This window comes from Streptomyces sp. NPDC055749 (assembly GCF_053617235.1).
The window spans coordinates 82,901-140,571 of sequence record NZ_JBSHFH010000015.1; the positions used below are offsets into that span (position 1 = coordinate 82,901).

The following is a 57,671-nucleotide window of genomic DNA, read 5'->3' on the forward strand; positions in this document are numbered from 1 at the left end:
TTCTGTTTGTTTGGGGGGCCGGGCGGGTGGGGGGGTTTCCGGGCGGGGGGGCGTTCGGTTTTTCATGGGGGGCGGGGGGGTACCGCGGGGCCGGCCCGGCCCTCAGCTGCCGGAGCAGAAGGGGTACGGGTCGAGGCCGAACGACTGGGTGGCGTCGACCCCCTTCTTGATCTGGACGACGGCGGAGTCGGACCGCCATCCGTCCTTGGTGACCAGGACTGTCACCGGACTCTGGTGCTTGTCCAGCCAGAGCTGGTAGACGCCGTCCTTGCCCGTCGTCACCGTCCGGGACACCGCGCCCGACGACAGGACGACCGTCGCGCCCTCCAGCGGATCCGCCGCCCCCGCGCACGCGGCCGAGGTCACGACGCCGGAGATCTTGCCCCACTTGCCGGGCGCCGTGACCGTCATCCTCACGGTGACCGGACCCACGACGTCGGCGTTGTTCGTGCCGATCTTCAACGTCGCGTTGTACGTGCCCGGCTGGGTCACCGCGGCTCCGTCCAGGGTGACGGTGACGGTGCGCCCCTGGCCCGGCTCCAGGGTGAACCGGTCCTCGTCCACCGACAGCCACGCGACGTCCGCGCCGCAGGCGTCGTAACCGGGCAGCAGTTCACCGGTGGTGCTTCCGATGAATCCGGCGCCGGGTGCACCGCCGATCCGGTACAGGCCGCAGGTGCTGCCACCTCGGTAGGTGGCGTGGTTGGAGTTGGGCAGCGCCTCCCAGGTCCGGCCCTCGACGTCGTAGGCGTAGCCGATGTTGGTCACGCCCGCACCCGTGTTGCCGCCGGAGATCGCCAACTGGCCGGCGGTCGCGGTGTATCCGGAGCCCCACAGGGCGGTGGGCATGTCGGGCAGCGCGGTCCAGGTGTCGGTGGCCGGGTCGTACTCGTGGGCGGTGGCGGTGGCGCCCTCGGCGTTGCTGACGCCGCCCGCGCAGTACAGCTTGTCGTTGATCTCGCCGCAGGACGACCAGGAGACGGGCAGCGGGTAGGGCGCCTTGACCTCCCAGGTGTCGGTCTTCGGGTCGTAGGACTGCACGGTCGTCTTGCCGCATGTGGCATCGTCACAGCCGCCGACGAGATACATCTTTCCGTCGACGACCGCCGTGCCGGAGGCGGCGAGCGGCACCGGGGTCGGTGCACCGAGGCTCCAGTTGCCGGTACCCGGGTCGTAGATCTCCAGGTCGGTGGCCAGGCCGCTGTAGAGCCAGCCACCGGCGACGTACAGCTTGCCGTCGACAAAGGCGCCGTTGGGCTTCTGCCGCTGCTGCTTCAGCGGTGCGGCCGTCGTCCAGGCCGAGGTGGCCGGGTCGTAGACGTGGACCGACTGGAGCAGCTTGTTGTTGGACGTGCCCGCGACGGAGTAGATCTTGCCGTTGTGGTTGGCGACCAGGTTGTCCATGACCGGGACGGGGAACGGCGTGACGTCGGTCCAGGGTCCGGCCATGGTGCCGGCGTCGGCGGGAGCCGACCCCTGCGGCGTCCCGGCCCCGGACGTCGTCGCGCCGAGCCGGCCGCCGTCGTCCTTGTGCGGGACGAGCAGCTTCTCCGCCCCTTTCTGTGTGGCCGTGTCAGCAGCCGTAACGGGCACGTCCTGCATCACGAAGTCGCCGCCGGTCTCGGCCAGTCGGACCTGTTTGGCCGCCGAGCCGTTGTTGGTGACCGTGAACGTCGCCGTGCTCCTGGCGCCGAGCTCCTGAGTGGACGTCACCTCGCCCGGCGAGACGGTGATCTCCGCCTCCGCGGCCTGTGCCGAGATGCCGGTGGCCAGCAGCGCCGTCAGCACCGCGGCGGCCACGGTGCGCCGTTGTCTCTTTCCGATGGTCATCAGGGCCTCCCTCGTGGTGGTGTGCGGTGTCATCGGTCGGTGCACCCGCCCGCCGGGGTGAGCGTCAGCTCGACGGAGGTCGTGCCGTCCCGCTGCGGTTTCACCCGCGTCATGTCGGGCGTCAGCCCGTCCTTGCCCGCGATCACACGGAGGGACTCCACGCCCCTGCCGGGCAGCCAGACGCTCGCCTTCCCGTTGCCGTCGGACTTGCGTGCCAGTGCGCTCGGGCCCTGCCCGAGCTCGAGGTACGCGCCCCCGAGCGGGATCGCTTCCCCTTCGCACTTCGCGGACAGGACCGTCACATCGGCCTTCGTCCAGCCTCGGGGCGGCGTGACATCGAGTGCGACGTCCACGACCGTCGTGGCGTACGGGGCGTCGCTGAGGATCTGCAGGCCGGCGAGGTAGCCGCCGGGCTGGTTCAGTTTCGCGGTGTCCGCGGTGACGGTGAGGGTGGCCGACTTGCCCGGTTCGATCGTGGTGGCCGCACCGTCGGAGGACAGCCAGTCCACGTCGCCCGCGCCGCAGGAGTCGGTTCCGGACAGGACCTGCGAGCGGGTCATGCCCGGCCAGCCGCCCGACGCGCCGCCGATGACGTGGAAGCCGCAGGCGCTGCCTGCGCGGTAGAGCGTGTACTTGGTGTTGGGCATCGGCGACCAGGCGTCGCTCGCCGGGTCGTAGGCGTAACCCTCGTTCGTGGCTACTCCGGTGACGAGACCGCCGCGGATACCGCCGGTGACCATGAACTTGCCGCCACCGGAGCCGTAGGCGGAGGCCCAGGCGGGCACGGGGAGCGGGGCGATCTTCGACCAGTGGTCGTGGACCGGGTCGTAGGAGTAGGCATCCTTGACCAGGCCCTTGCGGGAGTTCATGCCGCCCGCGCAGTAGAGCTTGCCGGCGATCGGACCGCAGGTGACCCAGCCGGCGGACACGGGGTAGTCGGCGGCCACCGTCCAGCTGTCGGACGCCGGGTCGTAGACCTGGACGTCGGTGCGTCCGCAGTCGCCTTCCAGGGTGCCGTTCGCGGGGCCGCAGCCGCCGACCATGTAGAGCTTGCCGTCCAGGGCGGCGGTGCCGGAAGCGGCGTACCCCTGCGGCGGGGTGGCGGCACCGGTCCAGGTGCCGGTCTTCGGGTCGTAGACCTCGGTGAGGCCGACGAGCTTGCCGTTGTTGTCCCAGCCGCCGGCGATGTAGAGCTTGTCGCCGATGAACGCGGCGGATGCGCGCTGCCTGGCGGCCCGCAGGTCGGGGAGGGGGTCCCAGCGCTGGTCGAGGTTGTCGTACACGAAGCCCTTCGGCGTGGTGCGGGCGCCGTCGAAGCCGCCGACCGAGTACACCTTGCCGTCGTGGACACCGATGGACGGGTCCATGAGGCTCGTCGGGTACGGGGCGATCGTCGACCAGTCGTCACCGGAGGCGGAGGCCGCGGCGGAGACGGCTGCCGGGTCGGGCCGGCCGGCGGGCGCCGGTGCGTCGGTGCGGGGTTCGATCCAGCTCGGGGTGACCTCGGTCTCGACCTCCAGGGACGGCACCTTGCCCGGGCCGGTCGCCGTCCGGGCTGCGGCGGGGTTGCCGCCGCTCTCGGCGGTGCGGGTGGTGACCGGCGCGGTTCCCGTGTTGGTCAGGGTGACCTCGCGAGTGGTCTTCCCGTCCATGCCCTGCTTGATCTCGACCGTGCCGGGCGTGGCGGTCAGGCGTCCCGCGGCGAGCGCGAAGTCGACCTGGGTGACCTGGCCCTCGGTGGCCTCGATGTCCTTGGTCCGGGCGGTGAAGCCGTCGTGGGTGGCGGTGAGCCTCTGCTCGGCCGCGGTGGGCAGGAAGGACCAGTACAGGCCGTCGGCCACGGCGTCGTCGTCCGGCGTCGGGCCGGAACGGCCGGTCGTGGAGGTGCCGTCGGGGCTGCGGACCTTGGTCGAGCCGAGCGGCTCGTCCGTGTTGCGGTCGGTGACCTGGCCGATGACGAGGCTTCCGGGGACCGGCTCGCAGGCGGGCTCGCCGATCAGGACGTCGTCGATCGCCCACCACATGTCGTACTCACCGGTGTAGCGGAAGCGGACCTGCACGGCGGACTTGCCCGCGGCCTGCGGCAGGGCCAGCCGCATGGACTCCTTCACGGTCGGGCTCTTGTGGTGCCACACCTGTTCCCAGGTCTTCCCACCGTCCGTGGACAGCTCGATGGTGGCGGTGGAGCCGGTCCACGTCGGCGCGAAGTACTCGGTCTCCATCGCGAGCTTCGGCTCGGTGGTGGCGGACAGGTCGATCACGGGGGTGATCAGATACGTGTCCTGGACCTTGCCCGCGGTGTAGTACTTGCTGTTGACACTGGCGAAGTTGCCCTCGCCGCGCGGGGTGCGGTTGCCGAGCGGGTCCGGGTCGTCGAACTCCCAGCTTCCACCGTCGGCCTTGTCGACGACGGTCCAGCCCGCGGGCCGCTCCGTGCCGTCGAAGGTCTCGTAGAGGCCCTTGACGGCGTAGCCGGGGGCCTTGCAGCGCTCGGTGTTCACCTTGGCCGAGAAGTCCTCGGTACGGGAGGAGCTCAGGTCGACGGCCTGGTGCAGGGGCTCGTATCCGGGTACGACGGGCTCGACGGTGAAGTGGTAGTCGCCGCTCGCGGGGAGGGTGAGTTCGTAGGCGCCGGTCTTCGGGTCGGTGTACCAGGGGCCTACGGGCAGCTCGTCGGCGGTGATCTTGGCGTAGAGGGGCCAGCCCTGGCCGGAGCCGTCCTTGACGGTGCCCTTGAGGGTGGCCTTGGGGGCCGGTTCCAGAGCGAAGTCCGCGGTGGCGGTGGCGTTCTCGCCGACCGTGACGTCGGCGGTCTCGGCGACGTAGCCGAACGAGGACACCGAGACCTTGTAGTCGCCCGCCGACAGCCGCACCGTGAAGGTGCCGTCGGGGCGGGTGGACAGGTCGCGGTCGAACTCGCCGTCGACCGCCACGCGGACGCCGCCGACCGGGTCGCCGGTCTTCGCGTCGGTGACCTTGCCGGACAGCGTGCCGACGCCGTCGACCGGGGCCTCGGAGACGGCGGACAGTACGTCGAGCTTGCCCTCGCCCCAGACGTTGTTGTCCTCGGCGGTGCCGCCGCAGACGGTGTCGTCCACGTCGGTCGCGGTGCCGTCGAGCAGGGCGCGGGTGCGGTTGATGTCCCCGACCAGTTCGGGGGCTGCCGACCACATCAGGGCGATGGCGCCCGCGACGTGCGGGGAGGCCATCGAGGTGCCGTTCATCGACGTGTAGGCATTGCCGGGGGCGGCGGAGCGCACGGCGACACCGGGGGCGGCGATGTTGGGCTTGACCTCGCCCTCCTCGCCCGAACCGCGCGCGGAGAACGGGGCGATGGCGCCCTTGGAGTCGAACGCGCCCGCCGCGTATGTCGACTTGTAGTCACCGGGGCTGCCGGCCGTCCTGCATCCCGGGCCTGCGTTGCCGTTGGAGAACATCGGGAACATGCCCGCCGCGGACCAGGCGTTCACGATGTCGCCGAACCAGGGCTCGGTGGCGGAACCGTTGTCGTTGCCCCAGGAGTTGTTCACGATGTGGGGCCGCATCTCAGGACGCGGGTCGGTGCCGTTGAGGTCGGTGGGGGCGAGCATCCACTGGGCCGCGGCCATGAGGGACGCCTCGGTGCAGCGGATCGTCTCGCAGCCCTTGGCCGCGATCCACTGGGCTCCGGGGGCAACGCCGATGCGGTTGGCCTCTCCGGCGTCACCGGTCATGGTGCCGATGGTGTGGGTGCCGTGACCGTTGTTGTCGCACGGCACGCTGGGGTCGTCGCACACCTGGGCCGGATCGAACCAGTTGTGGTTGTGGTCGTAGCTGCCGTCACCCTTGTTGCCCCGGTAGGAGCCCGCGAGAGCCGGGTGGTTGTACTGGGCGCCGCTGTCGATGCTGCCGACGACGATGCCGCCACCGGTGGCCTCGAACTCCTCCCAGACTCGGTCCGCGCCGATGGCCTTGATGCCCCACTCGACCGTGCCGGCCGCCGACCGCACGGCGGGGAGCTTCTTGGTCTCGACGGGTTCGGGCAGTTCGTACGAGCGGTCGACCCCGATCGAGGCGACCTCCGCCTCGGCGGCCAGACTCTCCGCGACCTCCAGCGTTCCGCCCCGGACGAAGACGGCGTTGGAGACGTAGAACGCGCTGTAGTCCGCGCCGGATGCCTCCAGTTGTTCGATCACGCCGGCCTGGCTGCGGGCCGCCGTCTCCTTGAGCTCCTTCACGACGAGTTCGCCGCGCCGGGCCCAGCCCTTCTCGCCGCGGGCCGCGTCCAGGTCGGGGCGGTCCTTGAAGCGGACCCAGAACGAGGTGGTCGGGTCCTCCTCCATGGCGGAGCGGAGCTCCATCGCCACCTTCTCCCCCGCCACCGCCTGTTCGGGTACGACGGCGGTGACGACGGCGGCGATCAGCAGGGCGAGTATCACGCCCGCTGTCAGGCCCGTTCTGCTTCGACGGATCAGGGGGCCAGTTCTCATCAGGGTCCTCCGCTCGGGTCCGGCGGTGTGTGCCGGGATCCCGGAGGACGATTCCAAGTACGCAGATGTCTCTACAAGAGAACTCCGGTTGCGGGTATGCGACTTGTCGGTAGTCCGCCATTCTTGAAGCGGATCACCGAGGCGGAGGAGTGCCATGCTCTTGGACGTGCTGGGACTGGCGGACGACGAGGCGCGGATCTACCGGGCGCTGATTGCCCGGCCCTCGTGCGCCCCCAGGGAGCTCGCCCCCGGACTCGGCCTGGAGGAGGCGCAGGCGCTGTGTCTGCTGAACCGTCTCGAGCAGCTGGGGCTCGCCGCGCGCAGCGCCGAGGACACCCGGCGTTTCGTGGCCTCCCCGCCCGCCGTGGCACTCGGGGCGTTCCTGGCGCAGCGGCAGAACGAGATACGGCTCGCCGAGCTGGAGCTGAACGCCCTGGAGGAGACGTACCGGGCCGCCGCGAGCGGCCGTACGATCGCGGACGTCGTCGACGTGGTGCAGGGCGCCGACGCGATGCGGCAGCGCTTCGAGCAGTTGCAGACCGGTGCACGCCGCGAGGTGCTGACCTTCGTGAAGGCGCCGATGCTGGTGGTCCCTCCCGAGGAGAACACGGCGGAGGACTCCGCCGTGGCGCGCGGCGTCACCTACCGCGCCGTCATCGAGCGCGCCTATCTCGCGGACAGCCCGGACCTGTTGAGCGAGATCAGGACACTGCACGCGATGGGCTCGGAGGTCCGTGTCATCGACGAGCTGCCGCTCAAACTGTTCGTCTTCGACCGGGAACTGGCCCTGGTCCCGGTCGCCGCGGCCTCGGCCTCGGCGGACCCCGGGGCGCTGATGGTGCACCGCAGCGGGCTCCTCGACGCGCTCATCGCCCTGTTCGACACGACGTGGTCGCGGTCGCACCCCGTGGTGGCCGAGGCCGGTGGTCTGCGCGAGATCGAGACGGCCGAGGTCGACGAGGACGACGTCCAGATCCTGACCCTGCTGGTGGCCGGACTGAACGACAAGGCCATCGCGACCCATCTCGGCGCCTCGCTGCGTACGGTGCAGCGACGGGTGCGGGGCCTGCTGGACCTGGCGGGTGCCGAGACACGGCTCCAGCTGGGCTGGCGCGCCGCGAAGATGGGGTGGATCTGAGGCGGGCCGGATCTGCCCGGCCCGTGCCGTCAGACCCAGCCGTGGTGGCGTGCGTGCCAGCCGAGCTGGATACGGGTCGTGACCCCGGCCTTGGTCATGAGCCCGTGGATGCGCCGCTGCACGGTGCGCGGTGACACACCACCCTGCGCGGCCACGGCGTGATCGGTCAGGCCGGCGAGCAGGAGGCGCAGGATCCGGGTGTCGAGGGCGTCGATCGCGTGGTGCGGTGCGCCGTAGGGGCGGGCACGTTCCCACACCGCCTCGAAGAGGGCCTGGGCGACGTTGACCAGGCCGCCGCGCAGGACGAGGCTGGGGTCGACCCCGTCGCCGTGGCCGTGCAGCGGCAGCATCGCCGCCTCGCCGTCGCAGACGAGGAGCTTGAAGGGTATGCACTCGACGGTACGGATCCGCATTCCCCTGGCCAGGGATTCGTCGACATTGTCCGCGGCACGGGGTTCGGCGAGGAACCCCTGGTCGATGACTCCGCGCGCCACGAGGCCGCGTGCCATCACGGTCGACTCCTCGGTGTTCGCCGGGCCGACGACCTGGACCGCGCCGGTGACGAAGGTGTCGATGGAGCGCCGGGCGGCGAGCTGGAGCTGTACGTACCGCTGTCTGACGGCCTCGTGGCCTTCGACGACCTCGACCAGGTCGCGCTGGGCCCGCCCCATACTTCCGGTGCGGTAGGTCTCGACGAGCTCGGCGACGGCGAGTTCGGCGCGCTGCAGACCCTCGCGGCGGGCGGCGAGCTGCGCTCCCAGGCCGACCGACGGCGGCGCCGCGACGAAGTGTCCGGGCCGGGTCGGCAGCCGGCTCACCAGGTCGCGGGCCGTGAGGGTGCCCAGGGCCGTCGCGACGTCGGGTACGGGCAGGGCGAGGGCCTCCGCCACCTCGTCGGAGGTGGCGGAGGCCCGTTCGATCAGGGCGCGGTAGACGCGTTCCTCGTCGGCCGCGAGCCCGAGTTCCTCCAGCGCCATGGCCGACCTCCGCGTAGATGTGCTCTGCCGGGATTGTCCCAGGCGGCGGGGGTCTGCTCGGGGCCGGGTCGGCTCACCGTACGACCGTGACCTCCGGCGAGGTCCAGGTCTCGGTGCCGGGCGCCCCCTGCGGATCGCCGAGCGCCTTGTCGAAGACGAAGCGCAGCCGGTAGCTCCCGGCGGGTGCCGGGGTGCCGTCGGCGCGGTTGGTGTCCCAGTCGTAGAAGGCCATGCCGGTGCCCGCGCCGGAGTTCCTGGCCACCCAGGACGCGTCGTACGGGGTGGCGATGACCCTGTCGTCGGCGTCGAGGACCTGGAGCCGCATGCGCTCGTGCATCGGGAAGCCGTGCGAGAGCATGACCCATGCCTTGTCGTTGCCGGTTGCCGTGTCCGTGAGGTCGACGGTGAGGGGCTCGTTCCTGCCGAAGCTGTAGTAGCCGGGGCGCAGGGCGGGGTTGTCGAGCGTGGGGTTGACCTCGGTGAAGGACGCGTTGGCCACCGGGACGGCGTCGTAGTCGCCCGCCATGCCCAGGTACGGGACGCGGATCTCGGGCGCGTCCGCCCCCTTGCGGGTGAACTCCGCCCAGCCGCTGAACAGCGTGCCCGCGGGCACTCCGGCGGGCTGGCGGATCTGCACCGTGACCGACCGGCTGTCGTGCGCCGGGACGGTGATCTCCTGCTCGCCGAAGGTGAGGCGGCCGGCCTCGGCGGCGGGCTTCCAGTAGGCGGTGTACGGCGGGGCGGCCGAGATCGCCGCGGTGTGCCCGGCACGATAGGTCACCGGCCGGCCTGTCGGGTTGCTGAGGGTGACGCGGCGGACTTCCTGCCGCCCCTCCAGGTCCCCGAGCGCCAGCTTCGCGGGAGCAGCGGAAGGTGTCGTACCGGAGGCGGCGGTGAGCGCCGCGACGGCGTCGACGCGTCCGGCGCCCTGCTGGGCGAGCGGCTGCCTGCCGCGCTGGTGGTCACCGGTCATGGCGAGCGGGGTCGCGGTGTTCTGCAGCGCGGTGCGGACCGCGTCGGGGGTCAGGCCGGGGCGGGCCTGGCGCAGCAGGGCCACGACGCCCGCGACGTGCGGGGAGGCCATCGACGTACCGGAGTTGACGCCGTACCAGCCCTGCGAGGGCGGCAGGGTGGAGAGGATGAAACCGCCGGGCGCGGCCACGTCGGGCTTGAACTCCAGTTCGTTGCCCGGACCCCAGGAGGAGATCTGGTCCATCAGCCCCGCCGCGTCGGCGGTCAGCGGGGAGCCCGCGTAGGCCCCCCAGGTCAGGGATGTGCCGCCCGGGGCGGCGAGGATGCGCTCCGCGTCCATCCCGCGGATGCCTGCCACCGGGATACCGATGGAGCCGCAGCAGAGCGACAGCGGCAGCTGACCGGGCGTCCCCGAAGGGTCGTAGTGCAGCGCGCCGACGGCGCCCGCGGCCTCTGCCGTACGGGCCACGTCCAGGCCGCGGCACTTGTACGCGTCGGCCCCCTTGTACGGGGAGAACAGGGCGACCTGTCCGGTGAGGCTGCCGGCCGGCAGCGGGTCGCACGCGGACGGGATCCGGGTGATGCGGTGGGTGCCGGACGAGGGTGCGGCGGGGGCCCGGCCGGAGTCGACGTAGGGGACGGGCGCGGCGGAGCCGTCGTCGAGGGTGAGGGCCAGGTACGGGTAGCGGCTGTTGTACGTGCTGCCGACCGCGATGGCTTCCTTCGCGATCGCGGGGGCGCCGGCGTTGAACGGACCGGCGGCGCCGTTGCCGACCGCCACGACGGTGGGCACCCCGGATTCGACGAGACGGTCGACGGCGAGCGAGAGCACGCTGCTGCTGCGGTTCTTGGTGGCACCGAGGCTCATGTTGACGATGTCCACACCGTCGGCGGCTGCCCGGTCGAGTGCGGCGATGACCACGTCGTCGGTGGCCTCGTTCTTCTCGCCGAAGACGCGGTAGGCGCGCAGATCCGCGTCCGGGGCGACACCTTGCATGCGGCCGTCGCTGCCGGCGACGATTCCGGCGACATGGGTGCCGTGCCCGGCGGCCGGACCGAATCTGTCGTCGTACGGATCGGCGTCCTCGTCGGCGAAGTCGTAGCCGCCGAGCACCTTGGCGTTGGGAAAGCCTCCGCCGCCGAGCGCCGGATGGTCGTAGGCGATGCCGCTGTCGATGATTCCGACGGTGACGCCCTTGCCGGTGTACCCCTCGTCATGAGCCTGCGGGACGCCGGTGAGTTCGGTGGCCGTGACGATCTCGCGGCCCGAGGGCTGCCCGGCTCCGCGCGCCTCGCGTCCCGCCTGGGCGAGCGCCTTGTCGAGCACCTTCTCCGGGACGGGCGTGGGCCGTTCGGGCGCGGCGAAGGTCACGGGCGCGGTGACCTGGGAGACGCCCGGCAGGGTGTTCAGCAGTGCGGCCTGGGAGGCGGGCACCTTCACGGTGAGCCCGTTGACGACGTTGCGGAAGTGGCGCTCGACGGTCAGGTCGATGCCGGCGCCCTTCGCCGCGTCGACGAGCGTCCGCTGCGATGCGTCGACCGCGCGCCGGGCGCCCGCACGGTCCTTGGGGGTGGCCTGTTGCGCGGCCGGTGCGCTGTCGAGGGTGACGATGCGGGTGACGAACCGGTCGGGGGCGTCGTCCGCGGCGAGCGCGGGGTCGCCGGAGAGCAGGACCGGAAGCATGAGGAGTGCCGCTGATGCGGTGAGGGTGTGTCTGTACACGCGGTCGATCCAATGCGACCGGACGTACGACTTCAACGGACCGGAGTGACGGTTTCTCGCCATGGCGAACTCTCGTCAGCCCCGGCGGCCGGTCACACGCTCTACGGGGCGCCGGCCGAGACGGGCAGCACGTCAGGTGACAGCACTCCGGCACGGGCCGTCGCGCTGGTCGCCCTGCGTTGGTGGTGACGGCGGCACAGCACCTCGTACCCCACCTCGCCCGCCGTCTGGTCGACGTCGCCCACCACTACCTGGGCGCCTTCGACGACCATCTCGCCGTCCACCGTGCGGGCGTTGTGCGTGGCGCGCGCGCCGCACCAACAGAGCGCTTCCACCTGGAGGGTCTCGACCCGGTCGGCGAGTTCGATCAGCCGCTGCGAGCCGGGGAACAGCTTCGTACGGAAATCGGTGGTGATGCCGAAGGCGAAGACATCGAGTTCGAGTTCGTCGACGACGCGGGCGAGCTGGTCGATCTGTTCGGGGGCGAGGAACTGCGCCTCGTCCACGATCACGTAGTCGGCCCTGCCTCCGCGGCTTATGCGGTCGACGAGGTGTCCGTACACGTCCATGCCCTCATCGGCCTCGACGGCCTCGGTGACCAGTCCGAGACGCGAGGAGAGCTTGCCCTGCCCGGCCCGGTCGTCGCGGGTGAAGATGACGCCCTGCAGTCCGCGCGCCGACCGGTTGTGGCCGATCTGCAGCGCCAGGGTGCTCTTTCCGCAGTCCATCGTTCCGGAGAAGAACACAAGCTCGGGCATGAGGGGTTGAGCACCTTTCGGGCGGGGCGTGGTGGTGGGGGGTGACGCAGGATCAGGAGCGTACTTCGAGAAGCGGGACGAGCTGTTCGACGGGGGTCATCGAGCCGTGCATGCCGACCATCGCGGACTCGTGGGGCTCCTGGACGGAGGCGGTGATCACCACGTCGTCGTGGGCAGCGGCGACCACGTCGCCGATCCTGCCGTACACCCGCTCGTCGATCCGGGGGCCGAACCAGCCGGCCTCGATCGCCTCGTCCCGGCTCGCCACCCAGAACTGCTCGCCGAGCACCTCGCGCCAGACGGTCAGCACATCGGACTGCGCGCCGGGGACCGCGTACACATGACGGGCCCGGCCCTCGCCGCCGAGCAGGGCGACACCCGCGCGCAGTTCCCAGTCCTCGTCGAAGTCGATCCTGGACTGCTCGTCGAAGGGGATGTCGATCATGCCGTGGTCGGCCGTGATGTACAGGGCCGAGCGGGGCGGGAGCTGTTCCGCCAGACGCCGGGCGAGACCGTCGACGTACATCAGCTGGCCGCGCCAGGCGTCGGAGTCGACGCCGAAGCGGTGCCCCTTGCCGTCGACCTCGCTGTAGTACGTGTAGACGAGGGAGCGGTCGCCCGCGGCCAGCCGTTCGGCGGCGACGTCCATCCGGTCCTCGCCGGAGAGCCGGCCTATGAAGGAGCCGCCGCTGAGCGCGACCTTGGTGAGCGGGGTCTGCTCGAAGGTGGGTGCCGAGACCTGTGCGGTGCGCACGCCCGCCGCGTCGGCGAGCTTGAAGACGGTGGGGTTCGGCTGCCAGATCTTCGGCTCGGTCCAGGGGCGCCAGCGGAGCTGGTTCATCAGGTCGCCGGTCTGCGGATTACGGACCGTGTAACCGGGAAGGCCGTGCTCTCCGGGCGGCAGCCCCGTACCGACCGAGGCGAGGGAGGTCGCGGTGGTGGACGGGAAGCCTGCGGTGAGCGGGCGGCCGGTGCCGCCGCGCGAGGAAGGGAGCAGGGAGTAAAGGAACGGGGCCTCGTCGGGGTGGGCCTTGATCTGTTCCCAGCCGAGCCCGTCGATCAGGAAGACGCAGTTCCGGTCGGCGGGGGCGAGCTCCGCGATCGTGGCCTCGAACCCGGGTACGCCCTGGCCCGCGACGAGCGTCGGCAGCAGGTCGGAGAGCGAACCGGTCCCGTACTCGGGGACCGGGGCGGTTTCGAGGGGGAGCAGAACAGGGTCCTGCCAGGCGGGCTGGACCATCAGCGGCCGGTCGCCGCGGTCGCGGCCGTGGCCTCGGAGAGCGCCTGCGCGAAGGCGAGCGTCTCGCGGACGGTGTCCGGGCCGTCACCGGCCTCGCTGACCCGCAGGCTCAGGTCGTCGGCGGTGGAGCTGCCGGTGTAGCCGTGGTCGGCCTCGCAGTTGGGGTCGCCACAGGCCGCGGGCTCCAGGTCGATACGGGAGACGGCGCCCCAGCCGATGGTGAGGACGACCTCGCGGGGCAGGGTTCCCGGCACGTACTTCTCCGGGTTGGCCACGACGCGGCTGAGCACGACGGACGAGATCCGGTCGAGCTTGACCGACTCGGTGGAGGTGGTGGCGAACGGTGTGGGGGAATCCGTGTCCGCGGTCTGCTCGTCGGTGTGGCTGACGATGAAGCGGTTGTCCGTCAGGACCAGCACCGTGACATGGCGGCGCACCTCGTTGGAGTCGAAGGTGGTCTCCTGGTGCACCAGGTACGAAGCGACCGGCTCCCCGCCGACGGCGGCCTCCACCGCCTCGGCCACGAGGGCCGGGTAGTAGCCGCTGCGCTCGATCGCCGCGCGCAGCCCCTGGGTCGTCGTACCGGTCTTTGCCATAGGGACCATCCTACGGGGGCCCGGTGGCTGCCGGGCACGCCGTGCGGCAGGTCCCGCCGCCGGACCCGCGGGGACGAAACGGGACGGTCAGTAGCTGGGCAGGCGGCGGGGGCCGAGGTCGGTACGGGCGGGGGGCGGGGCGAGCCGGACGCTCGCGCCGAGAACGGTCAGCCCCTGGGTGGCGACGACCACGGGTTCGAGGGCGACGGAGACCACCTCCGGGTGGTCGTCGACCAGCCGTGACAGCCGCAGCAGCAGCTCTTCGAGCGCCGCGGTGTCCGCGGGGGCTGAACCGCGCCAGCCGAAGAGGACCGGGGCCGCCTTGATGGAGCGGATCAGCTCGGCGGCGTCCCGGTCGGTGGCCGGGACCAGCCGGTGTGCGGTGTCGCCGAGCAGTTCGGATGGGGCGCCCGCGAGGCCGAAGGAGAGCACGGCGCCGGCCGCCGCGTCGATCGAGGCCCGGACGACGGTGTCCACCCCGCGCGGCGCCATGGCCTGCACGACCGGCTGGAGCTCGGCCGGTTTGCCGAGGAGCTCGGTCAGCTCGCCGTACGCACGCCGCAGCTCGCTCTCGTTGGCGAGGTCGAGGCGGACGCCGCCGAGGTCGGCGCGGTGGCGCAGATGAGGGGCGGTGGTCTTGAGCGCCACCGGGTAGCCGAGCCGCTCGGCTGCGGCGACCGCCTCCTCCGCATGGGGTGCGGGCAGCGTGGGCCGGACGGTGATGCCGTAGGAGCCGAGCAGTTCGCCGGCCTCGTCGTGGGTGAGGGGGCGGCCCCGCGGATCGGGGTCGGGGCCAAGGAGCGCGCCGATGAGGCGGGCCGCCGCGGCCTCGTCGACGGTGTCGTCGAAGCCGGGCACCTTGCCGGGTACGGCCGCCTGGCGGCGCCACTGCGCGTACTTGACCGCCTCGGCGAGCGCCCGGACGGCCCGCTCGGCGGCCGGGTAGGCGGGGATTCGCCCGGTGCGGAGAGGGGCGCGGGTGCTCCCGGTGGGGTTCGGTGCGGTCTCGCCGGGGGGCGGCGTGGCCGTGGTGTCCCGTGCGGGGGCAGCCGCCCTCCGGGCGGGGGCGACCGTGCCGGCGGCCGCGGCCAGGGCCTCCGCCAGGCCGCCGATCTCCACGTGGACCACCGCGACGGGCTTGGCGGGACCGGTGGCCGCCGCCTCGCGCAGGGCCGCGGCCAAGACCTCGCCGTCACCCGTCTCCGCCTCGCCGTTCTCCCCCACCCAGGGGATCGCGGTCACGATCACGGCGTCGCAGGTCCCGTCGCCGAGTGCCTCGGCCAGGGCTTCGCGGAAGTCCCGGGGGCTCGCCGCGGTGGTCAGGTCGCGTGGCGGACGCGGACGCAGTCCCTCCGCGAGGCAGGCGTCGTACGTGAGCAGGCCGAGCGACTCGGAGTTGCCGAGGATCGCGACCCTGGGGCCTTCCGGGAGCGGCTGACCGGCGAGGAGCAGGCCCGCGTCGACCATCTCCGTCACCGTGTCGACGCGGATCACGCCCGCCTGCCGCATCAGCGCGGAGACCGTCGCGTCGGGAATGCGGCTGACCGGCACGGCGTGACCCGGCGGGTTGGAACCGCTGTGCCGGGCGCCCTTCACCACGACCACGGGCTTCACGGCCGCCGTCCGCCGGGCGAGGCGGGTGAACTTTCGCGGGTTGCCGAGCGATTCGAGGTAGAGGAGGGCGACATCGGTGTCCTGGTCCTCGTACCAGTACTGGAGGAAGTCGTTGCCGGAGACGTCGGCCCGGTTGCCCGCCGAGATGAACGTGGACAGACCGGCGCCGCGCCGGTGGAGTCCGGAGAGCAGCGCGATCCCGATCGCTCCCGACTGGGTGAAGAGCCCGATGCGGCCTGCGGCGGGCGACTCGGGGGCGAGGGAGGCGTTCAGCCGGACGGCTTCGGAGGTGTTGATGATGCCGAAGGCGTTCGGGCCGATGATCCGCATGCCGTACGAGCGTGCCTGGCGGACGAGTTCGCGCTGCCGCTCCCGCCCTTCGGCGCCCCGCTCGGCGTATCCGGCGGAGAGGACGACGAGTCCCTGGACGCCGTGCTCGCCGCAGTCCGCGACGGCCTCGGGCACCCGGTCGGCGGGCACGGCGAGGACCGCGAGGTCGACCTGCTCCTCGATATCGCCGACGGACCGGTGCGCGGGGACGCCGTCGATCTCGGTCAGGTCGGCGTCGAAGGCCCGGTTCACGGCGTACGTACGTCCGGTGTAGCCGGAGCCGAGGAGGTTGCGCAGCACGGTGCGGCCGACCCCGCCGGGAGTGCGGCCGGTTCCGACGACGGCGACGGAGCCGGGGGCGAGGAGCCGCTGCACCGACCGCGACTCGGCGCGCTGTTCACGGCCGCGCTGGACGGCGAGGGATTCGGCGGTGGGTTCGAGGTCGAGCATGAGGTGGACGGAGCCGTCCTCGAAGCTGCGCTGCTGGGTGTAGCCGGCGTCCCGGAACACCTTGATCATCTTGTTGTTGGCGGGCAGCACCTCGGCCGCGAACCGGCGGATGCCCCGCTCCCTGGCGACCGCCGCGATGTGTTCGAGGAGTGCGGAGGCCACTCCGCGGCCCTGGTGGGCGTCCTGGACGAGGAAGGCGACCTCGGCCTCGTCGGCGGGGGCGGGGGCGGGCCTGCCCCGGTCGTCGATCCGGTCGTAGCGGACGGTGGCGATGAACTCGCCCCCGGTCGTGACGGCGAGACCGACCCGGTCGACGTAGTCGTGATGGGTGAAGCGGTGCACGTCCTTGGCGGAGAGGCGCGGGTACGGGGCGAAGAAGCGGTAGTACTTCGACTCGTCGGAGACCTGCTCGTAGAAGCTGACCAGCCGCTCGGCGTCGTCGGTGGTGATCGGCCTGATGCGCGCGGTACCACCGTCGCGGAGCACCACGTCCGCTTCCCAGTGGTCGGGGTACGCGTGATGCGGACTCTGCTCCGGCGTGGGCTGCATGGGCAAAGCCTACGGCCGACGCACCGGTCGCGGAGGGATCGGGGCCGGGGCAGTCTGAGGGTGCTCGCCCGGCCGAGCGGCCGGGCCGGGGACCGGGCACAGCAGTGCGCACTGCATGAGAGACTGGTCTAGACAACCATTGATTCGTGAAGGGCAGAACCATGGCTGAGCGCCGCGTCAACGTCGGTTGGGCCGAGGGCCTGCACGCCCGCCCCGCTTCCATCTTCGTCCGTGCCGCCACGGCCTCCGGCGTCCCCGTGACGATCTCCAAGGCCGACGGCAACCCGGTGAACGCCGCGTCGATGCTCGCGGTGCTCGGCCTGGGCGCCACCGGCGGCGAGGAGATCGTGCTCGCGTCCGAGGCGGACAACTCCGAAGCCGCCCTGGACCGCCTGGCCAAGCTGGTCGCCGAGGGGCTCGAGGAGCTTCCGGAGACCGTCTGATTCCAGCCGATTCCGGCCGGAATTATTTCTGCGATCGAGTCGCGGCTCCCCCGACCGGGGGCCGCGACTTTTTCGTTTCCGGAAATGCACCGAGCGCCTCGAATTCAGGCAGCGCAAAGAAAGCCCTGCGGAATTAGCCTTCTTTGTATACGGCGTAATTGTTAATGGCGGACGCCCCCGATGTTTACGGCGTGTTGCGAAGAGCTCACCCGGGGCGGCGCGGGGGTGCGTCCGGGGCGGTCCGGGCGGCGGAGCCGGTGAGCCGCGGTGGCCCGCTCGGCGTGCTGGACGGCCAGCGCCCTGGCCCGGTCCGCGTCACCGCGGGCGACCGCGTCCACGATCGCGCCGTGCTCGGCCCAGGACTCCGCAGGGCGTACGGGCTGCTCGACCACGTACATCCAGGCGACCTTGTGCCGGAGCTGGGTGAGCAGCGCGATGAGGCCGGGGCTGCCCGAAGCCTGAGCGAGCGTCTCGTGGAACCAGCCGCCCAGCGAACGCAGATCCTCCCCCTCACCCCGCCGCACCCGCTCCTGCCCCAGCCTGACCAGGCCACGCAGCACCTTGAGATGCGCCTCGGTGCGCCGCTGCGCGGCACGCGCGGCGCCGAGCGGCTCCAGCAGCATCCGGACCTCCAGGAGATCGGCGGCCTCCTGCTCGGTGGGCTCGGCCACGCACGCGCCGGCGTGGCGGCGCGTGACGACGAACCCCTCGGACTCCAGAGTGCGCAGGGCCTCGCGCACCGGGACGCGCGAGACCCCGTAACGACGCGCGAGCAACTCCTCGGTGAGGCGGCTGCCGCGATCGAAGACACCGGAGACGATGTCATCACGGATTGCCGTGCATACCGAATGCGCGGGAATGCGCATGTCCGAACCTCCGCCTTAATCCCCGCGAAACGCGGCCGATCGACGCCTGTTCCGTGACTCTATTGCAATGAGCCCGAATTTCCGACGGCAGGACGGAATCAAGGGATATCTTCTGGCCACGGAAGCCTTCGGCGGACGGGCTTCGGACGATATGCACCGGGCGATACACGTCGGTGAAGGCGTCGGGTGATACGCCGAAGGCCCCGGCGGGGAGCCGGGGCCTTCTGGAAACGCTGGGGTGGGGCGCGCGGCTCAGACGTTCAGGCCGTGCGAGCGCAGGTACGCGACGGGGTCGATGTCGGAGCCGTACTCCGGAGTGGTCCGGGCCTCGAAGTGCAGGTGCGGTCCGGTGGAGTTGCCGGTCGAGCCGGAGATGCCTATCTGCTGACCCGAGGTGACGCTCTGGCCGACGGAGACGCCGATCGAGGAGAGGTGGCCGTACTGGGTGTACGTGCCGTCCGTCATCCGGAGCACGATGTTGTTGCCGTAGGCGCCGCCCCAGCCGGCCTCGACGACCGTGCCGGCGCCGACGGCGACGACGGAGGAGCCGGACGCGGCGCGGAAGTCCACGCCGGAGTGGCTGCCGGAGGACCAGAGGGAACCGCTGGACTTGTAGCCGGTGCTGACGGACGAACCGGCGACCGGGAGGTGGAAGGAGTTCAGCCGCTTGCGCTCGGCCGCACGGGCGGCGCGGGCCTCGGCCTCGCGGATCTCCTCGGCGCGGGCCTCCGCCTTGCGCTTCGCCTCCGCCTTCGCCCTGGCCTTGGCCTCCGCCTTCGCCTTCGCTTCCGCGGCGACCTTGGCCTTCGCCTTGGCGACGGCCTCGGCCTGCTGCTCCTGAGCCTTCGCCTGGGCGGCGATCTGGTCGGCGAGGGTTCCGTCGATGGCGACGGCCTGGGTCAGGCCGGTGTCGCTGACGGTACGGGCCTCGTCCGCGGCGAGGGCCGGGGAGGCCATCGTGCCGATGACGCCTGTGGTGGCCAGAGCCGCGATACCGGCGACCCGGGCGCTCTTGCGCGTCAGGCGGCTCGGGGCACGGTGCTTCCCGGTGGCACGGGTGAACGCCATGGAGGGGCTGATCCTTTCCTTCCTTCTCGCCTACCGGGTTAGCTGACGGGTTCGGAGCAGGAAGGTCTCCTACGGGCCTCTCCGTCCCCGAAGGAACGCAGACGTCCGATTCACCCCAGGGACTTCGTGGGTCCCCGGCTCCCCAGGCTCGCGCCTGACGGGGACTCGGCGATGGCTGCCCGGCGCCGCGGACGCGGCATGCACGTGACGGACAGCGGAGCCGACGCTAAACGGGACAACTTTCAATCACCAAACGGACAGGCTGTTTTGTAGTTCATCCCACAGGGCAGACAGGCAGACTCCCCCACCAAAGGGGACAAAAGGGAAGGACCCCGATGGGAAGTTGCCCACCGGGGTCCCTTTTGCGCGCTTTTGTACGTACGAAGCTGAACAGACCGATCGTCAGCCGCTGACGACCGACACCTCTCCGATGTCCAGTGCGCGGACGGGGTCCGCGATCTGCGAGGCGTCACCGACGAGCACCGTGACCAGCCGGTCCACCGGGAAGGCGTTGACGACCGCGGCCGTCGCCTCGACGGTGCCCGTCTCGGCCAGGCGGGCGTACAGCTGGGCCTGGTAGTCGTCCGGGAGGTGCTGCTCGACCTGGTCGGCGAGGGTGCCCGCCACCGACGCCGCCGTCTCGAACTTCAGCGGGGCGACGCCCACGAGGTTCTGCACGGCCGTCTCGCGCTCGGCGTCGGTGAGCCCCTCGGCGGCCAGCGTCCGCAGGACCTTCCAGAGGTCCTCCAGCGCCGGTCCCGTGGACTCCGTGTCCACCGAACCGCTGATGGCCAGCATGGCAGCGCCCGTACGCCCCGAGGGGGAGCCGGGGCCCGTCGAGCGCAGCACCTGCCCGAAGGCGCGTACCCCGTAGGTGTAGCCCTTCTCCTCGCGCAGCACGCGGTCGAGACGCGAGGTGAGGGTGCCGCCCAGGCAGTACGTGCCGAGGACCTGGGCCGGCCAGACGCTGTCGTGCCGGTCTGCGCCGATGCGGCCGATCAGCAGCTGTGTCTGGACCGCGCCGGGACGGTCCACGATCACCACCCGGCCGCGGTCGTCGGCGGTGATGGGCGGGACGGGGCGGGGCTCGGCGGCGTTGCCCGACCAGTCACCGACGGTCTCGGCGAGGAGCGCGTCCACGTCGACCCCGGTGAGGTCGCCGACGACGACCGCCGTGGCGGTGGACGGACGGATGTGCGCGTCGTAGAAGGCGCGCACGGCCGCCGCGTCGATCCGCTTCACCGTCTCCTCGGTGCCCTGGCGCGGACGCGACATCCGAGCCGTGGCGGGGAAGAGCTCCTTGGAGAGCTGCTTGGCCGCCCTGCGGGCGGGGTTGGCCTGCTCGTGCGGGATCTCGTCGAGCCGGTTGCCGACGAGCCGCTCGATCTCGCTCTCGGAGAAGGCGGGCGCCCGCAGCGCTTCGGCGACAAGCCCGAGCGCCTTGGTCAGCCGGGAGACCGGGACCTCCAGGGAGACCCGGACGCCGGGGTGGTCGGCGTGCGCGTCGAGCGTCGCGCCGCAGCGCTCCAGCTCGGCGGCGAACTCCTCGGCGGAGTGCTTGTCCGTGCCCTCGGAAAGGGCGCGCGCCATGATCGTGGCCACGCCGTCGAGACCCTCGGGCTCCGCGTCCAGCGGCGCGTCGAGGAAGATCTCCACCGCGACCACCTGCTGGCCGGGGCGGTGGCAGCGCAGCACGGTGAGACCGTTGGGCAGGGCGCCACGCTCGGGTGCGGGGAAGGCCCAGGGCCTGGCCACGCCCGCGGTCGGCTGCGGGTGGTACTCCATCGCTACTCCAGTCACAGCGGCGTCGCTCACTGCTCCGCCCCTTCGTGCGTGTCGGTGCCCGCGTCGGCATCTGTACCGGCGTCGTCCGGCGATTCGAGCGGTTCATAGACCAGGACCGCCCGGTTGTCGGGGCGCAGAGCGGCCTTGGCGGCCGCCTGGACCTCCTCGGCGGTGACGTCGAGCACCCGCTGCACGGCCGTCAGGGCCAGCTGCGGGTCGCCGAACAGCACGGCGTACCGGCACAGTTCATCGGCGCGGCCCTCGACCGTACCGAGCCGGTCCAGCCACTCGCGCTCCAACTGTGCCTGGGCCCGCTCCATTTCCTCGGGCGTGGGGCCCTCGGCGGCGAACCTGGCCAGCTCCTCGTCGACCGCGGCCTCGATCTGCGGCACCTCGACGCCGCCGGACGTCTTGACGTCCAGCCAGCCGAGCGAGGGCGCTCCGGACAGCCTCAGCAGCCCGAAGCCGGCGGCCACCGCCGTACGGTCGCGGCGGACCAGCCGGTTGTGCAGCCGGGAGGACTCGCCGCCGCCGAGCACGGTCAGCGCCAGATCCGCGGCGTCGCACTCCCGGGTGCCGTCGTGCGGCAGCCGGTAGGCCGCCATCAGGGCGCGCGCCGGGACCTCGGCGTGGACCACTTCGCGCAGCTGCTCGCCGATGATGCCGGGCAGCGTGCCGTCACGCGGCGGCTGCTTGCCGTCGTGGGACGGGATGGAACCGAAGTACTTCTCGACCCAGGCGAGGGTCTCCTCCGGGTCGATGTCGCCGACCACCGAGAGCACCGCGTTGTTGGGCGCGTAGTACGTACGGAAGAACGTGCGCGCGTCCTCCAGGGTCGCGGCGTCCAGGTCGGCCATCGAGCCGATCGGGGTGTGGTGGTACGGGTGGCCTTCCGGGTAGGCGAGGGCCGTCAGCTTCTCGAAGGCCGTGCCGTACGGAACGTTGTCGTACCGCTGGCGACGCTCGTTCTTCACGACGTCGCGCTGGTTCTCCATGGACTCCTCGTCAAGAGCGGCGAGAAGTGAGCCCATGCGGTCGGCCTCGAGCCAGAGCGCCAGCTCCAGCTGATGCGTGGGCATGACCTCGAAGTAGTTGGTCCGCTCGAAGCTGGTCGTGCCGTTCAGCGAACCGCCGGCTCCCTGTACGAGCTCGAAGTGCCCGTTCCCCTTGACCTGGCCCGAGCCCTGGAACATCAGGTGCTCGAAGAGGTGAGCCAGACCGGTGCGCCCCTTGACCTCGTGGCGGGAACCGACGTCGTACCAGAGGCAGACCGCGGCGACCGGGGTCAGATGGTCCTCGGAGAGCACCACACGCAGGCCGTTGGCCAGGCGGTGCTCGGTCGCTGTTCTGCCGCCGGAGCCGGCCTGAGCTGTGGCCGTGTGACCCATGGGCATGTACGTCCCTTCGATCGCGATACAGGTTTTCCTGCCAGACCTGCCACTCTAAGCAAGCGCACCGACACCTGGCGAAGTTCCCGTTCCGTGGATGTTTCCGTGGATGTTGTCGTAGATGCTGCCGTAAACCGGGCCTCCCGCGGGGCCCGCAGGACCGCTTCGGACGGGTCGAGGTCGGCGTTGTCAGTGCGGCGGTCCACAATGGTCCGCGTCAGAACCTGAGGTTGCCCGAACAGAATCCGTGAAGGAGTCGCAGCAGCGATGGCCCGCCGCAGCACGAAGACCCCGCCGCCGGACGACTTCGAGGAGAGGATCCTCGATATCGACGTTGTCGACGAAATGCAGGGCTCCTTCCTCGAGTACGCCTACTCGGTGATCTACTCCAGGGCCCTGCCCGACGCCCGCGACGGCATGAAGCCGGTGCACCGCCGCATCGTGTCCCAGATGAACGAGATGGGGCTGCGCCCCGACCGCGGCTATGTGAAGTGCGCCCGCGTCGTCGGCGAAGTCATGGGCAAGCTGCACCCGCACGGCGACGCGTCGATCTACGACGCGCTGGTGCGCATGGCGCAGCCGTTCTCGATGCGCCTCCCGCTCGTCGACGGACACGGAAACTTCGGCTCGCTGGGTAACGACGACCCGCCCGCCGCCATGCGGTACACCGAATGCCGTATGGCCGACGCCACGTCGCTGATGACGGAGTCGATCGACGAGGACACCGTCGACTACCAGTCGAACTACGACGGCCAGGAGCGGGAGCCCGTCGTCCTCCCCGCGGCGTACCCGAACCTCCTGGTCAACGGCACGACCGGGATCGCGGTCGGCATGGCGACCAACATGCCGCCGCACAACCTGGGCGAGGTCATCGCCGCCGCCCGCCACCTCATCAGGCACCCGGGCGCGGACCTGGAGACCCTGATGCGGTTCGTCCCGGGTCCGGACCTGCCGACCGGGGGCCGGATCGTCGGCCTCGGCGGGATCAAGGACGCGTACGCGGCAGGCCGCGGCACGTTCAAGATCCGCGCCACGGTCGCCGTGGAGGACGTCACGGCCCGCCGCAAGGGCCTCGTCGTCACCGAACTGCCCTTCACCGTCGGCCCGGAGAAGGTGATCGCCAAGATCAAGGACCTGGTCTCGGCGAAGAAGCTCCAGGGCATCGCGGACGTCAAGGACCTCACCGACCGCTCGCACGGCCTGCGTCTGGTGATCGAGGTCAAGAACGGCTTCGTACCGGAGGCGGTGCTCGAACAGCTCTACAAGCTGACGCCGATGGAGGAGTCCTTCGGCATCAACAACGTGGCTCTGGTCGACGGCCAGCCGCTCACCCTGGGGCTCAAGGAGCTCCTGGAGGTCTACCTCGACCACCGCTTCGAGGTGGTGCGCAGACGCAGCGAGTTCCGCAGGACCAAGCGCCGCGACCGGCTGCACCTGGTCGAGGGTCTGCTCGTCGCGCTCGTCGACATCGACGAGGTCATCCGTCTCATCCGGGACAGTGACAACTCGGCGCAGGCGAAGGAGCGGCTCATGGAGCGCTTCTCGCTGAGCGAGATCCAGACGCAGTACATCCTGGACACTCCCCTGCGCAGGCTCACCCGGTTCGACCGGATCGAGCTGGAGAGCGAGCGCGACCGGCTCAACACCGAGATCGACCAGCTGTCCGCGATCCTCGACTCGGACGCGGAGCTGCGCAAGCTCGTCTCCGGCGAACTGGCCGCGGTGGCGAAGAAGTTCGGCACCGACCGCCGTACGGTGCTCCTGGAGTCGGCGGGTTCGCAGGTCGCCTCCGTGCCGCTGGAGGTGGCGGACGACCCGTGCCGGGTGCTGCTCTCCTCCACCGGGCTGCTCGCCCGTACGGCCAACGCCGACCCGATCGTCATCGGCGAGGACGCGAAGCGTGCCAAGCACGACGTGATCGTGTCGTCCGTCCCCGCGACGGCGCGCGGCGACGTGGGCGCGGTCACCTCGACCGGCCGGCTGCTGCGGCTGTCGGTGATCGACCTGCCGCGGCTCCCGGACACGCATGCGGCCCCCAACCTGTCGGGAGGGGCGCCGGTCTCGGAGTTCCTTTCGCTGGAGACGGACGAGGAGCTTGTCTGTCTCACCACACTGGACGAGGAGTCGCCCGGTCTGGCGATCGGCACCCTGCAGGGGGTGGTGAAGCGTGTGGTGCCCGACTACCCGCCCAACAAGGACGAGTTGGAGGTCATCACGCTCAAGGACGGTGACCGGATCGTCGGCGCGGTCGAGCTGCGTACGGGTGAGGAAGACCTGGTCTTCATCACGTCCGATGCCCAGCTGCTGCGTTACCCGGCCGCTCAGGTGCGTCCCCAGGGCCGCCCGGCGGGCGGTATGGCGGGCGTCAAGCTCGCGGCTGGGGCCGAGGTGCTCTCGTTCGCCGCGGTGGACCCGGCGGTGGACGCGATGGTGTTCACGGTGGCGGGCTCGCACGGCACGCTCGACGATTCGGAGCTGACGTCGAAGCTCACCCCGTTCGACCAGTACCCGCGCAAGGGCCGGGCCACCGGCGGTGTGCGCTGTCAGCGCTTCCTCAAGGGCGAGGACGTCCTCGTCTTCGCCTGGGCCGGCGCGGTCCCGGCACGGGCGGCGCAGAAGAACGGGACACCGGCGCAGCTGCCGGAGCCCGATCCGCGCCGTGACGGTTCGGGCACCCCGCTGACAAGCCCTGTCTCGGTGATCGCCGGACCGGTGTAGGCACCCTTCCGGACGACGGCGCGGGTCGGCCCAACGGCTACGCGTCGTCGTCCGGTTGCCTCACGTACCGCAGGACGCCCCACATGCTCCGCTCGTGCTCACCGGCAACGGAGACGTCCGGCGCCGGTGGGCCGCTCTCGCGGCAGTCGGAGAGCTCCTTGTGCAGCGCCTCCGCGTCGATGCCCGAACCGATCAGCACGAGCTGGGTGAGCCGCTGCTCGCCCCGCCCCCACTCCTGCGGAACGAAGCGCAGGAACCGGCCGACCGCGTGCAGGGCGTACCGGTTGTCGGGGTCCCCCGCGCCGAAATCGGCGAAGCCCTTGATCCGGTAGAGCCCCTCGGGCCTGGAGTCGAGGAAACTCATCAGGCGGCGGGGGTCCATCGGGACGTCGGCGGTGAAGGAGACGCTCTCGTACGCCGTGTGGAGATGCCCCGGGTGCTCCGCACCGTCCCGTGCCGCCCGCTCCTCCAGGAAGAGATCCTCGAAGGTGAGCTGACGGGCCTGCTCGTCCTCGTCGTGCCGCAGGACGGGATCGAAGAGCAGTCCGGGATCGATCCGGCCGTACGCGGCGGAGACGACGGCCGCCCGGCTGCCCGCCGCCTCGACCGCCTCCCGCAGCCGCGCGTGTTCCGCCTCGTCGACCCGGTCGGTCTTGTTCAGCACGACGAGGTCGGCGACCGCGAGATGGCGGTCGATCTCCGGATGGCGCTCCCGGGTGCCTTCGAATTCGGCCGCGTCGACGACCTCGACCAGTCCCCCGTACCGGATGCGCGGGTTGCCGCTGGCCAGGAGCATGCGTACGAGCTCCTGGGGTTCGGCGAGGCCGCTCGCCTCGATGACGATCACATCGAGACGGGCGGCGGGCCTGGTCAGGGTGTCCAGATAGGTGTCGAGTTCGCTCGCGTCGACGGCGCAGCACAGACAGCCGTTGCCCAGCGAGACCGTCGAGCCGACCTGCCCCGCGACGGTCATGGCGTCGATCTCGATGGAACCGAAGTCATTGACGATCACACCGATCCGGTTGCCCGCGCGGTGCTGGAGGAGGTGGTTGAGCAGCGTCGTCTTTCCGGAACCCAGGAAGCCCGCCAGGACGATGACCGGGATCTGAGGGGTACGGGGCGGGGTCAACGGGGGCCTTTCTCGTGGCCTGTCAGGGTGCCGGGACCGGCTGGGGCGGCGGCGTGCCGACATAGCGGGCCGCCGGGCGGATGATCTTCGAGTCCTCCGCCTGCTCCAGGATATTGGCGCTCCAGCCGATCACCCGCGCCGCGCAGAAGGTGGGCGTGAACATCTCGCGCGGCAGACCGCAGAGCTCCATGACGACGCCCGCGTAGAACTCGACGTTGGTGTGCAGCTCGCGCCCCGGCTTGAGCTCGGCGAGGATCGCCTCCACCTGCTGTTCGACCTCGACCGCGAAGTCGACGAGCGGTCCGCCGAAGCTCTGCGCGAGGGAACGCAGCATCCGCGAACGAGGGTCCTCGGTGCGGTACACGGGGTGCCCGAAGCCCATGATCCGCTCGCCCGCGAGGACGCGCTCCCGGATCCAGCCGTCGATGCGGTCGGGGGTGCCGATCGCGTCCAGCGTGTCCAGGGCGCGGCTGGGGGCGCCGCCGTGCAGCGGTCCGGAGAGCGCGCCGACCGAGGCGACCAGGCAGGCGGCGATGTCGGCGCCGGTGGAGGCGACGACCCGGCCGGTGAACGTCGAGGCGTTGAAGCCGTGGTCGACGGTGGAGATGAGGTACTGCTCGACGGCCCTGACCCGTGCGGTGTCCGGTTCCGAGCCGGTGAGCATGTACAGGTAGTTCGCGGCGTAGGGCAGGTCGTCGCGCGGCTCGACGGGTTCGAGTCCCTGGCCGAGCCGGTGCAGGGCGGTGAGCACGGTCGGGACGGCGGCGCAGGCCGCGAGGGCGTCGTCGCGGCGGCGCTCGGCGTCGATGTCGTACACCGGACGGAATCCGGCCGAGGCGCCGAGCAGCGAGAGGGCCGTACGCAACCCGGCGAGCGGTCCTGACACGGCGCCCGCCCTGGCGATTGCGGGCAGGGCCTGTGTTACCTCGTCGGGCAGGTGGCGCAGCGCCGCGGTGCGGGCCGTGAAGCCGGCGAGGGCGGCCCGGTCGGGCAGCTCTCCGTAGAACATCAGGTACCAGATGTCCTCGAAGCTGCGGCTCTGCGCCAGCTCGATCGCCGAGTACTGCCGGTAGTGGTAGAAGCCCTCACGCCCCCGGACGTCGCCGAGAGCGGTTTCGGTGACGACGACGCCCGCGAGGCCGCGGGGTACGTCGAGCGGTGCGGTGTCAGTGGCCATGGCAGACATGTCGGGACCCTCTTCCGTGATCCATGGGATCTCCATGTATTGATTCGACTGTCCATGCTTGACTTTCATTCTGTCAATATTGATTGAATCAATACATGCCTCGATGGATACAGTGGACACCATGACGGATCAAGCAGCGCAGCGCCCGGGCACGGGAGACGCGGTGGAGGGCCCACGGCTCACGACGCGGGAGACCGCGGAACTGCTGGGCGTGAAGCCCGAAACCGTGTACGCCTACGTCAGCCGGGGCCAGCTGAGCAGCAGGCGCGCCCCCGGGGGACGCGGCAGCACATTCGACGCCGCCGAGGTCGAAGCGCTGGTCAGGCGTACGGGACGGCGGGAACCCGCACCCGCGGACGACGGTCTGGTCTTCCGTACCGGCATCACTCTCATCGACGGCGACCGGTTCTGGTTCCGCGGCGTCGACGCGACGGAGCTGGCCCGTCACCACGGCTACGAGGAGGTCGCCGAGTGGATCTGGACCGGCGAGTTCCGGCCGGGCGTCCGCTTCACCGCACCCCCCGAGTCCCTCGCGGCGGCGCGGCGGACGGTTGGCGCGCTGCCCGCGCACAGCGGCTCCACGGACCGCCTGCGGGTCGCGCTCGTCGCCGCGGCAGCCGCCGATCCGCTGCGCTTCGACCTCAGCCCGCGGGGCGTCCTCAACAGCGCGCGCGGCCTGATCCCCACCCTCGTGGGCGCCCTGCCGATGGCCGGAGGGCAGGCGCTCCCCGTGGAGGAAGCCGGCACGGGCATCGCCCGTCAGCTGTGGCCGAGGCTCACCACACAACCGGCCGACGCCGCATCGCTCACCGTCCTGGACACCGCCCTCGCCCTGCTGGCCGACCACGACCTCGCCGCATCGACGCTGGCCGCGCGGGTCGCCGCCTCCGCCCACGCCCATCCGTACGCCGTGGTCTCCGCGGGCCTCGGCGTCCTGGAGGGACCGCTGCACGGCGCCGCGAGCGGTCTGGCCCACCGCGTGCTGGCCGAGGTCGTGGACCGCGGCGGCGCGGCCCCGGTCGTCGCCGACCATCTCCGTACCGGCCGCCGGGTCCCGGGCCTGGGGCACCGCCTCTACACGGGCGAGGACCCGCGCGCGACGGCCCTGTTCGCCCTGCTCGCGGAGGTACCGCAAGCGGTCCCGGTGCTGGCGGCGGCCCGTGACGTGGTCACCACGACCGCCCGCCACACCCCGCTGCACGCCAACGTCGACCTGGCGCTCGCGGTGCTCTCCGTCGCGTGCGGCATGCCCGCGGAGGCGGGCGAGACCGTGTTCGCGGTGTCCCGTACGGCGGGCTGGATCGCTCACGCGCTGGAGGAGTACGCGGAACGTCCGCTGCGGATGCGGCCCATCGGTCAGTACGAAGGCCCACGTCCGCCGCAGCCCCTGCCCCTGGCCTCCGCCTAGCCCGGTCCGTCGCGGAGATTCCGGAAGCGGAAATTTCGGAAAGGCCCGGACGCCCTTTACCGTTCGTACGGTGAACACCCCGCCGACCACCGCCCGGGGACCCCGCCGGCTCGGCTGGCCGAAACGGGTCTTCTCGCAGGTCCTCCTGATCCAGCTGACCATCATCACCGGAGTGACGGTGCTGGTCACCGGCCTCTTCCTGGCCCCGCTCAGCGCCCAGCTGGACGACCAGGCGATGCGCCGCGCCCTCGCCATAGCCCAGAGCACCGCCGCCCAGTCCCAGATCACGACGTCCTTGCTGGCCACGGAGCCGACCCCGGGCGGACCCGTGCAGACAGCGGCCGAACGGATCCGGAAGGCCACCGGCGCCGAGTACGTCGTGGTGATGGACAGGCGCGGGGTGCGCTGGTCGCACACCGACAGCCGGCAGATCGGCAGGGTCGTGTCCACGGACCCCAGTGAGGCGCTCGCGGGCCGGGACGTCATGGAGATCGACAGCGGTACGCTCGGCCGCTCGGCCCGCGGGAAGGTGCCCCTCCACGACGCCTCCGACCGGATCGTGGGGGCGGTCTCCGTCGGCATCGCCTACGACAGCGTCCGCGCCCGGCTGCTGGCGGCGATTCCCGGGCTGCTCGCCCTTGCGGGCGGAGCGCTGGCCGTCGGCGCGCTCGCCGCGTATCTGATCTCACGCCGGCTCCAGCGGCAGACCCATGACCTGGCCTTCTCCGATATCTCGGCGCTGCTCACGGAGCGCGAGGCCATGCTCCACAGCATTCGCGAAGGAGTCGTCGCCCTCGACAGGACCGGCCGCATCCGGCTGCTGAACGACGAGGCGCAGCGCCTGCTCGGCCTCGGTCCCGACGCCGCGGGCCGGCCGCTCGACGAGGCGCTGGGCGAGGGCAGGACCGCGGATGTGCTGGCAGGCCGGGTGGTCGGCGACGACCTGCTGACCGTGTGCGGCAGCCGCGTCCTGCTCGCCAACCGGATGCCCACCGACGACGGCGGCGCCGTGGCCACCCTCCGCGACCGCACGGAACTCGAACACCTGGGCCGCGAGCTCGACTCCACCCGCGGTCTGATCGACGCCCTGCGCGCCCAGGACCACGAACACGCCAACCGGCTGCACACCCTCCTCGGGCTGCTGGAGCTGGAGATGCACGACGACGCCATGGAGTTCGTCACCGAGGTCGTGGGCGTCCACCGCGCGACCGCGGAACAGGTCACCGAGCGCGTCCACGATCCGCTGCTGGCCGCGCTCCTGGTCGGCAAGGCCACGGTGTCCGCCGAGCGCGGGGTCTCGCTGCGCATGGCTCCGGGCACCCTGCTCCCGGACCGCCTGGTGGACCCGCGCGGCCTGGTCACGGTCGTCGGCAACCTCGTCGACAACGCGCTGGACGCCGCGGCCGGGTCGGCGGACGCCCTCATCGAGGTCGGGCTGTGGGCGGAGGACCGTGCGGTGATTCTCCGGGTACGGGACAGCGGCGCCGGCGTCCCGTCCGACCAGCGCGAATCGATCTTTACGGAGGGCTGGTCCACCAAGGAGCTCCCGGCGCACGGCAAGCGCGGTCTGGGGCTCCCGCTGGTACGACGGCTGGCCGAACGCCAGGGCGGAAGCGTGGCCGTCGCCACGGCCGAGGAAGGCGGGGCGGTGTTCACGGTCGTCCTCCCGGAGGCCCTGCACCAGCCCGATGCCCCCGCCCCGGACACCGCGGGCACCCCGCTCGCCACGACAGGAGAGACCCCGTGATCGAGGTGCTGATCGTCGACGACGACGTCCGCGTCGCACAGATCAACGCGGCGTACGTCTCCAAGGTGCCCGGCTTCCGGGTGGCCGCCCAGGCCCACACCGCCGCCGAGGCGCTCGCCAGGATCGCGGAGATGCCCGTCGATCTCGTCCTGCTCGACCACTACCTGCCCGACCGCAACGGTCTCTCCGTGGTCCGGGAACTCCGCGCGCTCGGACACCACACGGACGTGATCATGGTGACCGCGGCACGCGATGTCGCCACCGTCCAGGCCGCGATGCGGCACGGCGCGCTCCAGTACCTGGTGAAGCCGTTCACGTACGCGGGCCTTCGCACAAAGCTGGAGGCGTACGCGGCCCTGCACCGCACGCTGGAAAGCGGCGGTGAGGCCGAACAGACCGAGGTGGACCGGCTCTTCGGCGCCCTGTGGACCGTCGGCGAGCCCGACCTCCCCAAGGGGCATTCGCCGACCACCGCGGAGCTCGTCCGGCACGCCCTGCGGACCGCCGAACAGCCACTCTCCGCGCAGGAGATCGCGGACAGCGCGGGGATGAGCCGGCAGACCGCACAGCGCTATCTGAAACTGCTGGAGCGCACCGGGCGGGTCCGGCTGACCCTGAGATACGGCGAGACGGGCCGCCCGGAACACCGCTACACCTGGGCCGCCGGCAGCTGACCCGTCACGCCGCTCCCGCCCCGGTCAGCGAGCGGACCTCTGTCTCCGCGTGCTTCGCCCCGTCGGGCGGTTCCGGCGAGGTCACCGTGCCCAGCCAGCCGGCCAGGAAACCCAGCGGGATGGAGACGAGTCCGGGATTCTCCAGCGGGAAGAGCTGGAAGTCCACGCCCGGGAACAGCGAGGTGGGGCTCCCCGAGACGACCGGCGAGAGCAGGACGAGCAGCACGGCGGGGATCAGACCGCCGTAGACCGCCCAGACGGCTCCGCGCGTGGTGAAGTTCCGCCAGAACAACGAGTAGAGCAGGGCCGGCAGATTCGCCGATGCCGCCACGGCGAAGGCCAGCCCGACCAGGAACGCGACATTCAGGTCCTGGGCGAGAAGACCCAGCCCGATGGCGACCACCCCGACGCCCGCGGCGGCGACCCGTGCGACCGCCACCTCGCTGTGCTGCTTCGCGCCCGGACGCCTGAGCGAGGCGTACAGGTCGTGGGCCACGGACGCCGACGAGGCGAGCGTGATCCCGGCGACGACCGCCAGGATGGTGGCGAAGGCGATGGCCGCGACCACGGCGAAGAGAACCGTTCCGCCGGTGGAACCCTCACCGCCGCCGAGCACCAGGGCCAGCAGCGGAACAGCCGTGTTCCCGGAGGCGTTCGACGCCCGAACCTCCGCGGAGCCGACCAGCGCCGCCGCACCGAACCCGAGCACGATCGTCATCAGATAGAAGCTGCCGATGAGCCCGATCGACCAGACGACCGACCGGCGGGCGGCCCGGGCCGTGGGCACGGTGTAGAAGCGCGAGAGGATGTGCGGCAGTCCGGCCGTGCCGAGCACGAGCGCCAGGCCCAGGCTGATGAAGTCGAACCGGGCCGTCCAGCTGCCGCCGTACCGCAGCCCGGGTGCGAGGAAGTCCTCTCCGTGGCCGCTGCGTTCGGCGGCGGAGTTGAGCAGCGCGTTGACGTTGCCGTGGAAATGGACCAGGACGAGCACCGTGAGGGTGACCGCTCCCGCCATCAGCAGGACGGCCTTGACGATCTGGATCCAGGTGGTGGCCCGCATGCCGCCCAGCGACACGTAGACCACCATCAGTGCCCCGACCCCCACGACGGTCCAGGAGCGTGCGGCCTCGCTCGTACCGCCGAGGAGCAGCGCCACGAGACTGCCCGCACCCACCATCTGCGCCACCAGGTAGAGCACGGAGACGGTGACGGACGAGGTGCCCACCGCGGTGCGAACCGGCCGCTCCGCCATGCGCGCGGCGACCACGTCGGCGAGGGTGAACCGGCCGCAGTTGCGGACGAGTTCGGCCACGAGGAGCAGGACGACCAGCCAGGCGACGAGGAAGCCGACCGAGTAGAGCATGCCGTCGTAGCCGAAGAGGGCGATCAGCCCGGAGATGCCGAGGAAGGACGCAGCCGACATGTAGTCACCCGCGATGGCGAATCCGTTCTCCATGGGGGAGAACAGCCGCCCGCCCGCGTAGAACTCCTCCGGCGAGCCCTGCCGGTTGCGGCCCACCCAGGTCGTGATGCCGAGTGTCACCGCGATGAACGCGCTGAACAGCAGGAGCGCCAGCGTCTGGTGATCGCCGCCCCACTCGTCCGCGCTCAACGCCCGATCCCTCTCGTCAGCTCCTGGATGTCCCAGCGCAGATCGAGCGCCGCCCGGTCCCTGCGCAGCCGCGCGTGCCGCGCGTAGGCCCAGGTGAGGAGGAAGGTGGTGAAGAACTGCCCGAGGCCGGCGACCATCGCGACGTTGACGGCGCCGATCACCGGACGGGCCATCAGTTCGTGTGCCGTGGTGGCCGCGACGACGTAGGCGACGTACCAGAGGAGGAAGGCCACGGCCGCCGGGACCACGAAGCGCCGGTACCGGCGGCGGACTTCGCGGAACGCCTCGCTGTTCTGCACTTCCAGGTAGATGTCCGCCGCGCTGTGGCCCTGCTGCGGCAGCGCGGCCCCGGGCGGTCCCGCGGGCACGCCGCTGCCCGTACCGTCCAGCTCGTCCCAGCCCGGGGGCGGCTCGTCGTACCACGGGTCGTCCGGACGCACCGCTGCGGCAGCCTCGGACCCTGCTTCCTTCTCCACCGAACAACTCCCTTGTCCACGGACCTTTTCGGCCGCGTAGCCAAGAATGGGCAGATCGGGAAGATCCCGGGCACTTCATCGCCGGGCTTCACCTATTCAGGTGATGTATGCCCTGGTCGGTCGTGCGGTGGCCCGAATGTGCGTGTACCGCATGCGTCAGGGGCCCTCCCCATGTACGGGAGGACCCCTGAGCGGACCACCGATAGACCCCGTGAGAGGCCCCTGCGCGGTCAGACGTCGATGCGCGACCGGTCGAGCGTGGCGGCCGAGCTGGTGATGAACTCCTTGCGGGGCGCGACCTCGTTGCCCATCAGCAGATCGAAGACCTGCTCGGAGGATTCGAGGTCACCGATGTTGATCCGCCGCAGGGTGCGGTGCCGCGGGTCCATCGTGGTCTCCGCGAGCTGGTCCGCGTCCATTTCGCCGAGACCCTTGTAACGCTGGATCGAGTCCTTGATCCGGACGTTCTTCCGCTGGAGCTCCAGCAGCGTCTGCCGCAGCTCGCCGTCGGAGTACGTGTAGATGTACTTGTCCTGGCCCTTCTTGGGCTGGACGAGTTCGATCCGGTGCAGCGGGGGCACGGCGGCGAAGACCCGGCCCGCCTCGACCATGGGCCGCATATACCGCTGGAAGAGGGTCAGAAGCAGACACCGGATGTGAGCGCCGTCGACGTCGGCGTCCACCAGCAGGACGATCTTGCCGTAGCGGGCGGCGTCGATGTCGAAGGTCCGCCCGGACCCGGCTCCTATGACCTGGATGATGGCGCCGCACTCGGCGTTCTTGAGCATGTCCGACACGGACGACTTCTGAACGTTGAGGATCTTGCCCCGGATCGGCAGCAGCGCCTGGAACTCACTGTTCCGGGCCAGCTTGGCCGTACCGAGCGCCGAGTCGCCCTCCACGATGAAGAGCTCGCTGCGGCCCACGTCGTCGCTGCGGCAGTCGGCGAGCTTCGCGGGCAGCGAGGAGGACTCGAGCGCGGTCTTGCGGCGCTGCGCGTCCTTGTGCTGGCGGGCGGCGATCCGGGTACGGGCCGCGGCCACCGCCTTGTCCAGCACCGCCCTGGCCTGCGCCTTGGCGTCCCGCTTGGTGTCGGTCAGGAAAGCCTTGAGCTCCTTGGCCACCACGTTGGAGACGATCCGGTTGGCCGCCGAGGTGCCGAGCACCTCCTTGGTCTGCCCTTCGAACTGCGGCTCCGCGAGGCGTACGGTGACGACCGCCGTGAGGCCCTCCAGGGCGTCGTCCTTGACGATGTCGTCCTCGGCGACGCGCAGCACCTTGGCGGAGCGGAGCACCTCGTTGACCGTCTTGGTCACGGAGCGTTCGAACCCGGACACGTGCGTGCCGCCCTTGGGGGTGGCGATGATGTTGACGAAGGACTTGACGTTGGTGTCGTACCCGGTGCCCCAGCGCAGCGCGATGTCGACGCCGAGTTCGCGGGTGACCTCGGTGGGCGTCATGTGGCCGCGCTCGTCGAGGACCGGCACGGTCTCCTTGAACGTCCCCGTGCCCGTCAGACGCTGGATGTCGCAGACGGCCTTGTCCTGGGCGAGGTACTCACAGAACTCGCTGATACCGCCGTCGAAGCGGAACGTCTCTTCCGTCTTGCCCTCGCCGTCTATGCCCCGCTCGTCGCGGACGACGATGGTGAGGCCGGGGACGAGGAAGGCCGTCTGCCGGGCCCGCTGGTAGAGCGTCTCCAGGTTGAGCTTGGCGTCCTTGAGGAAGATCTGCCGGTCCGCCCAGTACCGCACCCGGGTACCGGTACGGTTCTTCGGAACCCGCTTCCCCTTGCGCAGCCCGTTGGCCGGATCGAACGGGCTGTCCGGGCCCTGCTCCGTGAACATCCCGGGGACCCCGCGCCGGAAGCTGATCGAGTGGGTCGAGCTGTTCCTGTCGACCTCGACGTCCAGCCGGGCGGAGAGCGCGTTGACGACGGAGGCGCCCACGCCGTGCAGGCCGCCGGAGGCCGCGTACGAGCCGCCGCCGAACTTGCCGCCTGCGTGCAGCTTGGTCATGACGACCTCGATGCCGGAGAGCCCCGTCTTGGGCTCGACGTCGACCGGGATGCCCCGGCCGTTGTCCCGGACCTCGACGGAGCCGTCGTCGTGGAGGATGACCTCGATGGCGTCGCAGTGGCCACCGAGGGCCTCGTCGACCGAGTTGTCGATGATCTCCCAGACGCAGTGCATGAGGCCGCGGCTGTCGGTGGACCCGATGTACATCCCCGGGCGCTTGCGAACCGCCTCCAGCCCCTCAAGGACCAGAAGGTGCCGCGCGGTGTAGTTGGAGCTGTCCCTGTCTACGACGCCGCCTGCTCCGGTCAGCAGCGCAGTGGACGGCACGGACGTATCGGCGGTCACGCGGTTCGCTCCTCGCTGAATTTCATTTGGGGCCCACTGGGTAACGGGCTCGGCTTCGGTAGCCGCTGAGAGCCTACAGAGCCCTGGTAGAACGGTTGTAACGCCACCCACGGGGAATCCTTATGCTAGTGCAGCGTCGCATACACGTTCGATCATTCGTTGGAGTGACGTGGACATCACGTTCCCTTCGAGGCATGAACCATTTAGGCTCCGGGCACGTCCTCATGAACAACCCGGCAAGCCGGCCGGGCGGACGCACCCCACCAAGACAAGCAACGCGAAACCGTAGCGCTACGCAATACGGCACATTCGCCGCCAACCGGCAACAGACAGCCATCTTGAGAAGAAGTTTCGAAGAAAAGCCACGAGCGGGAACGTTTTCGGCCTGGTTGGATGTTGACCCTGGTACGACAGCTCGTCGAGCTAGAGAAGAGGCGACGTGACTACTGTTCTGACCCCCGCGAGCCCGCTGACCGCAGCAGACCGCTGTGACCGTTGCGGCGCCCAGGCATACCTGCGCGTCGTCCTGATCAGCGGCGGTGAACTGCTCTTCTGCGCCCACCACGGTCGCAAGTTCGAGCCGGAACTCAAGAAGATCGCCGCGGAAATACAGGATGAGACGGATCGGCTCACTGCCGTGCAGGCAAGTGCCGCCGACGAGGAACAACACTGACACCTCGCATCCACGACGAGCCAGGGTCCGGTTCCTGAATCGGCCGACGGGCGGCATCCCCCGCGAGGGGGGTGCCGCCCGTTCTCATGCCCTCACATGCCCTCTGTCGGGGGCCGTCAGTTCTGAGCTGCCATCCAGCCGATGGCCGCGGAGATCCGCGTGTACACACCCGGGCTGCCCGCCTGCCCGCACCCGCTGCCCCAGGAGACCAGGCCCACAAGCCGCCCACGGGCCACCAGCGGCCCTCCGCTGTCCCCCTGGCACGCGTCGTGCCCGCCCTGGGGATCGCCCGCGCAGAGCATCGTCGCGGCGTCGTACGTGCCCTCCAGGCCGCCCGGGTACGCCTGCTCGCACATGACGTCCGGCAGCACCTGCACCGGCGCCGAGCGCAGGGCGGACGCGTAGGCCCCGCCTCCCGTGGTGTCACCCCACCCGTAGACGGCCGCGCGCGTGCCCGGCCCGTAGGCCGCGTCACCGGCCTTCGCCATCGGGATCACACTGCTCGCCGGCAGTTTCCCCGCCAGCGTGAGCACCGCCAGGTCACCCGCGTTCGCATCGGGGTCGTAACCGGGATTGATCCAGGCGTCCCGTACGGCGATCTCCTGCCCCCCGGACCCGAGCAGCTCGTCACGTCCGGCGATGACCCGGAGGTCGCGGATCCGGCTCACATCGGCGCCGAGGACCTCGTACCCGAGACAGTGCGCCGCCGTGAGGACCTTGGACGGCGCAATCACCACAGCACCGCAGAACTGACCGGCCCTGGTTCCTCCGAACCGGTCACGGCTCGACAGCGCGACGGCCCACGGGCTGTCCGCGACGTGGGCCGGCTCCCCACCGATGACGATGCTGTCCGCGGCCGCCGGAGCGGGTGCCCCCAGGGGCAGCACGGCGGCGGCAGCCGTCAGGGCGAGAGCCCCGGTCACGGCACGGAGGACGGTACGGGGCATGGGGGCTCCTGACGCTGCGTCGAACAAGTCCCACCCAGAGTCATCCAGTCCGCCCCGTGCCGCACGCGCGCAAAAGGCCGAGGGCCCGGCATCCCCCATGGGGTCCGGGCCCTCGGCCTCCGTACGCCTGCGATTTAGTCGAGGTAGTCGCGCAGCACCTGCGAACGCGACGGGTGGCGCAGCTTCGACATGGTCTTCGACTCGATCTGACGGATGCGCTCACGCGTCACGCCGTAGACCTTGCCGATCTCGTCGAGCGTCTTCGGCTGACCGTCGGTGAGACCGAAGCGCATCGAGACCACGCCGGCCTCACGCTCGGAGAGCGTGTCGAGCACCGAGTGCAGCTGCTCCTGGAGCAGCGTGAAGCTGACCGCGTCGGCCGGCACGACCGCCTCGGAGTCCTCGATCAGGTCTCCGAACTCGCTGTCGCCGTCCTCACCCAGCGGGGTGTGGAGGGAGATCGGCTCACGGCCGTACTTCTGGACCTCGATGACCTTCTCAGGGGTCATGTCGAGCTCCTTGGCCAGCTCCTCCGGGGTGGGCTCGCGGCCCAGGTCCTGGAGCATCTGGCGCTGGACGCGCGCGAGCTTGTTGATGACCTCGACCATGTGCACCGGGATACGGATGGTGCGGGCCTGGTCGGCCATCGCGCGGGTGATCGCCTGACGGATCCACCAGGTGGCGTACGTGGAGAACTTGTAGCCCTTGGTGTAGTCGAACTTCTCGACCGCGCGGATCAGACCCAGGTTGCCCTCCTGGATCAGGTCCAGGAAGAGCATGCCGCGGCCGGTGTAGCGCTTGGCCAGGGAGACCACGAGTCGGAGGTTTGCCTCCAGCAGGTGGTTCTTGGCGCGGCGGCCGTCCTCGGCGATGATCTCCAGCTCGCGCTTGAGCTTCGGAGCGAGCTTGTCGGAATTCGCCAGCTTGTCCTCGGCGAACAGGCCCGCCTCGATGCGCTTGGCGAGCTCGACCTCCTGCTCGGCGTTGAGGAGCGGGACCTTGCCGATCTGCTTCAGGTAGTCCTTGACGGGGTCGGCCGTGGCGCCGGCGACGGCGACCTGCTGCGCAGGTGCGTCGTCCTCGTCGTCGTCGGAGAGGACGAAGCCCTTGTTCTCGCCCTCGCCCTCCTCTTCCTCGCCCTTGCCGGCCTTGACGTCCTCGGCCGACTCGTCGCCGTCGAGGTGCTCGTCGTCCTGCTTGCCGGCCTTCTTCGCTGCTGTCTTCTTGGCTGCCGTCTTCTTCACGGCAGTCTTCTTGGCAACCGTCTTCTTGGCTGCTGCCTTCTTCGCCGGAGCGGTCGCGGTGGCGTCGTCGGCCGCCGCATCCACGCTCTCGGCCGCCGGGGCGGCAGTGGCCGCGACGGTCCTCGTCACGGTCGTCTTGGCCGCGACAGTCTTGGTGGCGGTGCGCTTGACCGGGCTCTTCGCTGCGACGCTCTTGCGGGCGCGCTTCGGCGACTCCGCGGCACTGACCATCAGCGTCACACCCTCTTCCTCGAGGATCTGGTTGAGGCTGCGCAGAACATTCTTCCACTGGGTTGGCGGAATCTGGTCAGCCTCGAAGGCCCGACGCACGTCATCGCCGGCGATCTGCCCATCAGCCTTTCCCCGCTCGATGAGCGCCATCACAGACTCGGACTCGGCGATCTCCGGCGGGAGCGTACGGGATGTGCTGGCCGACACGAACAACCTCTCGGAACGATGGAAACGGCTTCCGGCCCGGCCCCGGGGAGGGCTGGAACCGACGACCGTCGGCTGGGAATGTTGCCGACGGCGCGGGCTTGGCCTCAGAACTGCACAGCGCACTGGGTAGCTGCTGTATTCCTTCCGCGACGGTCACCTCTTAAGTCATCGCACTGTTTCGAGGAGTGTTACGCCCAATCCGCGTGGCCCGAGTCACACCTCATTTGCGACGAACAGTGCCAGAGGTGACATCTCTCCACAATTGTGCCGCCGGATCGCGAGGATCCGGCGACACCTGGTCCGTACACCCCGGCCGTGTGCGCTCAGTGCTCGCGCGGCGCAGGAACCACTCGCTCCACTTCCGGGTGAACCATGAGCAACTGGCGCATCGCGGCCTCGGCGCCGACGGAGTCACCCGTCGCGAGGGCCTCGACGATCCGCGCGTGGTGGCCGAGCGACGCCTCGGTCGGACGGTCACAGCCGGTGACGGGCGCGCCGGAGACCTGGAGCGCGGCCGAGACGATGCCGGAGAGGTGCTCCAGCATGCGGTTGCCCGCGGCCTGGATCAGCAGGGCGTGGAACTCCGCGTCGGCGCGGGAGAACGTGATCCCGTCACCCTGCGCCATCGCGTGTCCCATGATCTCGACCATGTCGCCGAGCCGCTGCTGAATGTCCTCGCGGCCGTGGCCCGCGGCGAGCCGGGCGGCAAGCGGCTCGATCGTCCACCGGAGCTCGCCGAGCTCCCGGCGCTGGTCGTCGCGCGAGGGGCCGAACGCCCGCCATTCGATGATGTCGGGGTCCAGCAGATTCCAGTCACTGACCGGACGGACCCTGGTGCCCACGTTCGGGCGGGCACTGACCAGGCCCTTGGCCTCAAGAACGCGCAGGGACTCGCGCACGACGGTGCGGGAGACCTCGAAACGCTGGCCGATCTCCTCCGGAACGAGCGGGCGGTCGGCACCCAGGTCCCCGGAAACGATCATCTGGCCAAGCTGCTGGACGAGTTGGCCGTGGAGACCTCGGCCGCGACTGGCGGCCCCCCGTCGGCTCGCCCGTCCCAACTCGGAATCGGCGCCGCCCCAGGAACGCAGCGCGGCGCGTTCGCCGGCCGGCGCCTCCGCGTAGGGGTAGCGGTCGAGTTCACCCGAGCCGGCGAGGCCGGGTTCGACGGAGCGGGCGGCGGTCATCATGGTGTGCGCAAGGGTACTCACGCATCCTTTGTCGGCGCGGCTCGCTCACCCCTTGAGGTCTTTGGTGAAAAGCACACGAAAGGGTGATCGGCGCCTACCCCACAATTGACGCCATATATGCATAAAACGGGCATTTCCAAGGGAGTTAGGGGCGGTCTGCCGCCATCCGGGGCTCCCGTGATCACCAACGAGCCCTTCCGCGAAGGCTGGTGATCACATACGCGCAGATCAGGGCCGACAACGACAGGGAAAGTGCCGCCCCGACGGGCTGCGCCACCACCCTCACGACACCGAGCACCCAGCGGTCGGCCTCGTACGGCCACTGCAGCCAGGTCAGCTCGCGCAGCCTGGCCGGGAGTCCGGAGACCGAACGGGCGGACGGCCCCGCGAGCACCTTCTGAACGAGCGGGACGACGAGAACGGGAACGGCCAGGACCGCGGCGATCCCCGCGCCCGCCACCCGGAAGATGCCCGCGGCCAGCAGTCCCGCCCAGGCGCAGCCGACGGTGAGGCCGGCCCAACTCGCGGCGAGCGGCGCGGCATTCGCCGGGACCTCGACCAAGTCGCCGCCGTACACGAGCCGCAGGACCTGCGCGTCGGCCAGCACCACCAGGGCCGCGAGCAGGATCCCGACCCCGGCGGACACCGTCAGCTTGGCCAGCAGCAGGCCGATCCGGCGCGGGACTGTCCCACGTCCGGCGGCGAGTGCCGGATAGCGGAACTCGTCCCCGAACGAGAGTGCGCCGAGCAGCCCGGCGCCGAGAGCGGCCGGAGGCAGGGGCAGCAGGGCCGGCCAGCCCGCCAGCAGCTTCGGCAGCGGCGTTCCCCCCGAGCGGGCGAGCAGGACGGACAGCCCGGCGGAGACCACCAGAACGGCAGCCATGATCACGGTCGTTGTCCGCACACCGAGCAGTCTGCGCAGCTCGTAGCGGAGCGGACGGAGCGGTCCGCGCGCCGGGCGTACCGGGATCGGAGGAGGCAGTTCGGAGAGGGCGACGGACGAGCCCGGACGCTTCCCGCTCTTCGCTTCTGGCGCGGCGGCGGGTCCGGCGTCACCGATCTCGTCGGCGAGTTGATGGACGGGGACACCGTGCCGGAACGCCGCGTCCCCGATCTCCGCGCAGCTGCTGCCGTACACCGACAGCCGGCAGCTCTCCTCGGCGACCACCTCGACGGAGCGCTGCGAGGCGCGCGCCTCGCGGCTGACCACGGCGGCGAGCCTGGCGGCGTGCGGGGTACGGACGGCGACGCGCGGACGCAGTCGCGTACGGGAGAAGTCGGCGACGTCCTGGTCGGCGACGAGACGCCCTTCGTCGATGGTGACGACACGGTCGGCCGTGCGAGCGGCTTCCTTGGGGTCGCTGGTGGCGTGCAGGACCGTTCCGCCCTGGGCGGCGTGTGCGCGCAGCAGCCCGTACAACCAGCTGATCTCACGCGGCGAAAGCCCCTCCGCGGGCTCGTCGAGAATGAGCGTGTGAGGGTCGCCCAGCAGCGCGGAGGCGAGACCGAGCCTGCGGTCCATGCCGACCGAGAGGGTCCCGATGCGCTGGTCCCCGAGCCCGGCCAGACCGACGACTTCGAGCACCTCGTCCGCCCGCGACGCGGGTACCCCCGCGGCGGCGCAGAGCATCCGGAGCTGGCCGCGGGCCGTACGGGAAGGGTGGCCCGGTACGTCTCCGAGGAGCACCCCCACCTCGCGGGGAGGATGACCGATGCGGTGCAGCGGCCGGCCCCGGAAGTAGGTGACGCCCCGCCCCGGTTCGAGTTCGAGCATGAGGCGCAGGGCAGTGGTCTTGCCGGAACCCGGGGCGCCGAGCAGGGCGGTGACACGGCCGGGACCTGCTTCGAAGGTCAGATCGGCCACGGCGGGCGGAAGGTCGCGGCGGGGGCTGCTGGTGAGTCCGATGGCCTGGAGCATCGCTTCTCTCGCGGGAGGTGAGACCGCTCGGCGGCTGGGTGAGTACCGCAGCAACATAACGCGACAATTACGACTTTTCGCGCAGCGTGAACCTACGGGCGTTCCGCACGTTCGGGCTCCGGGCGCCCGCGAGACACCCGGGGGACGCCCGCGACGTCAGACTTCGGGCCTCAGCATCGGCGGGTTGAGCACGGTGGCCGCGCCGGCCCGGAACAACTGGGCGGGACGGCCGCCCTGCCGCGTGGTCGTCCCTCCGGACGGAACCAGGAACCCGGGCGTGCCCGTCACCTTGCGGTGGAAGTTACGGGGGTCCAGAACCACGCCCCACACCGCCTCGTAGACCCGCCGCAGCTCACCGACCGTGAACTCCGGAGGGCAGAACGCCGTGGCCAGCGAGGAGTACTCGATCTTCGAACGGGCGCGCTCGACCCCGTCCGCGAGGATTTGGGCGTGGTCGAAGGCCAGCGGCGCGGACTGCTCGCCCTCACCGCCGAAGCCTCCCTCCGGACCGAGCAGACCCTCGACGGGCGCCCAGCGGGCACTGTGGGCATCGCCGCCCGCGCGCGGCGCGGGCAGGTCGGGGGCCAGCGCGAGATGGGCCACGCTGACGACCCGCATACGGGGATCGCGCTTGGGGTCTCCGTAGGTCGCGAGCTGTTCGAGATGCGCGCCGTTTCCCACAGCCGGAGTCGCCGGATCGTGAGCGCACAGACCGGTTTCCTCGACGAGCTCACGGGCTGCCGCCGCACCGAGATCCTCATCAGCTCTGACGAATCCGCCGGGCAGCGCCCATCTGCCCTGGAACGGTGTCTCACCACGGCGTACGACCAGCGCGCAGAGCGCGTGACGGCGCACGGTGAGCACAACCAGATCGACGGTGACAGCGAAGGGCGGGAAGGTCGAAGGGTCGTAGGGCGGCATGCCGTGATCATAGTCGTCTTCCTGACGATAAACAGTCCCTTCGTCATGCCCGTCGTGATCCGGAACTCCGTCCCGCACTCCTCGCGGCACCCTCGGCGTCACCCGCCCAGCTGGAGTCCGGCGGCTGCTTCCTCGACCATTCCGAGGCCGAGCCGACTGATCCGCACAGCGAACGGCTCGCCGGCCAGACGCAGCCCGGAGAGCTGGACGGCCCCCAGCGGGGCACAGCGGACCGGGCTCAGCGAGACCGTCGCGGCCGGCACGTCGGGGCGGATGCCCGCGAGCATGGTGACCAGGTGGATCCCGGCCGCCGCCGCGACGCCGGCCGGGCGACAGGCCGTCGGGTGGGGCGCGGGAGCGCTGCCCGCACGGCGTTGCTCCCCCGCGTACATCTCGGGAAGGCGGTAGCCGAACGTCTCGGCGGCACCGAGAACTCCCCGCAACAGGCTGCTCGCCTCCTTCTCGTATCCGGCGGCGGCCAGTCCCACGCAGGCGACCGCCGTCTCGTGCACCCGTACCGCACCGGAGCGGTGGCCGAACGGATTGTGGCCGGGCTCCTTCGCCCCGAGCGTCCGCAGCCCCCACCCCGAGTCCAGCGCCGGTCCGCCGAGGAGTCTGGCCAAGCGGCCTGTCCGCTCCGCGTCCAGCAGGCCGGTCGCGAGCCGCCCTCCGCCCGACAGACCGGTGTCCAGCAGATGCGCCAGACCGCTGCCCGGATACGGCACGGTCTGCCCCGCCGGACCGCCGCGCGCTGCGGCGGGGCAGCCGCCCGCGCGGTCGTCGATCCAGAATTCCGCTCCGAACCGACTCCGCAGCGCTCCGGCCCACTCCCGCCACGCATCGCCGCCGCCCCGGCCGCACTCGTCGAGCAGTTCGGCGCCGAGCAGAGCGGCCCGATGGGCATGGGCCTGGGTCTCGGCACGCCGGTATCCGTCTGGGCCGCCGTCCGGGACGAACCCGTCGTCCTCCGCGGCGGTACGCAGCCATCGCAGGCACCGCTCCGCCGCCGGAAGCAGCTCGGCCACTTCCTGTTCGGGCAGCCCCCAGCGGCGCGCCTCCGCCAGCACGGTCGGATACGCGAGTGTCGCCTCGATACCCGTGCAACTGGGCGGGAGCCGGGGTCCCGCGTCCCGGAGCGGCCCCGGGATACGCCCGTGATAGGAGCCGGAACCCCGTAACTGGGAACGGGCGAGCGTGCGCAGCGTGGACGCCGCGAGTCCCGTTCCCAGGGGCAGCACCATCCGCGCGGCCCACAGCGCCTCGGCCGGAGCGGGGCCGCAGCGCCAGGGAACCCCGGCCGCCAGCCAGCCGTCGGCGGGACTCCGCTCGCTGCTGACCAGCAGCGCCCGGAGATCACCGAGCCCGGTCCGCACGAGCGGTTCGACCCGGGGGTCGTCCGCCTCGGCCCGTGCGTCGGGGGACAGCCGGTTCGCGGGCCGTCCCGGAGTCCGTCCACGGCGCTCGGCGCGGATGCTCAGCTCGATGCCGTACGAAGCCCCGGGTGCGAGCAGGACGTCCCAGCGCAGCAACCCCGCGGAGGCCACCGCGTCCTGGGGCGGCGGGTCGGCCGCGACGGCGCAGCCGAGGCCGTCGGCGGCGGTCCAGCTCAGTCCCGAGTCATGAACGCTGGCGACCCGCTCGGGTCCCGGGCTGCCCATCGCGATGGCGCCCAGCTCGACGAGATCGGTCGCCAGGGAGATCTCGACGGGAAGCCGGCGGGTCCGGGACGACGCGCTGTGCAGGGTGATCCGCTCGATACCTTCGGCCTGGCGCCTTCGCTCGACGGTGATCTCGGGGTCGGGTCCGGTGTCGCCCGCCGTACGCACCAGGCCCAGAAATCGCGCGCTGTCGGAGGCGACCAGACCGCCCTGGACCGCGATGGGTTCGCGGCCGCCCACGCGCAGATGGCACCGGGAGAGCAGTCGGCGGCCCGACCGGTAGAAGCCCTCCAGACCTTGCCCCGTGAGCTGGCCGTGGTCCGCCGAGACAGCCATCGACGGCAGCGCGACGCAGATGACCGCGAGGTGCGCGGAAGGCAGTTCACGCATACGCCGCTCCGTGCGCGGCCCGGGCCCGGCGAGCCCGGCAGGCACGAGGGGTCCGACTGCGCCGGGCCCCGCAGCACCGGCCCCCACGTCGCCGATCCGGCCGACTGCGCGTACGGGCGGCACGGCGGTGCCTGGGCCCGCCGATGCGGGACGGCCGAGGTGAGGAGCTGGAGAGGGGACCGCGGGCTCGGGATCTCGCGGAGGGACGGTGAGGGCCATGGTGGTCTTTCTGCGCCGTCCGTGCGCTCCGGACAGCAGCTGTGTCTGCGACGCCACGGGTCGTGCGACTCCGCCACCCCCGTGAACGGCTCCACGGGCCACCCGGTCACGGCTGTCATCGCCCACTCCTGCTACCGCGCCTGCCCTGGCGCCTGGATTCCCGCGCCCGGCGCCGGACCACCACGGATCCGGGGCCGGTGTCACCGGGCGCGGTCCTGCGCCGCTTGGCCACCTGCGAGGGAACCGTGCGGGGCCTCGCCCGCCTCCCCGTGCGCGGCCCGTCCCCGCCTCCCTGGGCTTCGCGGCTGCCATGACGGTCCTCTCCCGCACCCGCGGTGCGCTCGCCCCGCAGACAGCGGCGCAGGGTCTCCGGATTCAGACCCGCGTTGCACGCCTCGTGAAGCAGTTGAGCGAAGGTGTAGTCGGGGTCGGCGCGCAGAGCGAGCCCCAGCGCCACCCGGGCGGCCGGCTCGTCGCCGGTGGACCAGGAGACCCAGCCGGCCAGTGTGAGCGGTGCGGCGGCGTGTTCCACGTACGGGCCGACACAGCGGCGGGCGAGAGCCCGCCACAGACGCAGTGCGGACGCCGCTTCGGGGCCTTCCATCCATTCCGCCGCCTTGTCCCTCGTCTCCCGGTCCTGGAGCCCGAGAATCACGGCGGCGGCCTCGTCGTGGCTGATCAGACGGTCGTCGTTCGTGTCCGCCGCGGAGGGCGGACCCGTGGGCGCGCCCGCCAGACGGTCCATGAGCACGTACGCGAGCTCCAGGGTCTCCCCCGCCACTTCGGCCCGGCCCTCGGTGTCCAGGATCCTGGACACCAGCACGGCCCCCGCCGAGTCCAGCGCCTGCTGCTGACCGCACGCCCCCGCCGTCTCCAGCGGTGCGAGCCGCGCCTCCATGTCGCGCAGCGAGCCGCGCACGTGAATGCCCGCATAGGCCGCTGCCGCCGCCATGACCGTCGTACCCGGCAGAGCCAGTGGGTTTCCCTCATGCGGGCAGCACCTGCTGTCCGGGCAGCAGTAGGACCAATAGCGGCCACCGGAAATGCAGAGCGCTTCCAGCACGGGTACGTCGAGCGCCCCGCAGGCCGTGCGCAGCAGCTGCGCGAACGGCCGCAGCCGCTCCATGGTCTGGTGACCCGTCACCCCTTCCGTCGGGTCCTGGCAGAGGAAGACGACGATCGCGTCGGGCCGGGAGCCCCGCCGCTCGCTGCCCGAGACCAGGCACTCGGCGAGCTGGTCGGCGACGGGCTCCCACTCATTCGGCGATCGCGGAATCCCGAGCCTGAGTCGCCCGCCGAAACGCCCGCGACCGCCGTGCAGGGCCACCATGACCACGCTGTCGTCGGGATGGAATCCCATCAGGTACGGAAGGGCGTCGGCGAGTTCGGCGGGGCCGCGCAGGGTGATCTGCTGTTCGTCGGCCGGTCCGGTGGATTCGTGGTGCTTGTTCATGGCATGACCGTCCCGCGAGCCGCCGATTTCCGAAACCCCCTGTGGATAACTTGTCCACAGGCGCGGCTCCGTCGTTCGTGGTTTGTCACAGCCATCGGGTTGCATGGGGGCATGACCAACCCAGATCGCGCAGAGCTCAGGGCTTCGGCCGATTCCGTACTTGCCCAACTCGTCGGGGACCCCACCGGCACAGCCCGGCTGCGCGAGGACCAGTGGCGGGCCATCGAGGCCCTCGTCGCCGACAAGCGCAGGGCGCTGGTCGTGCAGCGGACCGGCTGGGGCAAGTCCGCCGTGTACTTCGTCGCGACCTCGCTGCTGCGCGCGCAGGGCAGCGGGCCGACGGTGATCGTCTCGCCGCTGCTGGCTCTGATGCGCAACCAGGTCGCGGCGGCGGCCAGGGCCGGAATCAGCGCGCGCACGATCAATTCGTCGAACACCGAGGAGTGGGACACGGTCCAGGCCGAGGTCGCAGCGGGTGAGGTGGATGTGCTGCTGGTCAGTCCCGAGCGGCTCAACAACCCCGACTTCCGCGACCAGGTCCTGCCGAAGCTCGCTGCCGCGACCGGGCTGCTCGTGGTCGACGAGGCGCACTGCATCTCCGACTGGGGTCATGACTTCCGGCCGGACTACCGCCGTCTGCGGACCATGCTCGCCGATCTGCCCGCGGACGTGCCGGTGCTGGCGACGACGGCGACCGCCAATGCCCGGGTGACCGCGGATGTCGCGGAGCAGCTGGGCACCGGCGCGGGTACCGACGCGCTGGTCCTGCGAGGCGCCCTGGACCGGGAGAGCCTCAGTCTCAGCGTGCTCCAGCTGCCCAATGCCGCACATCGGCTGGCCTGGCTGGGCGATCATCTCGGCGAGCTTCCGGGCTCGGGGATCATCTATACGCTCACGGTCGCCGCAGCCGAGGAGATCACCGCCTACCTGCGTCACTGCGGACACACCGTCGCGTCGTACACGGGACGGACCGAGAACGCCGACCGGCAGCAGGCCGAGGACGATCTGCTGGCCAACCGGGTCAAGGCGCTGGTCGCCACCTCCGCGCTCGGCATGGGATTCGACAAACCCGACCTGGGTTTCGTCGTGCACCTCGGGTCGCCCTCCTCCCCCATCGCGTACTACCAGCAGGTCGGGCGTGCGGGGCGTGGCGTCGAGCACGCGGAGGTGCTGCTGCTGCCGGGCAAGGAGGACGAGGCGATCTGGCAGTACTTCGCGTCCGTCGCCTTCCCTCCCGAGGAGCAGGTGCGGCGGACCATCGATGTGCTCGCCCAGGCGGGCCGGCCCGTCTCCCTGCCCGCCCTGGAGCCGTTGGTCGATCTTCGGCGCACCCGGCTGGAGACGATGCTCAAGGTGCTGGACGTCGACGGCGCCGTCAAGCGGGTCAAGGGCGGCTGGATCTCCACGGGCGAGCCCTGGGTCTACGACTCGGAGCGCTATGCCTGGGTCGCCAGGCAGCGTGCCGCTGAGCAGCAGGCCATGCGTGACTACGCCTCCAGCACGGCCTGTCGCATGGAGTTCCTCCGCCGCCAGCTGGACGACGACGAGGCCACGGCGTGCGGGCGCTGCGACAACTGCGCGGGAGCGCGGTTCGACGACAAGGTGTCCACCGCCGCGCTGGACGGCGCACGCGGTGAACTCGGCCGTCCCGGTGTGGACGTGGAGCCCCGGAAGATGTGGCCGACCGGACTCCCCGCCGTGGGAGTGGACCTCAAGGGCCGGATCCCGGTGGGCGAGCAGTCCTTCACGGGCCGGGCGCTCGGCCGGCTCTCCGACATCGGCTGGGGCAACAGGCTGCGTCCCATGCTGGCGGCGCAGGCACCGGACGTCCCGGTCCCGGACGATGTGGCGACCGCGGTGGTCACCGTCCTCGCGGACTGGGCCAAGGGGCCCGGTGGTTGGGCCTCGGGCTCCCCTGACGCCTCCCCGCGCCCCGTGGGTGTCGTGACGGTCGCCTCGCGCCGCAGGCCGCAGCTCGTCCAGTCCCTCGGCAGCCGTATCGCCGAGGTGGGCCGAATGCCGTTCCTCGGCACGGTTACGTACGCGCCCGGGACCGAGGACGTACGAATCTCGCAGACGAACAGCGCACAGCGGGTGCGGGCGCTGCACGAAGCGCTCGTCGTGGAGCCCGGGCTGGCGGAAGCGATCGCCTCCGCGGGCGGCCCCGTGCTGCTCGTGGACGATCTCTCCGATACGGGATGGACGCTCGCCGTTGCTTCGCGACTGCTCCGCAGGGCGGGAGCGGACGGGGTGTTTCCGCTGGTCCTCGCTGTTCAGGCGTGACAGGTGGCGTCGCGGGGGCGCGGTCTGGGCAGGGATATCAGTGTCATTCCGGCTGATTCCCGTCAGCCGGGCCAATTGCTCGTTGCCGCCTGCCGATGCGCCAGGAAGAATTGGACTCGCTCCCCGCACGGTCCTTTCGCGGCCCGGAAGGGCTGTGCCGCGGCGCGCCCTCACTCGACCCTGCCCGCACCGTGGGCTCGTAGCGAAGGGAGGACCGTGACCTTCGGATTCGCTCCGTCCCAAGCCTCTTCGATGCCAACGTCCTCGGCGTCCGCAGGCTCCGTCAACAACCTTGCCAGGACACTCGAACCAGCCGAATGGGCATCGGCCGGCATACCTCTGCTGCGGAGCCCGCGTGACGTCGTCAGTGGCCTCCACGCCCGCCACAGGCCGGCTCCGGCGACCGCCGTCGTGGCCGTTCTGGACCACGAGGAACGGCTGACGGCCAGCGCCTCGTTCGCCCGGCGGACGACCGTGGCCGCGGACGGGTGGGAGTTCCGCAACGCGCTGCTGGCTCATCTGCGCCGGGTCATCCCGCACGATCTGCGCCGCCGCGCTCCGATCCGTACGGCGGTGCTGCTCTACTGCCGCGAGGGCGACGAGCGTTGGACGGAGGAGGACGGCGCGTGGATGTGGGGGCTGCGGGACGCCTGCACGCTGCACGGCCTGCGGTGCGGCGCCTACATCACGCTGACACGCGGAGGCTGGCAGGTGCTCGGCGAGGGCCGGGGAGGCCGTCGGCCCAGTTCCATATCGCCGGCCTCGAAGCTGTCCGAGGCATTCGTGGATCTCGATCCGGCGCCCCAGCGCACCGGCGGCGGCGCGCTCGATGCTCTGCGGCGGACCGCGGCCCGCTGAGACGCACACGGTCCCGGCCACCCTCGCGGGCGGCCGGGACCCTACGGCGTACGGCTCAGACTGTCGCGCCGAGCACGGAGTTGATCTTCTGCGGGTCCCCGCACACGATCAGCAGCACTCCGGCGCGCTCCCGCGCCGCGGTGAGTGCGCGGGCGGTGGCGTCGTCGACGTCCCCGTTGACCGCGACCACGACCACCGGGCGGGACTTCGCACGGCCGGCCGCCGCGAGGTGGGCGAAGAAGACGTCGTCGCCGGCGTCGTGCTGCGCCCAGTAGGCGGCCTCTCCGAAGGAGATCTCGTGCGCGGCCCAGGGGTGCACCTCACCGCTGGTGAGGACCAGGATGTCGCCCGGTGCGCGCCCCGTGTCGAGCAGCAGGTCGACTGCCTCGTCGGCCGCGTCGAGTGCGCCGCCGGCCGGGGCCGGGATCAGCTGGAGCTGCGGCGCGGAACGATTCTCCGCCTGGGCCGGGCCCTGAGCGGAGGCGGCGGGAGTGGGTGTGGAGTGCGGGCGCTGCGCCGGGGGCGCAGGGCGCGCGGGGCCGGGGCCCGGACGCCCGGGACGCGGCATGGCCGCGGAACGCGGACCTGGTACGGGACGGGGGGTCGGCGCGGTGCGGCCGGCGGCCGGAGTAACGCGGGGACCCTGGGCGCTCTCGTGAATCTGAGGCTCCTCGGGGATGAGAGGCATGAATGGTGGACTTTCGAGCGCCGACGCTTCGGGAGTCGGCGGGTGGGTACGTGTGCGCGACGGGTGGATACGTGCGCGATCAGAAGTCGAAGCCGAGCTGGCCCCCGCTTTCCAGTGCAACCGCCTCGGCGGAGAATCGGACCTTCTTCAGGTGCTGCCACCTGGGCAACGCATCAAGATAGGACCAGGAGAGACGGTGATGGGGCGTGGGCCCCCGCTCCTCCAGTGCGGCCCTGTGTACCGGCGACGGGTATCCCGCGTTGGCGCCGAAGGCAAAGTCTGTGTACTCCCCTGATTCCGCACCCAGTTCGGCCATCATCGTGTCCCGGTGGACCTTCGCGATCACCGAAGCGGCGGCGACCGCGATACACGACTGGTCCCCCTTGATCACGGTGCGGACCTGCCAGGGCGCGCCCAGGTAGTCGTGCTTGCCGTCGAGGATCACGGCGTCCGGCCGCACCGGCAGGCGATCGAGGGCCCTCACCGCCGCCAGCCGAAGGGCCGCGGTCATGCCGAGGTCGTCGATCTCCTGCGGCGAGGCGTGTCCCAGCCCGTAGGCCGTGACCCAGTCCTCCAGCAGCGGAGCCAGTTCGGCGCGGCGCCTGGGACTGATCAGCTTCGAGTCCGTGAGCCCCTCCGGGGGTCGACGGAGCCCGGTGACGGCAGCGCAGACGGTGACGGGGCCGGCCCACGCTCCGCGTCCGACCTCGTCGACACCGGCGACGGTCCTGGCACCAGTGGTAGCGCGCAGTGAGCGCTCGACGGTGTGCGTGGGTGGTTCGTACGGCATGGCGCCAGCAAGCGTACGCCGATGACCACCGCAAGAACACCCCGGGGCGCCGGGTGCGTGCCGCTCCCGAGCACTCCGGCGGCCGGAGTGTCGCGGACCGGGCGGGGAAGAGGGACGTCAGCGGTGACAGGTGCGCAGGATCGGCATCATGACCTGGTCGATCATCCGGGCGATCTCCTCGTCCGGCCATTCGCTGCCGCACACCTTCGACCGGTACATCATCATGGCCGGGATGACGTCGAACGCCATGTCGTTCGCCGCCTCCGGACGCACCTCACCACGGCCCACACCTCGGCCGACGACCTCGCGAAAGAGCTCGGTCGAGGGGCCGACCACGCCATCCATGATCACCCCGTGGAAGCGGTCGGCCGCACGCACATCGCATTCGTGAAGCACCGACCGCAGTGCGACACCCGGCGCCGAAAGCATCGCGTCGCGAAGCCGTCGGCAGACCTCGTACAGGTCCTCGCGAATCCCGCCGCAGTCACGGGCTTCGCCCATCGAAGGCAGTCCCGCGCGCAGTGCGTCCGCGACCAGATCCTCCTTGGACGGCCAGCGCCGGTACACGGCGGCCTTGCCGGTCTGAGCACCGGCCGCCACGCCTTCCATCGTCAGCCCGCTCCAGCCGACGGTGCTGAGTTGCTCAAGGGCGGCGGCGAGGATCGCCCGTTCCAGAACGGGGCCGCGGCGGCGCAGGGACACCGGGCGGGGATGTGCGGCGGCAGCCAGGTGTGAAGTAGCCATCAGTCGATCTCCATCACGACGGGGAGAGGAGCGGATCGGCGCGGTCCGGGGCGGACACGGCCGACAGCGATGGACATCTCGTCGACGACAGGCTCAGTGAACGCTTGCGTTCACTAATGGGGACTCACTACCGTGACGAGACAGTGAACGGTTCCGTTCACTAATTCATTTGTGGGGGACTCATAGTGACAACCTCTCAGTTAAGAAAAAAGGGCACACCGGGCGCGGCCCGCCGGGAGGGGCGCCCGGGGATCGCACTCGCCGTCATTGCCGCATGTCAGCTGATGGTCGTGCTCGATGCCACCATCGTCAACATCGCGCTTCCCCACATCCAGGACGCGCTCAGCTTCTCGACGACCGATCTCTCCTGGGTTCTGAGCGCCTACACGCTCACGTTCGGCGGTCTGCTGCTGCTCGGTGGCCGGGCCGGTGACATCCTGGGCCGCCGCCGGGTCTTCATGACCGGAATCATCGTCTTCACCTTTGCCTCGCTGCTGGGCGGACTCGCCCAGGAGCCCTGGCAGTTGCTGGCCGCGCGGGCACTGCAGGGTGTCGGTGGCGCCATCGCCTCACCGACCTCGCTGGCCCTGATCACCACCACGTTCCGCGAAGGGCCCGAGCGCAACCGCGCGTTCGGTGTGTTCGCCGCGGTCTCGGCGGGCGGTGGCGCGATCGGGCTCCTGACCGGCGGCATGCTCACCGAGTGGCTCGACTGGCGCTGGGTCCTCTTCGTCAACGTACCGATCGGTGTGCTGATCGCGGCCCTCGCGCCCGTCTACATCAGCGAGTCGGAGAAGCACCCGGGCCGTTTCGACGTCTCCGGGGCGCTGACCTCGACGGTCGGTATGGCCTCGCTGGTGTACGGGTTCATCCGTGCCTCCGAGGAGGGCTGGCGCGACACGCTCACCCTGTCGTCCTTCGGTGCGGCGGTGCTGCTGCTCGCCGCATTCGTACTCATCGAATCCCGCGCGAAGGAACCGATCACTCCCCTGCGGATGTTCGCCGACCGCAACCGCTCGGGCACCTACGTGATCATGCTCAGCTTGGCCGCGGCGATGTTCGGCATGTTCTTCTTCATCGTGCTGTTCGTGCAGAACGTCCTGGACTACAGCCCCATCGAGGCCGGCCTCGCGTTCCTGCCGGTGACCGTCGCGATCATCACCGGCGCCGGACTCTCGCAACGTCTGCTGCCGGTACTCGGGCCCAAACCCTTCATGGTCACCGGTTCGACGATCACCGGGCTCGGCCTCTTCTGGCAGACCCTCATCTCGCCGGACAGCTCCTATGTGAGCGGTGTGCTCGGGCCCATGCTCCTGTTCGGCTTCGGAATGGGACTGAACTTCGTCACGCTGACGCTGACAGCTGTGTCCGGCGTCGAGCCGCACGAGGCGGGCGCGGCGTCCAGTCTGCTCAACGCGAGCCAGCAGGTGGGCGGTTCGCTGGGCCTCTCCATCCTGGTCACCGTCTTCGGTACGGCAAGCCGCAACGAGGCGGAGAAGCAGATCCCGCTGTTCATGGCGCAGGCGACACCGGAACAGCAGGCGGAGTTCGCAAGAACCCAGGAACTACCCGCGCCATGGGCCGACGAGGTCCTCACCCAGGGCATCTCCACGGCGTTCACAGCCGGGGTCGCCATGGCCGCTGTCGCACTGCTCACCGCGATGCTGGTCATCCGGGTACGCAAGAGCGACCTGGAAGCACTGAGCGGAAAGTCCGCGGCGGCCGGTCCGGCCGCGTAGCGCCAACGCGCCGACGCGGGTGCGGGATACGCCTTCAGGCGACCGCACCCGCACCCGCGTCCGCGTCCGCACCCGCGTCCGCACTCGCGTCCGCACGGGAAGGATCAGCGGATCAGTACGGGTCGTACGGGTCGTAGAACTCCCCGTCGACATCGTCCCGTTCGCTGCCCGTCCCGTAGCGGCCCGATCTGCCGCAGTCGTGCGCACCGTCCAGCGCACTGCGCTCCGCCAGGATGTCGCGGGCCCGCGCCACTCCCCAGCTGGTGGCGTACCAGGGCTCGTCCGAGTCGTCGAGATTGCGCTCGATCCTGCCCAGCGCGCAGGACCGCAGCGGTTCCGGCAGCTTGTCCAGCGCCGGTACGGCATCGGCCGAGAGCGTCTTGAGGTAGTCGGTGTCGATGCGCTTTTCGCTCTCGTACCGCTGAACGCTCTGCTCCGCGATCATCGCGTCCGGCGAGAGCAGGCCGAAAGCGAGGACGCCGACGGCAGCGCTCACGGCAACGGCGCGCGGCAGCAGCCGCGCGCCGAACACACCCGCGGCGATGATCAGGACGAGCACCACCCCGAGCCAGAGTTCCATGGCGGCGACGGAGATCCGCAGCCTGGTCAGGCCGTACGCGTCCACGTACAGGTCCATGCGGCGGAGCGCCGAGGCCACGACCACGAGCGTGAGTACGCACAGGGCGCCGAGCACTCCACGTACCAGCGTCCGGTCGCGGGCCCCGCCTCGCGGCGCCCAGCGCAGAGCGAGGGCGATCACGAGGAGTGTGAGCAGGGTGGCCCACAGCAGCTGCCAGAAGCCCTGGCGGGCGTACTCGGCGTAGGAGAGGTCGGTCTCCTCCAGCACCTTGTCGTATCCGCCGAACAGGACGGCGAGCTGGAGCGCGATGAACGCCGCGAAGAGCAGATTGAGGACGATGAGCGGAAGCGCCCACTCCACCCGTCCGCGGGCCGGTCCTGGAGGGATGGTGACCTCGTCCCACCGGGCCGGGGCGGCAGCGGCGTACGCGGCGGCCAGTGCGCCCACGAGTCCCAGCAGGAACAGGAAGAACCGCCACGGGCCGTCCCCGATCGACACATCGGGGATGAGGTTGCTCAGCAGATCGGCGAAGGCGGCGTCCGCTCCGGCGAAGAGCGCGCCGAACACGATGAGCAGGACGACGGCCACCGCGGTCGTACGGACAGCCGTGCCCCAGCGGGCACGCGAGGACTCCGCCTGGGACCGCATACCTCGCCACCCCCACCGCAGGCCAGGTGCCGTCGAGCCGACCAGGCCCAGCGAACCGAGGAAGATGCCCAGCCAGCTGCGGCTGCCGTGCAGTGCCAGGGAACCCAGCGCGAGGGCCGACACCATGGCGAGGAAGGTCGGCCAGCCTGCGTCCCTGAGGGCCGGTACCGCGAGAAGCGCCAGCCCTCCGACCGCCCAGGTGAGCGTCCAGGGGCGCAGCCGCCGACCTGCGGCGCGTGCGGCGAAGAAGGCCGCGAGAGATGCCGGCACCGCGACGATCAGGAGGTTCGGGCCCAGGCCCTCCCCCAGCAGGATCGCGCTGAGCAGCGCGGTGGCGAGGACGGACCAGAGCGTGGCGGCCGGGATGGCGGCCGATGGAAGCGGGCGCATCCGGGACCGCGCACCCGGCGGCTGTCCGGCCGGCTGCCACGGGTCGGTCTGCTGCCGCTGCCCGGGCACAGGCTGCCGCTGCCCCGGCACAGGCTGCCCCGGCGGCGGCTCGGCGGAGCCGCCGGCGGTTACCGGCGCAGTGCCGGTCTTCTCCGCCGCCGGGTGCGCCCCGGCGGGACCGGACGCGGCTGCATCGGGCGAACCGGTCGCATCGGCCGGCGCGGACCCGCCGGCCGGCGTCGACGTATCGGGTCGGCGCGAAGCCTCGGACGGTTGATCGGGCATGGGACCCCTCCCCCACCGGGGCCCGCTCGCACGGTCAGGAGGCCACACGATCGCCCCGGCGTCTCATTCGGCGCATGCCACTACAAGATCAATGAGTGGCGGTGTGGCCGAAAGAGTATTCCCCCCGCAGTCGCCCGAGCAGCTGTGGACCGTGCTGTGGCAGGACCGTGACAGTGGACACGGCCCGGCGCGTTGTCAGCTGCGCGTCACGTCGAGCCAGTGCGGCGGCGCTTCCGTCTGTGCCAGCCAGTCAGCCGGCGGCGCTCCCGCCCTGCCCGCCGAGACCACGCCTCCGACGATCGCGCAGGTCGTGTCGACATCACCGCCGGCCTGGGCCGTCACCCAGAAGGCCTGCTCGAAGTCGCCGAGGCTGCGCGCCGCCGACCACAGGGCGAACGGCACGGTGTCATGTGCACTTGTACGGCGCCCGTTGCCGAGGACCGCCGCCACCGTCCCGGCATCGCGGTAGTCGAGCATGTCGCGCGCCCGGCGAAGCCCCGCCCCGACCGCACTGCGCGGTACGAGAGCGATGACACCGTCGAGAAGATCACCCGGCGTCGGCGGACCACCGGGCGCGGCAGCCAGCGAGGCGGCGGCGGCAACCGCCATCGCGCCGACGACGCCCTCGCGGTGCTGGTGCGTCGTGTACGAGGAGATCTCGGCCTGGTGAGTGGCCTGCTCCGGGTCATCCGCGTACCAGGCGCCGAGCGGCGCGATCCGCATGGCCGACCCGTTGCCCCAGGAGCCCTGCCCGTTGAAGAGCGCGGACGCCAGCTCGCGCCAGTCGCCGCCCTCCCGGACCAGCCTGAGCAGCCTGTTCACGGCGGGCCCGTATCCACGGTCGAAATCGTGGTGATCGGCGAAGGAGTGAGCGAGAGCGTCCTGGTCGATACGGCCGTGCTCGCCGAGCACGGCGAGTACGGATGCGGCCATCTCGGTGTCGTCGGTCCACTGCCAGGGACCGGGCGGCAGAGCACGCCGTTTGAGCAGCGGATAGTTGACGGGGACGAAGAACTGGGAGCCCAGGGCGTCTCCCACGGACAGCCCACGCAGGCTGGCCAGGGCGCGTTCGAAGCGCCGGTCGGAAGTAGAGTCAGCGGTCATCGCTCTGCCACTCTATCCGGTGGTGCCGTACGGTTCCGGGGTGCGCCAGTGCTCGAACGGCCGGTCAAGCGCGTAGCGGCCGTCCTCTCCCAGCAGCAGTGACCGCGTCTCCGCGTTGCCCGGGTTGGACAGCGACTCGAATTCCGCCACCGACCAGTGGAACCAGCGCATGCAGAACAGCCTCATCGTCAGCCCGTGAGTGACCAGCAGGACGTTCTCCGGGTGGCCGGGATCCTCGAAGCTCCGGTACAGACTCTCCAGGAACGCCCCGACCCGGTCGTACACGTCGGCACCGGACTCTCCCTGGGCGAAGCGGTAGAAGAAGTGGCCGTACGCGTCGCGGTACGCCTTCTGCAGACGTACGTCGTCCCGGTCCTGCCAGTTCCCCCAGTCCTGCTCGCGCAGCCTGGGCTCTTCCCGCACCCGCACCTTGTCCGGGTCGAGACCGAACGCTCCGAACGTTTCGTGGGTCCTGCGGTAGGGCGAGACGTAGACGCTGACCCGTTGCCCGTCGAACAGCTCGCGCAGCCGGCTCCCCGTCTCTTCGGCCTGCCGCAGTCCCTTCGCCGTGAGCCTCAGCGCGTGGTCGGGCTCCCGCTCGTACACCGTGTCGTCGGCATTGCCTTCGGACTCACCGTGCCGGACGAGAACAATGCGCTGCGGTCGTGCCATGTCTCGACCCTAGGCCCAGTGCGCCTCGATCGAGCAGTTGTACGGGCTCCGTCCCGGCGTATGTGACCAACGAAACGGCTCCGAAGGAGCCGGTCACACCGTCCAGGTCACACCGTCCACAATGGCTGGAGATCCACCACGTCCCCGGCCAGCTCCGCGACATCCGTCTCGGTCTGTGCCCGGTCCGAGAGCCGCTCCACACCCTGCGGCCGGTACTTGCCCCGCTCGGCGCTCGACTGCCACATGGACAGCACCAGAAACTCCTGCCCCGGCGCTTCGCCGAACATCCCGCGCAGCATCCCGGGTGATCCGGCCATCGCCGGATTCCAC

General features: G+C 71.0%; 41 protein-coding genes and 1 riboswitch (1 of these 42 cut by a window edge). Of the genes, 10 read left to right on the top strand and 31 right to left on the bottom strand.

The annotated features are described in order from the left end of the window. Positions 1–102 precede the first annotated feature (102 nt). Both ACWGO0_RS14240 and ACWGO0_RS14245 read right to left on the bottom strand, forming a co-directional pair. Positions 103–1,830 carry a Kelch repeat-containing protein gene (locus tag ACWGO0_RS14240; RefSeq protein WP_453533187.1) on the bottom strand — a complete coding sequence of 576 codons (1,728 nt, stop codon included), beginning with the start codon at positions 1,828–1,830 and terminating at the stop codon, positions 103–105. 29 nt (positions 1,831–1,859) lie between these two features. Beyond that, a complete protein-coding gene (locus ACWGO0_RS14245; protein WP_453533190.1) occupies positions 1,860–6,299 on the bottom strand; it encodes a S8 family serine peptidase in 4,440 nt (1,479 codons plus the stop codon). A gap of 154 nt (positions 6,300–6,453) precedes the next feature. Between ACWGO0_RS14245 and ACWGO0_RS14250 the strand changes: the two genes are divergently transcribed. Next, complete coding sequence (locus ACWGO0_RS14250; protein ID WP_453533193.1) at positions 6,454–7,437, top strand: helix-turn-helix domain-containing protein; 984 nt, start codon at positions 6,454–6,456, stop codon at positions 7,435–7,437. A 29-nt stretch (positions 7,438–7,466) separates the two neighbouring features. On the opposite strand, the gene ACWGO0_RS14255 is transcribed toward ACWGO0_RS14250, so the two are convergent. The 6 genes from ACWGO0_RS14255 to ACWGO0_RS14280 all read right to left on the bottom strand — a co-directional run bounded on the left by ACWGO0_RS14255 (position 7,467) and on the right by ACWGO0_RS14280 (position 16,646). Beyond that, positions 7,467–8,414: a helix-turn-helix domain-containing protein gene (locus ACWGO0_RS14255; RefSeq protein ID WP_453533196.1), complete on the bottom strand. Its 948-nt coding sequence runs from the start codon at positions 8,412–8,414 to the stop codon at positions 7,467–7,469. 73 nt (positions 8,415–8,487) lie between these two features. Next, a complete protein-coding gene (locus ACWGO0_RS14260) occupies positions 8,488–11,109 on the bottom strand; it encodes a S8 family serine peptidase (protein WP_453533199.1) in 2,622 nt (873 codons plus the stop codon). Between the two features lie 101 nt (positions 11,110–11,210). Further along, positions 11,211–11,867 (bottom strand): thymidine kinase, encoded by a 657-nt coding sequence (locus ACWGO0_RS14265; RefSeq protein WP_453533202.1) that lies wholly within the window; start codon positions 11,865–11,867, stop codon positions 11,211–11,213. Positions 11,868–11,919: 52 nt separating this feature from the next. Beyond that, the gene (locus tag ACWGO0_RS14270; RefSeq protein WP_453533204.1) at positions 11,920–13,107 is read right to left on the bottom strand and encodes an alkaline phosphatase family protein; all 1,188 of its coding nucleotides are present in this window, start codon (positions 13,105–13,107) and stop codon (positions 11,920–11,922) included. Then, entirely contained in the window at positions 13,107–13,703 is a 597-nt protein-coding gene (locus tag ACWGO0_RS14275) for a DUF5998 family protein (RefSeq protein WP_185297937.1), read from the bottom strand. Before ACWGO0_RS14275 ends, ACWGO0_RS14270 begins: the two co-directional genes overlap by 1 nt. Before the next feature lie 87 nt (positions 13,704–13,790). Further along, the gene (locus ACWGO0_RS14280) at positions 13,791–16,646 is read right to left on the bottom strand and encodes a bifunctional acetate--CoA ligase family protein/GNAT family N-acetyltransferase (RefSeq protein WP_453533208.1); all 2,856 of its coding nucleotides are present in this window, start codon (positions 16,644–16,646) and stop codon (positions 13,791–13,793) included. A 161-nt stretch (positions 16,647–16,807) separates the two neighbouring features. Between ACWGO0_RS14280 and ACWGO0_RS14285 the strand changes: the two genes are divergently transcribed. Further along, complete coding sequence (locus ACWGO0_RS14285; protein ID WP_453533210.1) at positions 16,808–17,089, top strand: HPr family phosphocarrier protein; 282 nt, start codon at positions 16,808–16,810, stop codon at positions 17,087–17,089. 161 nt (positions 17,090–17,250) lie between these two features. Here the strand turns inward: ACWGO0_RS14285 and ACWGO0_RS14290 are convergent, their stop codons facing one another. From ACWGO0_RS14290 to ACWGO0_RS14305, 4 genes are all read right to left on the bottom strand, one after another. Beyond that, a complete protein-coding gene (locus ACWGO0_RS14290; protein ID WP_453533213.1) occupies positions 17,251–17,955 on the bottom strand; it encodes a GntR family transcriptional regulator in 705 nt (234 codons plus the stop codon). Positions 17,956–18,207: 252 nt separating this feature from the next. Continuing rightward, entirely contained in the window at positions 18,208–19,023 is an 816-nt protein-coding gene (locus ACWGO0_RS14295) for a M23 family metallopeptidase (protein ID WP_453533216.1), read from the bottom strand. 13 nt (positions 19,024–19,036) lie between these two features. Beyond that, positions 19,037–19,204, bottom strand: a riboswitch (cyclic di-AMP (ydaO/yuaA leader). Between the two features lie 221 nt (positions 19,205–19,425). Continuing rightward, positions 19,426–20,808 (bottom strand): M16 family metallopeptidase, encoded by a 1,383-nt coding sequence (locus ACWGO0_RS14300; protein ID WP_453533348.1) that lies wholly within the window; start codon positions 20,806–20,808, stop codon positions 19,426–19,428. A 26-nt stretch (positions 20,809–20,834) separates the two neighbouring features. Beyond that, complete coding sequence (locus ACWGO0_RS14305; protein WP_453533219.1) at positions 20,835–22,202, bottom strand: M16 family metallopeptidase; 1,368 nt, start codon at positions 22,200–22,202, stop codon at positions 20,835–20,837. Between the two features lie 261 nt (positions 22,203–22,463). Between ACWGO0_RS14305 and ACWGO0_RS14310 the strand changes: the two genes are divergently transcribed. After that, positions 22,464–24,914: a DNA gyrase/topoisomerase IV subunit A gene (locus tag ACWGO0_RS14310; protein ID WP_453533222.1), complete on the top strand. Its 2,451-nt coding sequence runs from the start codon at positions 22,464–22,466 to the stop codon at positions 24,912–24,914. A 37-nt stretch (positions 24,915–24,951) separates the two neighbouring features. On the opposite strand, the gene ACWGO0_RS14315 is transcribed toward ACWGO0_RS14310, so the two are convergent. Both ACWGO0_RS14315 and ACWGO0_RS14320 read right to left on the bottom strand, forming a co-directional pair. Then, entirely contained in the window at positions 24,952–26,043 is a 1,092-nt protein-coding gene (locus ACWGO0_RS14315; protein WP_453533225.1) for a CobW family GTP-binding protein, read from the bottom strand. A 22-nt stretch (positions 26,044–26,065) separates the two neighbouring features. Then, positions 26,066–27,229: a citrate synthase gene (locus ACWGO0_RS14320; RefSeq protein ID WP_453533351.1), complete on the bottom strand. Its 1,164-nt coding sequence runs from the start codon at positions 27,227–27,229 to the stop codon at positions 26,066–26,068. A 121-nt stretch (positions 27,230–27,350) separates the two neighbouring features. Between ACWGO0_RS14320 and ACWGO0_RS14325 the strand changes: the two genes are divergently transcribed. From ACWGO0_RS14325 to ACWGO0_RS14335, 3 genes are all read left to right on the top strand, one after another. Then, entirely contained in the window at positions 27,351–28,637 is a 1,287-nt protein-coding gene (locus ACWGO0_RS14325; protein ID WP_453533228.1) for a citrate/2-methylcitrate synthase, read from the top strand. A 70-nt stretch (positions 28,638–28,707) separates the two neighbouring features. Continuing rightward, positions 28,708–30,384 (top strand): sensor histidine kinase, encoded by a 1,677-nt coding sequence (locus ACWGO0_RS14330; protein WP_453533231.1) that lies wholly within the window; start codon positions 28,708–28,710, stop codon positions 30,382–30,384. Next, positions 30,381–31,058: a DUF7342 family protein gene (locus ACWGO0_RS14335; RefSeq protein WP_453533234.1), complete on the top strand. Its 678-nt coding sequence runs from the start codon at positions 30,381–30,383 to the stop codon at positions 31,056–31,058. Before ACWGO0_RS14330 ends, ACWGO0_RS14335 begins: the two co-directional genes overlap by 4 nt. Before the next feature lie 4 nt (positions 31,059–31,062). On the opposite strand, the gene ACWGO0_RS14340 is transcribed toward ACWGO0_RS14335, so the two are convergent. From ACWGO0_RS14340 to ACWGO0_RS14350, 3 genes are all read right to left on the bottom strand, one after another. Next, positions 31,063–32,670, bottom strand: coding sequence for a solute symporter family protein (locus ACWGO0_RS14340; RefSeq protein WP_453533237.1), 1,608 nt, complete (start codon positions 32,668–32,670; stop codon positions 31,063–31,065). Next, positions 32,667–33,110 (bottom strand): DUF485 domain-containing protein, encoded by a 444-nt coding sequence (locus ACWGO0_RS14345; RefSeq protein WP_453533354.1) that lies wholly within the window; start codon positions 33,108–33,110, stop codon positions 32,667–32,669. Before ACWGO0_RS14345 ends, ACWGO0_RS14340 begins: the two co-directional genes overlap by 4 nt. 266 nt (positions 33,111–33,376) lie before the next feature. Further along, positions 33,377–35,509: a DNA gyrase/topoisomerase IV subunit B gene (locus ACWGO0_RS14350; protein WP_453533239.1), complete on the bottom strand. Its 2,133-nt coding sequence runs from the start codon at positions 35,507–35,509 to the stop codon at positions 33,377–33,379. Positions 35,510–35,948: 439 nt separating this feature from the next. On the opposite strand from ACWGO0_RS14350, the gene ACWGO0_RS14355 reads away from it, so the two are divergent. Further along, on the top strand, positions 35,949–36,182 hold the full coding sequence (locus tag ACWGO0_RS14355; protein WP_014153643.1) for a DUF7455 domain-containing protein: 234 nt from the start codon (positions 35,949–35,951) through the stop codon (positions 36,180–36,182). Between the two features lie 116 nt (positions 36,183–36,298). On the opposite strand, the gene ACWGO0_RS14360 is transcribed toward ACWGO0_RS14355, so the two are convergent. The 7 genes from ACWGO0_RS14360 to ACWGO0_RS14390 all read right to left on the bottom strand — a co-directional run bounded on the left by ACWGO0_RS14360 (position 36,299) and on the right by ACWGO0_RS14390 (position 46,560). Then, on the bottom strand, positions 36,299–37,129 hold the full coding sequence (locus tag ACWGO0_RS14360) for a S1 family peptidase (RefSeq protein ID WP_453533243.1): 831 nt from the start codon (positions 37,127–37,129) through the stop codon (positions 36,299–36,301). A gap of 134 nt (positions 37,130–37,263) precedes the next feature. Then, on the bottom strand, positions 37,264–38,811 hold the full coding sequence (locus ACWGO0_RS14365) for an RNA polymerase sigma factor (RefSeq protein ID WP_453533246.1): 1,548 nt from the start codon (positions 38,809–38,811) through the stop codon (positions 37,264–37,266). A 323-nt stretch (positions 38,812–39,134) separates the two neighbouring features. Further along, positions 39,135–40,001 carry a FadR/GntR family transcriptional regulator gene (locus ACWGO0_RS14370; RefSeq protein WP_453533357.1) on the bottom strand — a complete coding sequence of 289 codons (867 nt, stop codon included), beginning with the start codon at positions 39,999–40,001 and terminating at the stop codon, positions 39,135–39,137. A 181-nt stretch (positions 40,002–40,182) separates the two neighbouring features. Then, positions 40,183–41,919, bottom strand: coding sequence for an ABC transporter ATP-binding protein (locus tag ACWGO0_RS14375; RefSeq protein ID WP_453533249.1), 1,737 nt, complete (start codon positions 41,917–41,919; stop codon positions 40,183–40,185). Positions 41,920–42,075: 156 nt separating this feature from the next. Beyond that, positions 42,076–42,840: an NUDIX hydrolase gene (locus ACWGO0_RS14380; protein ID WP_453533251.1), complete on the bottom strand. Its 765-nt coding sequence runs from the start codon at positions 42,838–42,840 to the stop codon at positions 42,076–42,078. Positions 42,841–42,938: 98 nt separating this feature from the next. Next, the gene (locus ACWGO0_RS14385) at positions 42,939–44,888 is read right to left on the bottom strand and encodes a glycogen debranching N-terminal domain-containing protein (RefSeq protein WP_453533253.1); all 1,950 of its coding nucleotides are present in this window, start codon (positions 44,886–44,888) and stop codon (positions 42,939–42,941) included. A gap of 334 nt (positions 44,889–45,222) precedes the next feature. Continuing rightward, the gene (locus ACWGO0_RS14390) at positions 45,223–46,560 is read right to left on the bottom strand and encodes a DUF4192 domain-containing protein (protein WP_453533256.1); all 1,338 of its coding nucleotides are present in this window, start codon (positions 46,558–46,560) and stop codon (positions 45,223–45,225) included. 111 nt (positions 46,561–46,671) lie between these two features. On the opposite strand from ACWGO0_RS14390, the gene ACWGO0_RS14395 reads away from it, so the two are divergent. Both ACWGO0_RS14395 and ACWGO0_RS14400 read left to right on the top strand, forming a co-directional pair. Further along, the gene (locus ACWGO0_RS14395) at positions 46,672–48,843 is read left to right on the top strand and encodes a RecQ family ATP-dependent DNA helicase (protein WP_453533259.1); all 2,172 of its coding nucleotides are present in this window, start codon (positions 46,672–46,674) and stop codon (positions 48,841–48,843) included. 216 nt (positions 48,844–49,059) lie between these two features. Further along, on the top strand, positions 49,060–49,701 hold the full coding sequence (locus tag ACWGO0_RS14400) for a hypothetical protein (RefSeq protein WP_453533262.1): 642 nt from the start codon (positions 49,060–49,062) through the stop codon (positions 49,699–49,701). Between the two features lie 55 nt (positions 49,702–49,756). Here the strand turns inward: ACWGO0_RS14400 and ACWGO0_RS14405 are convergent, their stop codons facing one another. The 3 genes from ACWGO0_RS14405 to ACWGO0_RS14415 all read right to left on the bottom strand — a co-directional run bounded on the left by ACWGO0_RS14405 (position 49,757) and on the right by ACWGO0_RS14415 (position 51,923). Then, positions 49,757–50,389: a hypothetical protein gene (locus ACWGO0_RS14405; protein WP_453533265.1), complete on the bottom strand. Its 633-nt coding sequence runs from the start codon at positions 50,387–50,389 to the stop codon at positions 49,757–49,759. Positions 50,390–50,468: 79 nt separating this feature from the next. Next, positions 50,469–51,179, bottom strand: a complete 711-nt coding sequence (locus ACWGO0_RS14410) for a ribonuclease HII (RefSeq protein WP_453533268.1) — start codon at positions 51,177–51,179, stop codon at positions 50,469–50,471. A gap of 117 nt (positions 51,180–51,296) precedes the next feature. Further along, positions 51,297–51,923: a TetR/AcrR family transcriptional regulator gene (locus ACWGO0_RS14415; RefSeq protein WP_453533271.1), complete on the bottom strand. Its 627-nt coding sequence runs from the start codon at positions 51,921–51,923 to the stop codon at positions 51,297–51,299. A 185-nt stretch (positions 51,924–52,108) separates the two neighbouring features. Here ACWGO0_RS14415 and ACWGO0_RS14420 point away from each other — a divergent pair, with 185 nt between their 5' ends. Continuing rightward, entirely contained in the window at positions 52,109–53,662 is a 1,554-nt protein-coding gene (locus ACWGO0_RS14420; protein WP_453533274.1) for an MFS transporter, read from the top strand. Between the two features lie 112 nt (positions 53,663–53,774). Here ACWGO0_RS14420 and ACWGO0_RS14425 read toward each other — a convergent pair whose 3' ends face one another. From ACWGO0_RS14425 to ACWGO0_RS14440, 4 genes are all read right to left on the bottom strand, one after another. Next, positions 53,775–55,565 (bottom strand): DUF4153 domain-containing protein, encoded by a 1,791-nt coding sequence (locus ACWGO0_RS14425; RefSeq protein ID WP_453533277.1) that lies wholly within the window; start codon positions 55,563–55,565, stop codon positions 53,775–53,777. A gap of 195 nt (positions 55,566–55,760) precedes the next feature. After that, on the bottom strand, positions 55,761–56,669 hold the full coding sequence (locus ACWGO0_RS14430; RefSeq protein ID WP_453533280.1) for an ADP-ribosylglycohydrolase family protein: 909 nt from the start codon (positions 56,667–56,669) through the stop codon (positions 55,761–55,763). A 12-nt stretch (positions 56,670–56,681) separates the two neighbouring features. Further along, a complete protein-coding gene (locus ACWGO0_RS14435) occupies positions 56,682–57,341 on the bottom strand; it encodes a histidine phosphatase family protein (protein ID WP_453533282.1) in 660 nt (219 codons plus the stop codon). A 107-nt stretch (positions 57,342–57,448) separates the two neighbouring features. Then, on the bottom strand, positions 57,449–57,671 hold the 3' end of the coding sequence (locus ACWGO0_RS14440; RefSeq protein WP_453533285.1) for a YdbC family protein. Its footprint extends 383 nt past the window's final position; only the last 223 of its 606 coding nucleotides appear in the window; its start codon lies off the right edge, out of view; its stop codon occupies positions 57,449–57,451.

Excerpts from the sequence above, each read along its gene's own strand:
- ACWGO0_RS14240 (WP_453533187.1), bottom strand. The coding sequence starts at position 1,830 with ATGACCATCGGAAAGAGACAACGGCGCACCGTGGCCGCCGCGGTGCTG.
- ACWGO0_RS14245 (WP_453533190.1), bottom strand. The coding sequence starts at position 6,299 with ATGAGAACTGGCCCCCTGATCCGTCGAAGCAGAACGGGCCTGACAGCG.
- ACWGO0_RS14250 (WP_453533193.1), top strand. The coding sequence starts at position 6,454 with ATGCTCTTGGACGTGCTGGGACTGGCGGACGACGAGGCGCGGATCTAC.
- ACWGO0_RS14255 (WP_453533196.1), bottom strand. The coding sequence starts at position 8,414 with ATGGCGCTGGAGGAACTCGGGCTCGCGGCCGACGAGGAACGCGTCTAC.
- ACWGO0_RS14265 (WP_453533202.1), bottom strand. The coding sequence starts at position 11,867 with ATGCCCGAGCTTGTGTTCTTCTCCGGAACGATGGACTGCGGAAAGAGC.
- ACWGO0_RS14270 (WP_453533204.1), bottom strand. The coding sequence starts at position 13,107 with ATGGTCCAGCCCGCCTGGCAGGACCCTGTTCTGCTCCCCCTCGAAACC.
- ACWGO0_RS14275 (WP_185297937.1), bottom strand. The coding sequence starts at position 13,703 with ATGGCAAAGACCGGTACGACGACCCAGGGGCTGCGCGCGGCGATCGAG.
- ACWGO0_RS14280 (WP_453533208.1), bottom strand. The coding sequence starts at position 16,646 with ATGCAGCCCACGCCGGAGCAGAGTCCGCATCACGCGTACCCCGACCAC.
- ACWGO0_RS14285 (WP_453533210.1), top strand. The coding sequence starts at position 16,808 with ATGGCTGAGCGCCGCGTCAACGTCGGTTGGGCCGAGGGCCTGCACGCC.
- ACWGO0_RS14290 (WP_453533213.1), bottom strand. The coding sequence starts at position 17,955 with ATGCGCATTCCCGCGCATTCGGTATGCACGGCAATCCGTGATGACATC.
- ACWGO0_RS14295 (WP_453533216.1), bottom strand. The coding sequence starts at position 19,023 with ATGGCGTTCACCCGTGCCACCGGGAAGCACCGTGCCCCGAGCCGCCTG.
- ACWGO0_RS14300 (WP_453533348.1), bottom strand. The coding sequence starts at position 20,808 with ATGGAGTACCACCCGCAGCCGACCGCGGGCGTGGCCAGGCCCTGGGCC.
- ACWGO0_RS14305 (WP_453533219.1), bottom strand. The coding sequence starts at position 22,202 with ATGCCCATGGGTCACACGGCCACAGCTCAGGCCGGCTCCGGCGGCAGA.
- ACWGO0_RS14310 (WP_453533222.1), top strand. The coding sequence starts at position 22,464 with ATGGCCCGCCGCAGCACGAAGACCCCGCCGCCGGACGACTTCGAGGAG.
- ACWGO0_RS14320 (WP_453533351.1), bottom strand. The coding sequence starts at position 27,229 with ATGTCTGCCATGGCCACTGACACCGCACCGCTCGACGTACCCCGCGGC.
- ACWGO0_RS14325 (WP_453533228.1), top strand. The coding sequence starts at position 27,351 with ATGACGGATCAAGCAGCGCAGCGCCCGGGCACGGGAGACGCGGTGGAG.
- ACWGO0_RS14360 (WP_453533243.1), bottom strand. The coding sequence starts at position 37,129 with ATGCCCCGTACCGTCCTCCGTGCCGTGACCGGGGCTCTCGCCCTGACG.
- ACWGO0_RS14370 (WP_453533357.1), bottom strand. The coding sequence starts at position 40,001 with ATGATGACCGCCGCCCGCTCCGTCGAACCCGGCCTCGCCGGCTCGGGT.
- ACWGO0_RS14375 (WP_453533249.1), bottom strand. The coding sequence starts at position 41,919 with ATGCTCCAGGCCATCGGACTCACCAGCAGCCCCCGCCGCGACCTTCCG.
- ACWGO0_RS14380 (WP_453533251.1), bottom strand. The coding sequence starts at position 42,840 with ATGCCGCCCTACGACCCTTCGACCTTCCCGCCCTTCGCTGTCACCGTC.
- ACWGO0_RS14385 (WP_453533253.1), bottom strand. The coding sequence starts at position 44,888 with ATGCGTGAACTGCCTTCCGCGCACCTCGCGGTCATCTGCGTCGCGCTG.
- ACWGO0_RS14390 (WP_453533256.1), bottom strand. The coding sequence starts at position 46,560 with ATGAACAAGCACCACGAATCCACCGGACCGGCCGACGAACAGCAGATC.
- ACWGO0_RS14395 (WP_453533259.1), top strand. The coding sequence starts at position 46,672 with ATGACCAACCCAGATCGCGCAGAGCTCAGGGCTTCGGCCGATTCCGTA.
- ACWGO0_RS14405 (WP_453533265.1), bottom strand. The coding sequence starts at position 50,389 with ATGCCTCTCATCCCCGAGGAGCCTCAGATTCACGAGAGCGCCCAGGGT.
- ACWGO0_RS14410 (WP_453533268.1), bottom strand. The coding sequence starts at position 51,179 with ATGCCGTACGAACCACCCACGCACACCGTCGAGCGCTCACTGCGCGCT.
- ACWGO0_RS14415 (WP_453533271.1), bottom strand. The coding sequence starts at position 51,923 with ATGGCTACTTCACACCTGGCTGCCGCCGCACATCCCCGCCCGGTGTCC.
- ACWGO0_RS14425 (WP_453533277.1), bottom strand. The coding sequence starts at position 55,565 with ATGCCCGATCAACCGTCCGAGGCTTCGCGCCGACCCGATACGTCGACG.
- ACWGO0_RS14430 (WP_453533280.1), bottom strand. The coding sequence starts at position 56,669 with ATGACCGCTGACTCTACTTCCGACCGGCGCTTCGAACGCGCCCTGGCC.
- ACWGO0_RS14435 (WP_453533282.1), bottom strand. The coding sequence starts at position 57,341 with ATGGCACGACCGCAGCGCATTGTTCTCGTCCGGCACGGTGAGTCCGAA.